General features: G+C 71.7%; 51 protein-coding genes and 2 tRNA genes (2 of these 53 cut by a window edge). 18 read left to right on the top strand and 35 right to left on the bottom strand.

Annotation, left to right across the window (positions count from 1 at the left end; all coding sequences use genetic code 11):
- A protein-coding gene (locus tag ACFU5F_RS02245) for a GlxA family transcriptional regulator (RefSeq protein ID WP_383880673.1) crosses the window boundary here: on the top strand, positions 1-113 show its end. Its footprint begins 850 nt before the window's first position; 113 of the gene's 963 nt are visible here — the last part of the coding sequence; its start codon lies off the left edge, out of view; the stop codon is at positions 111-113.
- A gap of 41 nt (positions 114-154) precedes the next feature.
- Here ACFU5F_RS02245 and def read toward each other — a convergent pair whose 3' ends face one another.
- The 6 genes from def to ACFU5F_RS02275 all read right to left on the bottom strand — a co-directional run bounded on the left by def (position 155) and on the right by ACFU5F_RS02275 (position 4324).
- Positions 155-805, bottom strand: a complete 651-nt coding sequence (gene def, locus ACFU5F_RS02250) for a peptide deformylase (protein ID WP_383880676.1) — start codon at positions 803-805, stop codon at positions 155-157.
- Between the two features lie 137 nt (positions 806-942).
- Entirely contained in the window at positions 943-1950 is a 1008-nt protein-coding gene (locus tag ACFU5F_RS02255; protein ID WP_013000809.1) for a hypothetical protein, read from the bottom strand.
- A 264-nt stretch (positions 1951-2214) separates the two neighbouring features.
- Positions 2215-2604: a roadblock/LC7 domain-containing protein gene (locus ACFU5F_RS02260; RefSeq protein ID WP_383880679.1), complete on the bottom strand. Its 390-nt coding sequence runs from the start codon at positions 2602-2604 to the stop codon at positions 2215-2217.
- Between the two features lie 102 nt (positions 2605-2706).
- Positions 2707-2868 (bottom strand): hypothetical protein, encoded by a 162-nt coding sequence (locus tag ACFU5F_RS02265; protein WP_383880682.1) that lies wholly within the window; start codon positions 2866-2868, stop codon positions 2707-2709.
- 281 nt (positions 2869-3149) lie between these two features.
- Entirely contained in the window at positions 3150-3986 is an 837-nt protein-coding gene (locus ACFU5F_RS02270) for a DUF4388 domain-containing protein (protein ID WP_383880685.1), read from the bottom strand.
- Positions 3983-4324, bottom strand: a complete 342-nt coding sequence (locus ACFU5F_RS02275; protein WP_383881033.1) for a hypothetical protein — start codon at positions 4322-4324, stop codon at positions 3983-3985. Before ACFU5F_RS02275 ends, ACFU5F_RS02270 begins: the two co-directional genes overlap by 4 nt.
- A 195-nt stretch (positions 4325-4519) precedes the next feature.
- Here ACFU5F_RS02275 and ACFU5F_RS02280 point away from each other — a divergent pair, with 195 nt between their 5' ends.
- Positions 4520-4885, top strand: coding sequence for a hypothetical protein (locus ACFU5F_RS02280; protein WP_383880687.1), 366 nt, complete (start codon positions 4520-4522; stop codon positions 4883-4885).
- Positions 4886-4976: 91 nt separating this feature from the next.
- Here the strand turns inward: ACFU5F_RS02280 and rsrA are convergent, their stop codons facing one another.
- The 4 genes from rsrA to ACFU5F_RS02300 form a co-directional block, all read right to left on the bottom strand.
- On the bottom strand, positions 4977-5291 hold the full coding sequence (gene rsrA, locus ACFU5F_RS02285) for a mycothiol system anti-sigma-R factor (protein WP_013000815.1): 315 nt from the start codon (positions 5289-5291) through the stop codon (positions 4977-4979).
- Positions 5288-5959, bottom strand: coding sequence for an RNA polymerase sigma factor SigR (gene sigR, locus ACFU5F_RS02290; RefSeq protein WP_013000816.1), 672 nt, complete (start codon positions 5957-5959; stop codon positions 5288-5290). Before sigR ends, rsrA begins: the two co-directional genes overlap by 4 nt.
- Before the next feature lie 268 nt (positions 5960-6227).
- On the bottom strand, positions 6228-6875 hold the full coding sequence (locus tag ACFU5F_RS02295; protein WP_383880691.1) for an alpha/beta family hydrolase: 648 nt from the start codon (positions 6873-6875) through the stop codon (positions 6228-6230).
- 1 nt (position 6876) lies between these two features.
- Positions 6877-7692: an SOS response-associated peptidase gene (locus tag ACFU5F_RS02300; protein WP_383880693.1), complete on the bottom strand. Its 816-nt coding sequence runs from the start codon at positions 7690-7692 to the stop codon at positions 6877-6879.
- A 101-nt stretch (positions 7693-7793) separates the two neighbouring features.
- On the opposite strand from ACFU5F_RS02300, the gene ACFU5F_RS02305 reads away from it, so the two are divergent.
- The 4 genes from ACFU5F_RS02305 to ACFU5F_RS02320 all read left to right on the top strand — a co-directional run bounded on the left by ACFU5F_RS02305 (position 7794) and on the right by ACFU5F_RS02320 (position 11449).
- Entirely contained in the window at positions 7794-8516 is a 723-nt protein-coding gene (locus ACFU5F_RS02305) for a M50 family metallopeptidase (protein ID WP_383880696.1), read from the top strand.
- 119 nt (positions 8517-8635) lie between these two features.
- A complete protein-coding gene (gene aroA / locus ACFU5F_RS02310; protein WP_383880698.1) occupies positions 8636-9967 on the top strand; it encodes a 3-phosphoshikimate 1-carboxyvinyltransferase in 1332 nt (443 codons plus the stop codon).
- A 16-nt stretch (positions 9968-9983) separates the two neighbouring features.
- Entirely contained in the window at positions 9984-10997 is a 1014-nt protein-coding gene (gene rsgA / locus ACFU5F_RS02315; RefSeq protein WP_383880701.1) for a ribosome small subunit-dependent GTPase A, read from the top strand.
- 128 nt (positions 10998-11125) lie between these two features.
- Positions 11126-11449: a multidrug efflux SMR transporter gene (locus ACFU5F_RS02320; protein ID WP_013000822.1), complete on the top strand. Its 324-nt coding sequence runs from the start codon at positions 11126-11128 to the stop codon at positions 11447-11449.
- A gap of 33 nt (positions 11450-11482) precedes the next feature.
- Here the strand turns inward: ACFU5F_RS02320 and ACFU5F_RS02325 are convergent, their stop codons facing one another.
- The gene (locus tag ACFU5F_RS02325) at positions 11483-12109 is read right to left on the bottom strand and encodes a TetR/AcrR family transcriptional regulator (protein WP_383880704.1); all 627 of its coding nucleotides are present in this window, start codon (positions 12107-12109) and stop codon (positions 11483-11485) included.
- A gap of 691 nt (positions 12110-12800) precedes the next feature.
- On the opposite strand from ACFU5F_RS02325, the gene hisN reads away from it, so the two are divergent.
- The 3 genes from hisN to ACFU5F_RS02340 all read left to right on the top strand — a co-directional run bounded on the left by hisN (position 12801) and on the right by ACFU5F_RS02340 (position 14887).
- Positions 12801-13601, top strand: a complete 801-nt coding sequence (gene hisN, locus ACFU5F_RS02330; protein ID WP_383880707.1) for a histidinol-phosphatase — start codon at positions 12801-12803, stop codon at positions 13599-13601.
- A gap of 237 nt (positions 13602-13838) precedes the next feature.
- Positions 13839-14231, top strand: coding sequence for a cyclic nucleotide-binding/CBS domain-containing protein (locus ACFU5F_RS02335; protein ID WP_383880710.1), 393 nt, complete (start codon positions 13839-13841; stop codon positions 14229-14231).
- A gap of 239 nt (positions 14232-14470) precedes the next feature.
- Positions 14471-14887: a Fur family transcriptional regulator gene (locus ACFU5F_RS02340; RefSeq protein WP_383880713.1), complete on the top strand. Its 417-nt coding sequence runs from the start codon at positions 14471-14473 to the stop codon at positions 14885-14887.
- Between the two features lie 113 nt (positions 14888-15000).
- Here ACFU5F_RS02340 and ACFU5F_RS02345 read toward each other — a convergent pair.
- The 4 genes from ACFU5F_RS02345 to ACFU5F_RS02360 all read right to left on the bottom strand — a co-directional run bounded on the left by ACFU5F_RS02345 (position 15001) and on the right by ACFU5F_RS02360 (position 20479).
- Positions 15001-15074 (bottom strand) — tRNA-Met (locus tag ACFU5F_RS02345).
- 148 nt (positions 15075-15222) lie between these two features.
- Complete coding sequence (locus tag ACFU5F_RS02350) at positions 15223-17223, bottom strand: sel1 repeat family protein (protein ID WP_383880715.1); 2001 nt, start codon at positions 17221-17223, stop codon at positions 15223-15225.
- Between the two features lie 171 nt (positions 17224-17394).
- A tRNA-Met gene (locus tag ACFU5F_RS02355) sits at positions 17395-17468 on the bottom strand.
- Positions 17469-17521: 53 nt separating this feature from the next.
- Entirely contained in the window at positions 17522-20479 is a 2958-nt protein-coding gene (locus ACFU5F_RS02360) for a UPF0182 family protein (protein WP_383881037.1), read from the bottom strand.
- Between the two features lie 163 nt (positions 20480-20642).
- Here ACFU5F_RS02360 and ACFU5F_RS02365 point away from each other — a divergent pair, with 163 nt between their 5' ends.
- Complete coding sequence (locus ACFU5F_RS02365; RefSeq protein ID WP_383880717.1) at positions 20643-21185, top strand: PPA1309 family protein; 543 nt, start codon at positions 20643-20645, stop codon at positions 21183-21185.
- 82 nt (positions 21186-21267) lie between these two features.
- Here the strand turns inward: ACFU5F_RS02365 and ACFU5F_RS02370 are convergent, their stop codons facing one another.
- The 4 genes from ACFU5F_RS02370 to ACFU5F_RS02385 form a co-directional block, all read right to left on the bottom strand.
- Positions 21268-22365: a PDZ domain-containing protein gene (locus ACFU5F_RS02370; RefSeq protein ID WP_383880719.1), complete on the bottom strand. Its 1098-nt coding sequence runs from the start codon at positions 22363-22365 to the stop codon at positions 21268-21270.
- A gap of 69 nt (positions 22366-22434) precedes the next feature.
- A complete protein-coding gene (locus ACFU5F_RS02375) occupies positions 22435-22599 on the bottom strand; it encodes a hypothetical protein (RefSeq protein ID WP_383880721.1) in 165 nt (54 codons plus the stop codon).
- Positions 22600-22732: 133 nt separating this feature from the next.
- Positions 22733-23191 carry a molybdenum cofactor biosynthesis protein MoaE gene (locus tag ACFU5F_RS02380; RefSeq protein ID WP_275456207.1) on the bottom strand — a complete coding sequence of 153 codons (459 nt, stop codon included), beginning with the start codon at positions 23189-23191 and terminating at the stop codon, positions 22733-22735.
- Between the two features lie 194 nt (positions 23192-23385).
- Positions 23386-24549, bottom strand: coding sequence for an SDR family oxidoreductase (locus ACFU5F_RS02385; protein ID WP_383880723.1), 1164 nt, complete (start codon positions 24547-24549; stop codon positions 23386-23388).
- Positions 24550-24739: 190 nt separating this feature from the next.
- On the opposite strand from ACFU5F_RS02385, the gene ACFU5F_RS02390 reads away from it, so the two are divergent.
- On the top strand, positions 24740-26155 hold the full coding sequence (locus tag ACFU5F_RS02390; RefSeq protein ID WP_383880725.1) for a zinc-dependent metalloprotease: 1416 nt from the start codon (positions 24740-24742) through the stop codon (positions 26153-26155).
- Positions 26152-26667, top strand: coding sequence for an NUDIX hydrolase (locus tag ACFU5F_RS02395; RefSeq protein ID WP_383880728.1), 516 nt, complete (start codon positions 26152-26154; stop codon positions 26665-26667). The genes ACFU5F_RS02390 and ACFU5F_RS02395 overlap by 4 nt, the downstream gene beginning before the upstream one ends.
- Before the next feature lie 173 nt (positions 26668-26840).
- Here ACFU5F_RS02395 and ACFU5F_RS02400 read toward each other — a convergent pair whose 3' ends face one another.
- The 4 genes from ACFU5F_RS02400 to ACFU5F_RS02415 all read right to left on the bottom strand — a co-directional run bounded on the left by ACFU5F_RS02400 (position 26841) and on the right by ACFU5F_RS02415 (position 30804).
- Positions 26841-27593, bottom strand: coding sequence for an AIM24 family protein (locus ACFU5F_RS02400; RefSeq protein ID WP_383880731.1), 753 nt, complete (start codon positions 27591-27593; stop codon positions 26841-26843).
- Positions 27594-27620: 27 nt separating this feature from the next.
- Positions 27621-28298, bottom strand: coding sequence for an AIM24 family protein (locus tag ACFU5F_RS02405; protein WP_383880733.1), 678 nt, complete (start codon positions 28296-28298; stop codon positions 27621-27623).
- Between the two features lie 8 nt (positions 28299-28306).
- Positions 28307-29959: a TerD family protein gene (locus ACFU5F_RS02410; RefSeq protein WP_383880736.1), complete on the bottom strand. Its 1653-nt coding sequence runs from the start codon at positions 29957-29959 to the stop codon at positions 28307-28309.
- Between the two features lie 248 nt (positions 29960-30207).
- The gene (locus ACFU5F_RS02415) at positions 30208-30804 is read right to left on the bottom strand and encodes a M48 family metallopeptidase (RefSeq protein WP_383880739.1); all 597 of its coding nucleotides are present in this window, start codon (positions 30802-30804) and stop codon (positions 30208-30210) included.
- 219 nt (positions 30805-31023) lie between these two features.
- Here ACFU5F_RS02415 and ACFU5F_RS02420 point away from each other — a divergent pair, with 219 nt between their 5' ends.
- A complete protein-coding gene (locus ACFU5F_RS02420; protein ID WP_383880742.1) occupies positions 31024-32289 on the top strand; it encodes a TOMM precursor leader peptide-binding protein in 1266 nt (421 codons plus the stop codon).
- Positions 32282-33637, top strand: a complete 1356-nt coding sequence (locus ACFU5F_RS02425) for an ABC1 kinase family protein (RefSeq protein ID WP_383880745.1) — start codon at positions 32282-32284, stop codon at positions 33635-33637. Before ACFU5F_RS02420 ends, ACFU5F_RS02425 begins: the two co-directional genes overlap by 8 nt.
- A 151-nt stretch (positions 33638-33788) precedes the next feature.
- Here the strand turns inward: ACFU5F_RS02425 and ACFU5F_RS02430 are convergent, their stop codons facing one another.
- The 5 genes from ACFU5F_RS02430 to ACFU5F_RS02450 all read right to left on the bottom strand — a co-directional run bounded on the left by ACFU5F_RS02430 (position 33789) and on the right by ACFU5F_RS02450 (position 37720).
- Positions 33789-33998 (bottom strand): hypothetical protein, encoded by a 210-nt coding sequence (locus ACFU5F_RS02430; protein ID WP_383880748.1) that lies wholly within the window; start codon positions 33996-33998, stop codon positions 33789-33791.
- Positions 33999-34147: 149 nt separating this feature from the next.
- Positions 34148-34471, bottom strand: coding sequence for a hypothetical protein (locus tag ACFU5F_RS02435; protein ID WP_383880751.1), 324 nt, complete (start codon positions 34469-34471; stop codon positions 34148-34150).
- Positions 34468-34836, bottom strand: coding sequence for a WhiB family transcriptional regulator (locus ACFU5F_RS02440; protein WP_383880754.1), 369 nt, complete (start codon positions 34834-34836; stop codon positions 34468-34470). Before ACFU5F_RS02440 ends, ACFU5F_RS02435 begins: the two co-directional genes overlap by 4 nt.
- Before the next feature lie 173 nt (positions 34837-35009).
- On the bottom strand, positions 35010-35333 hold the full coding sequence (locus ACFU5F_RS02445) for a hypothetical protein (RefSeq protein ID WP_383880756.1): 324 nt from the start codon (positions 35331-35333) through the stop codon (positions 35010-35012).
- A 164-nt stretch (positions 35334-35497) separates the two neighbouring features.
- Positions 35498-37720 carry an ATP-dependent DNA helicase UvrD2 gene (locus ACFU5F_RS02450; RefSeq protein WP_383880759.1) on the bottom strand — a complete coding sequence of 741 codons (2223 nt, stop codon included), beginning with the start codon at positions 37718-37720 and terminating at the stop codon, positions 35498-35500.
- 265 nt (positions 37721-37985) lie between these two features.
- Between ACFU5F_RS02450 and ACFU5F_RS02455 the strand changes: the two genes are divergently transcribed.
- Positions 37986-38228, top strand: a complete 243-nt coding sequence (locus tag ACFU5F_RS02455) for a mycoredoxin (RefSeq protein WP_383880762.1) — start codon at positions 37986-37988, stop codon at positions 38226-38228.
- A gap of 71 nt (positions 38229-38299) precedes the next feature.
- Here the strand turns inward: ACFU5F_RS02455 and nudC are convergent, their stop codons facing one another.
- From nudC to ACFU5F_RS02480, 5 genes are all read right to left on the bottom strand, one after another.
- The gene (gene nudC / locus ACFU5F_RS02460) at positions 38300-39247 is read right to left on the bottom strand and encodes an NAD(+) diphosphatase (RefSeq protein WP_383880765.1); all 948 of its coding nucleotides are present in this window, start codon (positions 39245-39247) and stop codon (positions 38300-38302) included.
- An 83-nt stretch (positions 39248-39330) separates the two neighbouring features.
- Entirely contained in the window at positions 39331-40752 is a 1422-nt protein-coding gene (locus tag ACFU5F_RS02465) for a dipeptidase (protein WP_383880768.1), read from the bottom strand.
- 10 nt (positions 40753-40762) lie between these two features.
- The gene (locus ACFU5F_RS02470; protein WP_383880770.1) at positions 40763-44398 is read right to left on the bottom strand and encodes a UvrD-helicase domain-containing protein; all 3636 of its coding nucleotides are present in this window, start codon (positions 44396-44398) and stop codon (positions 40763-40765) included.
- Positions 44399-44456: 58 nt separating this feature from the next.
- Positions 44457-47849: an ATP-dependent helicase gene (locus ACFU5F_RS02475; protein WP_383880773.1), complete on the bottom strand. Its 3393-nt coding sequence runs from the start codon at positions 47847-47849 to the stop codon at positions 44457-44459.
- A 311-nt stretch (positions 47850-48160) separates the two neighbouring features.
- Positions 48161-48526 carry an MGMT family protein gene (locus tag ACFU5F_RS02480; RefSeq protein WP_383880776.1) on the bottom strand — a complete coding sequence of 122 codons (366 nt, stop codon included), beginning with the start codon at positions 48524-48526 and terminating at the stop codon, positions 48161-48163.
- A gap of 185 nt (positions 48527-48711) precedes the next feature.
- On the opposite strand from ACFU5F_RS02480, the gene ACFU5F_RS02485 reads away from it, so the two are divergent.
- The 3 genes from ACFU5F_RS02485 to ACFU5F_RS02495 all read left to right on the top strand — a co-directional run bounded on the left by ACFU5F_RS02485 (position 48712) and on the right by ACFU5F_RS02495 (position 54916).
- Entirely contained in the window at positions 48712-51531 is a 2820-nt protein-coding gene (locus tag ACFU5F_RS02485; protein ID WP_383880778.1) for a YbhN family protein, read from the top strand.
- 183 nt (positions 51532-51714) lie between these two features.
- A complete protein-coding gene (locus ACFU5F_RS02490) occupies positions 51715-53271 on the top strand; it encodes an alpha/beta hydrolase (protein ID WP_383880781.1) in 1557 nt (518 codons plus the stop codon).
- 118 nt (positions 53272-53389) lie between these two features.
- The gene (locus ACFU5F_RS02495; RefSeq protein WP_383881040.1) at positions 53390-54916 is read left to right on the top strand and encodes an alpha/beta hydrolase; all 1527 of its coding nucleotides are present in this window, start codon (positions 53390-53392) and stop codon (positions 54914-54916) included.
- Positions 54917-55008: 92 nt separating this feature from the next.
- Here the strand turns inward: ACFU5F_RS02495 and moeZ are convergent, their stop codons facing one another.
- Both moeZ and ACFU5F_RS02505 read right to left on the bottom strand, forming a co-directional pair.
- Complete coding sequence (gene moeZ, locus ACFU5F_RS02500) at positions 55009-56187, bottom strand: adenylyltransferase/sulfurtransferase MoeZ (RefSeq protein ID WP_046916944.1); 1179 nt, start codon at positions 56185-56187, stop codon at positions 55009-55011.
- A gap of 63 nt (positions 56188-56250) precedes the next feature.
- Positions 56251-56408, bottom strand: the end of a protein-coding gene (locus ACFU5F_RS02505) for a spherulation-specific family 4 protein (RefSeq protein ID WP_383880784.1). Its footprint extends 592 nt past the window's final position; only the last 158 of its 750 coding nucleotides appear in the window; the start codon falls outside the window, past its right edge — the gene reads right to left on this strand; it ends in the stop codon at positions 56251-56253.

Below are 56408 nucleotides of genomic sequence, written 5' to 3' on the forward strand. Positions count from 1 at the left end.
CCTGGCGCACCGGCTTCGGCACCGCCGCCGCCCTGCGTCATCAGTTCGTGCGGTCGCTGGGTACGACTCCGCAGACCTACCGCCGGACCTTCCGGGGGCCGGAGGCGGCCTGAGTGCGGGGCCCGGCGGGCCCGGGGCGGGTGCGGCGGACGGCTCAGTCGTTGGCGACCACGGGGTAGCGGGGCTCGTTCTCGGCCATCTGCCGCAGCGCGTCCTTGCGGTCACGCTTGGAGAGGCGGTCGATGTAGAGGTAGCCGTACAGGTGGTCGGTCTCGTGCTGCAGGCAGCGCGCGAAGTAGCCGGTGCCGCGCACCTTGATCGGGTTGCCCTTCTCGTCCTGCCCGGTGACCTCGGCGTAGTCGGGGCGAGCGAGCGGCATGTACGCCGTCGGCACCGACAGGCAGCCCTCGTTGCTGTCGTCCAACCGGCGCGCCTCGGCGGGCAGTTCGACCAGCTTGGGGTTGCAGATCACACCGGTGTGCCGCTTGCCCTCGTCGTCCGGGCAGTCGTACACGAACACCTTCAGGTCGACACCGACCTGGTTGGCGGCCAGGCCCACGCCCTCCGCCGTGCGCTGGCTGGCGAACATGTCGTCCACCAGCTTCGCCAGCTCGTCACCGAACTCCGTGACGTCCTTGCACTCCTTGTGCAGCACCGGGTTCCCGACCACGGTGATGGGCAGCGAGGTGCCGCGCTCGCGGTACGCCTGCTCGCGCTCCTCGCAGTCCTCCGTGTCGACGACGAACCCCTCGTCATCGACGGGGAGCACGCCCACGCGCTGCTGATCGGTGTCCTGCTGGGCCATGACAGACGTACGCCTTCCTCAAAACAACAAGCAGTGAAGTTGCTGATACAGGGTACGGGGATCGCGCCCCGCAAGGGGCGCGGGGAACTGCGCGGGAAGCTGCACCGGACCTGCGGCCGACAATCGAACCGCGAGCCCTAACAGACCTCTTCCAGATCCCGCCAGTCCCGGGAGTCCGGACTGTCGGCCACCCACCCGTCCAGCAACCCCCGGACGAGCGAGGCCGGCGCAGCCACCCCGCACTCCCGCTCCGGCGCCCACAACTGCCCGTCCGTGACATGCCCCAGCGGACCGGGGTGCCCCGGCTCACTGTGGTCGTGCGGGTCCAGATGCTCACCGTCACCCTCGTCGGACGGCATCCGCGACTCCGAACACAGCCGGCACAGCAGGCGCACCGACGACGACCAGTCCTCCGCCGCGAATCCGGCGTCCGCCGCGAGCCGCTCCAGCGCGTCCCGGTCCGCCTCGGTCGCGGCCTCCAGCAGCACCACCCAGGTCGGCACGGGAGACGGCGCCCACAGCTCGATCTCGTCGAACACCGGATACGCGTGCCCCGCGGCCGTGGTCCGCTCCCCGTGCGGCACCCCGTCGTGCAGGACGACCTCACCCCAGCGGCGCCCGGACGAGGGCAGCGGGATGGAGAGCACCTCGATCCGGGCGGGGTCGAGCCGCCGCCCCCACACGACCTCGGCCTCACCCTCGGGCGAGAGCCGTACGGCAGCGCTGCCGAGGTCCATGCCCACCGGCTCGCCGTTGTCGCCGGGGCCGCTGCCGGGCTTCGGCCGGGAGGCGCCTCCGGGCACCCGCAGCCCGTACGCCTGCCAGGCGCGGCGGGCCAGTGGCCAGTCCTGCAGGGCGGTCGCGGCGATTCCCACGTTCCACCAGTCAGGCGCCCCGGTCTCCCGGTCGAGCAGGGCGACGGCCCGCAGTCCGGCCGCCCGCGCCTGTTCCCAGTCGTGGCGGAACTTGTGCAGCAGGGCAAGGTTGAACCAGGACTCGGACAGCCAGGGCTCCAGGTCCGCGGCACGTGTCAACAGTGCGCCCGCGTCCTCGTACCGACCGTCACCGATCAGCGTGAACGCACGATCGGTGGCCTGCCGCCAAGAGGCGGAGGGCCGATGCCGTCCCTTGCCGAAGATCCTCACGATTCCCGCCTGCCAGTTACGTTCCCGCCTGTCAGTTCCGTCGGAGTGGGCCGGCCGTCGCCCCCGGTGCACCCTCTCCCTCGCATCCAACCACGACCGCGTGTAGGGCCGCTCATTACCCATGGGTTACCCCACCGCGGGCAGGGTCAGACAGTCTCTCGACAGTACCCTCACGAGCGACTCCGTCACCTCGGGACGGAACCCGCGCGGGAGGACGACGGCCGGCACCGCACCGGCGGTCGACGAAAGCCTCGCCATCGCTCCTCAGTGCGCCACGTCCGCCGCGAGCACCTTGTTGAGCTGTTCCACGGTCGCCGGGGACTCCCGCCGGAAGGCGGCCATGTCGAGGCCGTCGTCGCCCATGACGGTCAGGAGCGTGCGCTCGCCGACGGCGACCACGATGACGTGCCCGGAACCGCACCGGACGACGACCTCACGGAGCGCGCCGACGCCGGACTGGTCGGCCATGCGGCGGCTGACGCCGAGGGTGGCGGCGGCGAGCGCGGCGACGGACTCGGGGTGGACCTTGTCGACGTCGGCGACGACGAGGAGGCCGTCCACCGTGGACAGGACGCTCTCGGCGACGCCCATCACCCGGTCACGCAGCGAGGCCAGGATGCCGGTCAGCGATTCGGTCGATGCGTGTGCGGTCATGGGCACGTGCTCCTTGGTCCAGATGTCTGCGTGGGTGTGCCGTCCGGGCGGCAGGGGTGTGCCGGACGCCGTCGGTGCCGTACGGGGATCGCACGGCACCCCTCAGTCCGGGAGGTGCCCGTCGGACTCGGGAAGAGCCCGCAGTCCGCGGCGGACGCGCCGCAGCATGTCGAGGGAGGGTTGGTCGGCGAGCAGTTCCTCGGCCGACAGCAGGGGCAGGGGCGGGAACGGCGGCGGCACGGCCGGGCCGTCCCCGGTGTGCACGGGGACCGGCGTGGCACCCCGTACGGGTAACGGGGGCGGCCCGGTGACAGCGCCCCGTACGGGTAACGGGGGCGGTCCGGCGGCCCCCCTTACGGGTGACGGCGGCGGTCCCGCGACGACCCCGCCGGCTTCGCCCGGGGTGGAGGGCGGGGCGGACGGCCGCGCTTCGGTGGGCGGGGACGGGCGGTCGACCGCGGCCGCTCCCCGGGCCGGACGCCGTCGGAGGCGGGCGGCCTTGCTGCGTATACGGCGCTTGCGGGCCGGGTCTCTGTCGGCGCTCACTACCCGTCCTTCGCTCCGAGGTCTCCGGTCGGAGAGCCTCCACCGGGCCTGCGTCTGGGCAGGGGGCCGGCTCTCGGGGGCGGCTCCTCGGAGGCCGGCTGCCCCTGCGGGATCCGGGGCGCCGTGCTGGGGCGGCCGCCGGGTTCGGTTCTGGTCTGCCAGCGGACCGCCTGGAGCGATTCCAGCCGGATGAGGTCCAGCATGACCGCGTAGAGGCCGCGCCCCCGCGCGAAGGCGATGTCGCGCGGGGTGCGGCGGCCGTTCACGCTGTCGACGAGGTCCCGGTGGCGCCGGGTCAGCCGTCCGTCGTGCTCCGCGGCACCGCGGCCGGTGACCGCTTCGGGCCGGGCGCGGGCCAGGTCGCCCGCGGGGCCCCACGCTCCGGTCAGCAGTGCCACACGGCGGGTGGTCTCCTCCGCCAGGGGGCGCGGCTCGACGCCGGGCCGGACGAGGAGGGTGGGCTGCCGGGGAGTCAGTTCCCAGCCGCCGGGCGGGCTGAGCGCCATCGCGAAGGCCCCGTCGAACAGGGCCGCCGTGCAGACGACCTCCAGCTCGGCGGCGCCGATCAGACCGGCGGCCACCAGGTGCGCGCCGAGCCGGTCGGCGTCGGGTTCGGCCGCGCAGGCCGCCAGCCAGGCGTCGTCGTCGATCCGCCCCGAGGAGAGCAGCGCGGACGTCGCGGTCGGCGCGCCCGGTGTCTCGATCGCGCCGATCAGGCCGTCCCGCAGGTGAATCGTGCCACCGGGGGAGCCCGAGACCTGGACGGTGCCGGTATGGCCCTCCTGGTGCAGTGCTTGAAGGAGCGCGGGCAGGTTGCGTGCCGAGGGTGATTTCACGCCAGCACCTCTCGGGCCCGGTCGCCGAGGCTGCGCAGCGCCAGGGCCACGTTCGCCCGGTCGCGGTCGAGACCGGCCGCCAGCAGCAGCGGGTCGCCGGCCGACCGGTCCACGGAGAGCAGCACCTGGTGGCGGCGCCTGCTGGTCATGACCACGCTTTCCAACTCCCCCTCGGCCCCCGCGGCACCGAGCCGTTCGGAGATGAGGGTGGCGAGATCGGAGCACTCCACCCCCGTCCCCGCCGCCGCGGCCTCGCCCGCCGTGGCGTACGTGAGACCCGTGACCGCGTCGACGAGGGCGACGCCGACGACGCCGGGAGAGTCGAGAAGCCGGTCCAAGGAGGTCTGGAGCGCCGGCTTCGTTTCCTCAAGTCCCCCCATTCGCCCTCCACGTTCACGCGCCGCGCAGTACTTTGAACGCCAACTTCCGTAACAAGGCCAAAAGTTGATGTTTGTGACCGGCAGGTCACTCGCGTCGATCGTAGTTGGCCGGACAGTGACCGGTCAGCAGCACTGAGGAATTGGGGCAGCAATATGAACATCGAGACGGCGCTCAAGGAAGCCATGGCCCTCGACGGCGCGGTCGGCGTCGCGCTGGTCGACTACGAGAGCGGCATGTCGCTCGGCACCCTCGGCGGCGGGCAGCACCTCGACCTGGAGTTGGCGGCGGCCGGCAACACCGAGGTGGTGAGGGCCAAGATGCGCACGCTGGCCTCGCTGGACATGAACGACGTGATCGAGGACATCCTGATCACGCTCGGCCGGCAGTACCACCTGATCCGCCCGCTGACCAGCAGCAGGGGCTCGCTCTTCCTCTACCTGGCGCTGGACCGCTCCCGCAGCAACCTGGCGCTCGCCAGGCACGGCCTGAAGCGCATCGAGAACGGCCTGGAGGTCTGAGCCGCTTCCACCCCGCCTCCGACGCGACGACGGAGCCCGCCGCGGGAGGGGCCACACGGCCCTTCCGCGACGGGCTCCGCCCCGGTGGTTCTCAGCTCTCCTGAGGAGCGGCCGGCGAGGCCGCCGTCACGTCGTGCTCGGGCACGGTCTGCCCCGAACGGATCAGATCGATCCGGCCCATCACCTTGGCCCGCAGGTCGGTGGGCACGTCATCCTGTCCGCAACACCGCTTGACCAGCTTCTTCACGGCCTGTTCGAGCCCGTACTTCTCCAGGCAGGGCGAGCACTCCTCGAAATGGTGCTCGAACTTGGTGCAGTCGGCGTCGGGCATCTCCCGGTCGAGGAACTCGTAGAGATGGTCGAGGATCTCGCTGCAATCCGTCTCGTGCGGCTCTCCGCAGCTCATGAGCCCGAGCCTTTCGCTTCGTTCGACTCTCCGGCGCCGGCCGGGACGAGCCCGCGGTCGCGGGCGTAGTCCTCGAGCATGCCGCGCAGTTGACGGCGGCCCCGGTGCAGCCGGGACATCACCGTGCCGATGGGTGTCCCCATGATGTCGGCGATCTCCTTGTACGCAAAGCCCTCGACATCCGCGAGATAGACGGCGATGCGGAACTCCTCGGGAATCGCCTGCAGCGCCGACTTCACGTCCGAGTCGGGCAGGTGGTCGAGCGCCTGCGACTCGGCCGAACGCAGTCCGGTCGACATGTGCGACTCGGCGCGCGCCAGCTGCCAGTCCTCGATCTCCTCGGCCGCGGAGCGCTGGGGTTCGCGCTGCTTCTTGCGGTAGGAGTTGATGAAGGTGTTCGTGAGGATGCGGTACAGCCAGGCCTTCAGGTTGGTGCCCTCGCGGAACTGGTGGAAGGACGCATACGCCTTCGCGTACGTCTCCTGCACCAGATCCTCGGCGTCGGCCGGGTTGCGCGTCATGCGCAGCGCGGCCGAGTACATCTGATCGAGGAATTCCAGGGCGTCCCGCTCGAACCGGGCGCTGCGCTCCGCGGCGGTCTCGGTGCCCTCGGGCTGCTCCGCCTGGCCCCGTTCGGTCCCTGCGTCGGTCCCAGTGACCGGACCCACCTCCTCCAGCGTCTGTGCGGTACCGAAACCGGTACCACCAGAATCGGAGGATAGACGACGATCCATGCCCGCCGCCGCCCGAACTGGGCCGCTCTTGGCCGCGTGCAGCACCGTCCAGTCCAGGTCAGCGCGGCTGCTGCGGCTCGGGCAGTAGGTCGAACCCATGCGGCGGACTTCCTCTCCTTGGGCGGTCAGCACGGTCTTTCGCACTGTCTGATCCGCACAACCAAGGCCCGCCGCTCCGCATTCCCGACCACTGCCCGACCCGTCATCCGAGTGACGCGATCCACTCCACGACACCGTCGGTGAGTACGGTCAGCGCCTCCTCCTGGCCGAGGGGCGCCCGCTTCGGCACGGCGAACCCGTGATCGCCGTACGGCACCTCGACGAGCCCGTACGCGCCTTCCGGGAACTCCTCCGGCTTCCCGAACGGATCGTTTCCGCCCTGGACGACCAGCGTGGGCACCCCGGCCCCGAGCAGCTCGCCGGCCCTCGACCGCTCCGGCCGCCCCGGCGGATGCAGCGGAAAGCTCAGCGCCAGGACGGCCACCGCGCCCAGCTCCGTCGCCGTACGGCAGGCGACCCGGGCCCCGGCGCTCCGCCCGCCCGCGATCACCGGGAGTCCCGGCTTCGCCAGCGCGGGCCACAGTCCGCGCCAGCCCACGTCCAGCGTCTTCGGCGCGGGCGCGAGCTTCTTCCCCGCGACCCGCCACGGTTGCTCCACCAGGGCGACGCTCACGCCGTGCGCGGGAAGGACGGCGGCGAGGGCCCGGAGATCACGGGCCTCGACTCCACCGCCGGCGCCATGGCCGACGGCGAGGACGAAGTGCGGCGCCTCGGCCTCGTACCAACTGACACGGCCCGTACCGGCCTCGGTGTCGATCTCTTCCCGCGCTGCTGCCTCGATCTCGGTCACGTCAGAAGAGTGTGCCCTCCTCGGGCCCCTCCAGCTCCTTCAGCAGCTCCGGGCCGTTGTTGCGGACATTGCTGACCGCGGTGGAGACGGGGTAGGCGCGCATCAGCCCGGCGGGCGGCGGTTCGAGCAGGGCGCGCAGATCGTCCGGATCCGTACGGGCCGGATCGAGCCAGCCGTCCCAGCGGTCGGGCGTGAGCATCAGCGGCATCCGGGGGTGAATATCGGCCAACGCGCGCGGGCCGTCCTCCGGGGCCACGGCCAGCGGGGACGTCTCGGCCTCCGTCGTGATCACCGAGCAGGTCGCCCACCAGGCCCGCGGGTGATCGTCCGGCAGCGTCCTGTCCCGCCAGAACTCGTACAGCCCGGCCATCGCGAAGACCGACCCGTCGGCCGGGAGCACGAAGTACGGCTGCTTGCGCGGCCGCTTCTTCCTGCCCTCGACCTCCAGCTCGCGCTCCCCCGCGCCGGTGACCCACTCGAAGTAGCCGTCCGCGGGCAGGATGCAGCGCCGGGTGGCGAAGGCCCGGCGGTACGACGGCTTCTCGTGCACGGTCTCCGCGCGGGCGTTGATCATCCGGGCCGCGCCCTCGGGGTTCTTGGACCAGGAGGGGACCAGCCCCCACTTCAACTTCCGCAGCTGGCGAACCGGCCTCTTGTCGTCGGCGTCCTTCACAGGGCGGTCGAGAACCGCGTAGACCTCCTTGGTGGGAGCCACGTTGTAATCGGGCTCCAGGGACTCCTCCGGCTCCCACTTCTCGATCTCGAAGACTCCTGCGAGATCCTCGGGCCTACGACTCGACGCATACCGTCCGCACATAGGTGCCACACTGCCAGGCCGACCCGTCACCCGACCACCGCCCCCGCACACGGCGTCACACGCCCCCTGTCGATCACGACCCCGAGGAGCCACAGCAGAACATGGAAAGCACCGCAGCCACCTCGCTGGCGAGTCTGTGGGACGAGATCTTCGGCACCCAGCCCGAACCCGACCTCTGGGTCGTCATAGCCACCGCGGTCGCCGCGCTCGCGGCGATCGTCCCGCACGGCGTCTGGCGCCTGTCACGCAACGCCATCACCATCGCGCACGAGGGCGGCCACGGTCTGGTCGCGCTGCTCACCGGCCGCACCCTGACCGGTATCCGGCTGCACTCCGACACCAGCGGCCTCACGGTGAGCCGGGGCAAACCCACCGGCATCGGCATGATCCTCACCGCCGCCGCCGGCTACACCGCGCCCCCGCTCCTCGGCCTCGGCGGCGCCGCCCTCCTCGGCTCCGGCCGCATCACCCTGCTGCTGTGGCTCGCCACGATCCTGCTGATCGCCATGCTGGTCATGATCCGCAACGCCTACGGCGCCCTCACGGTCCTCGTCACCGGCGGCACCTTCGTGGTCGTGTCCTGGCTCGCGGGCCCCCAGGTCCAGGCCGCGTTCGCCTACGCGGTCGTCTGGTTCCTGCTGCTGGGAGGCGTGCGCCCGGCGTTCGAACTCCAGGCCAAGCGCCGCCGCGGCGGGGCCGGCGACTCCGACGCGGACCAGCTCTCCCGCCTGACCCACGTCCCGGCGACGGTGTGGCTGGTGATGTTCCACGTGGTGTCGCTGTGCGCCCTGACGGGGGGCGGCCGCTGGCTGCTGCACCTGTGACACCGGCGGCTCGGGGAGCGCGGAGAACGCGCGACCGACCGCGACCGGGCCGCATCCGACGGGCGACGCATGTCAACCGGCTGAACCGAGCGGAGGGAACCCCCACTAAAGTGGGCCGCATGGCCCTGAACGCACAGCCCGACCTCTGGCCCGCCCCTCTCGCGAGCGGAGCCGTCGACGCGACGGTCCACGTCCCGGGGTCCAAGTCCGTCACCAACCGTGCCCTCGTCCTCGCCGCCCTCGCGAGCGAGCCCGGATGGCTGCGCCGCCCCCTGCGCTCCCGCGACACCCTGCTGATGGCGGGCGCGCTGCGCGCGATGGGCGTCGGCATCGAGGAGACCGTCTCCTCCAGCTCCTCCGGCGCGGGCGGTTCCGGCGAGGCATGGCGCGTCCTGCCCGCCGGCCTGCACGGCCCGGCCACGGTGGACGTGGGCAACGCGGGCACGGTCATGCGCTTCCTCCCCCCGGTCGCCGCCCTCGCCGACGGCCCCATCCGCTTCGACGGCGACCCGCGGTCGTACGAGCGCCCGCTGCACGGCGTGATCGACGCCCTGCGCGTCCTCGGCGCCCGGATCGACGACGACGGCCGGGGCGCCCTTCCGCTGACGGTCCACGGCAGCGGCGCGCTGGACGGCGGTCCGGTGGCGATCGACGCGTCCTCGTCGTCGCAGTTCGTCTCGGCGCTCCTGCTGTCGGCCCCCCGGTTCAACCAGGGCGTGGAGGTCCGCCACACCGGCTCGACCCTGCCCTCCCTGCCCCACATCCGGATGACCGTCGACATGCTGCGCTCGGTGGGCGCGCAGGTGGACACCCCGGAGTCGGGCGGCGAGCCGAACGTCTGGCGGGTCACGCCGGGCGCGCTGCTCGGCCGCGACCTGACGATCGAGCCGGACCTGTCCAACGCCCAGCCGTTCCTGGCGGCGGCCCTGGTGACCGGCGGCAAGGTCGTCGTCCCCGACTGGCCCGCGCGCACCACCCAGCCCGGCGACCAACTCCGCGAGATCTTCACGGAGATGGGCGGCACCTGCGAACTGACCGAGTACGGCCTGGTGTTCACCGGCTCCGGCGCGATCCACGGCATCGACGTGGACCTGGGCGAGGTCGGGGAGCTGACCCCGGGCATCGCCGCGGTCGCCGCCCTCGCCGACTCCCCCTCGACGCTGCGCGGCGTCGCCCACCTCCGCCTGCACGAGACGGACCGGCTGGCGGCGCTCACCAAGGAGATCAACGAACTCGGCGGTGACGTCACCGAGACCGCCGACGGCCTCCACATCCGCCCCCGCCCCCTGCACGGCGGTGTCTTCCACACGTACGACGACCACCGGATGGCGACAGCGGGTGCGATCATCGGCCTGGCGGTGGAGGGTGTGCGCATCGAGAACGTGGCGACGACCGCGAAGACCCTGCCGGACTTCCCCGACCTGTGGACCGGGATGCTCGGGAAGAACTGACGGGCGGGCCGGGATCATGCGCCGTTACGGCAAGCACACCGACGAGGACGACATCCGCAGCCGCCCGAACCGCAAGGGCAACCGTCCCCGTACGCACATCCGTCCGAAGCACGAGGACGCGGCCGACGGCATGGTCCTCACCGTCGACCGGGGCCGGCTGACCTGCCTGGTCGAGGACCGTGTGGTGATGGCGATGAAGGCCCGTGAACTGGGCCGAAAGGCCGCAGTCGTCGGCGACACCGTCGCCCTCGTCGGCGACCTCTCCGGCAACAAGGACACCCTGGCGCGGATCGTCCGCATCGCCGACCGCAGGTCGGTACTGCGGCGCACGGCCGACGACGACGACCCCTACGAGCGCGTCGTCGTCGCCAACGCCGACCAACTCGCCATCGTCACGGCCCTCGCCGACCCGGAACCCCGGCCCCGGCTGATCGACCGCTGCCTGGTGGCCGCCTACGACGCCGGCCTCGCCCCTCTCCTGGTGCTGACGAAGTCGGACCTGGCCTCGCCCGACAAACTCCTGGAGCTCTACGGCGACATCGACCTCCCGTACGTCGTGACGAGCCGCGAGGAGCTGGAGTCGGGGGGCGCCGCCGACCGTGTCCGCGTCCATCTCGACGGCAGGGTCACCGCGTTCGTCGGCCACTCCGGCGTGGGCAAGACGACCCTGGTGAACGCCCTGGTCCCCGAGGACCTCCGCCGTACGACGGGGCATGTGAACGCGGTGACGGGCCGCGGCCGGCACACCACCACCTCGGCGCTGGCCCTGCCCCTGGCGGACTCGGACGGCGGCTGGGTCGTGGACACCCCGGGCGTCCGGTCGTTCGGGCTGGCCCACATCGACCCGTCCCGGGTCATCAACGCCTTCCCGGACCTGGTGCCGGGTACGGAGGGCTGCCCGCGCGCGTGCAGTCACGACGAACAGGACTGTGCCCTGGACCAGTGGGTGGCGGACGGACACGCGGACCCGGACCGCCTCTACTCCCTGCGCAGGCTCCTCGCGACGCGCGAACGGCGGGAAGGCGACTGACCTCCGCGTTGTTTGCGCCCCCCTCCACCCGGTAAGTGCATAATCGCACCAAGTCGGACCCGGAGCGGACGAGATCGGCCGGGGCGGACCGAGCGGTCACGGAACGCGGGGACACGGGAGGACGAGACATGGCGTGGCTGCTGGTGGTCGTGGCGGGACTTCTGGAGACCGGGTTCGCCGTCTGTCTGAAGCTCTCGCACGGCTTCACCAGACTCTGGCCCACGGTGGCCTTCTGCGTCTTCGCCCTCGGCAGCTTCGGTCTGCTGACCCTCTCCCTGAAGAAGCTCGACGTCGGCCCCGCCTACGCCGTCTGGACGGGCATCGGCGCGGCCGGCACCGCGATCTACGGGATGATCTTCCTCGGCGACCTCGTCTCCACCCTGAAGATCGTCTCGATCACTCTGGTGATCGTGGGGGTCGTGGGCCTGCAACTGTCCGGATCCGCCCAGTAGCCCGCGGCGCTGCGGGCAACGGCGCCGGGCCGGCTACAGGTGGTTGAGGGACCGGCTGAGCTGGCGGGGCAGCGCGGTCCGCACGAGATCCGTGACCCCGCCCTCCGTCGGGGGTGCCGCCACACAGGACAGGGCGAGCCGCACGGCGAGTTCGCAGGACCGGGCCAGCTCCCCCGGGTCCGGCCGGGGTGCTCCGGGCCCGGAGAGCGCGGCGACGGCCCGTTCGCGCACCAGTGACACGAAGTCGGCGGGCGCGGGCAGGGGGCCGTCCGCGCGGCGCTGGGCGGGCACGAGGGACGACGAGGGCACCGCCGAGAGCGGGGGCGAGGGCAGCCGCTCGCTCCAGCAGCCGGTGAGCATGGCTCGGACGAGCACGTTGTTGCGGGAGGCCCGCACGGTCCACTCGGCGGTCGCGGCCAGCCGGTCCCGGGTGTCCGCCGGAGTGGCCAGCGCCCGGTCGACGCCCGCCAGATAGCCGTCCGCCTCCCGCCGGACCAGGGCCCTGGCGAGCCCGTCCTTGCTGCCGAACTCGTTGTACAGCGTCTGACGTGACACTCCGGCCACCGCCGCCACGTCCACCATGCGCACGGCGGACCACGGCCGGCGCATCAGCGCCGTGTAAGCGGCGTCCAACAAGGATTCCCGCGCTGCAGGCATCATCGCCTCCCTAAAAAGCGAGCGGGCGGCTCTGGCCCTCAGATTTGACGCGCATCAAGTCACTGTCAAGAGTTCGCGGCGGCCCCCGGGGGCGCACACCGGCCGACGCGCGCGGCGCGGACCGGCCCCACCTCGACGGCATCCGCCCGCACCCCGTCAGTGACTTCCCGTCGTGTGCCCAAGGCCGCAGGGGAACATTCACGCCGAGCCCATGCCCACTCACGCGATCCGCCCGTCCCCGACACCGAACATCGGCCGCCCCCTCCCCCACCGCCGAGCATCGGACACTTCCTCCCCCACTACCGGGCTTCGGCCTGCCCCACCACCTACGCGGGCCGACCTGCCTGAGACGCCGGTGCCGTCGGTGGGAGCGACGGCACCCACCGAGAGTCCCTGCTCGCGCACACGGTCCGCCCGCCCGTCCCCGGCGCCGGACATCGGCCACTCTCTCCCCCGCCGCCGGGCTTCGGCCTCCACACCGCCTATACGGGCCGACGCTGCTGGGCGCCGGGGCGCCACCGGCGGGCGCGACGGCACCCGGCGGGCGCCCGGTGTACGCCGGAGAGCGAGCGAGGCCCGCCCGGCGGGGCAGGGGACCGGGCGCCGGGCGTTCCCTCTGCCCCGGATCCTGGGCCCCGATCGTCCCCCGGCCCCCTGTAGCCCCGCACCGACCTCGACAGATACCGTTCGCCACATGGCCGACTACCTCGACGACCTCCGCTTCGCCCACGTCCTCGCGGACGCCGCCGACGCGACCACGATGGCCCGCTTCAAGGCCCTCGACCTGAAGGTCGAGACGAAGCCGGACATGACCCCGGTGAGCGAGGCCGACAAGGCCGCCGAGGAACTCATCCGCGGCCAGCTCCAGCGCGCCCGCCCCCGGGACGCCATCCTCGGCGAGGAGTTCGGCCTCGCCGGCACCGGCCCCCGCCGCTGGGTCGTCGACCCGATCGACGGCACCAAGAACTACGTTCGGGGCGTCCCCGTCTGGGCCACCCTGATCTCCCTGATGGAGGCGGGCGAGGGCGGCTACCAGCCCGTCGTCGGCGTCGTCTCCGCCCCCGCCCTGGGCCGCCGCTGGTGGGCGGCGAAGGGCCACGGCGCCTTCACGGGCCGCAGTCTCAGCTCGGCCTCCCGCCTGCACGTATCCCGCGTCGCGCAGCTCTCGGACGCCTCCTTCGCGTACTCCTCCCTCAGCGGCTGGGAGGAGCGCGGCAGCCTGAACGGCTTCCTGGACCTGACCCGCGAGGTGTGGCGCACGCGCGCGTACGGCGACTTCTGGCCGTACATGATGGTCGCCGAGGGCTCGGTGGACATCTGCGCCGAACCGGAGCTGTCGCTGTGGGACATGTCCGCCAACGCGATCATCGTCACCGAATCGGGCGGCAGCTTCACCGGGCTCGACGGCCGCCCCGGCCCGCACAGCGGCAACGCGGCGGCGTCGAACGGTCTGCTCCACGACGAGTTGCTGGGATACCTGAACGAGCGCTACTGACCGCTTCCCCCTCCCCTCGCCCCGTCCGCCCCGGTCGGCCACGTCCGACGCGTACGGAATACCGGAGTGATCCCGAGGCGCCCCGAACTGACCATGCACGCCCCCTTGTTGACCTCCGCTTTACCTGCCACATTGAGAGCTCCCCCACTTGTGAACTTGTGCAGTGCTGAATGGGCGCCTCCGGCGCCGGGTCTGCACCATCCCTCACCGGGGTGCCCTAGGAGGTGGCTGAACTCCATGCTCGTCCGCGACGCCATGAGCACAGTGGTCCTCACCATCGGCCCCGATCACACTCTCCGGCAGGCCGCCGCCCTGATGTCGGCCCGCCGGATCGGCGCGGCCGTGGTCCTCGACCCGGACGCCGGCGGACTCGGGATACTGACCGAACGCGACGTCCTCAACTCCGTCGGCCTGGGCCAGAGCCCGGACGCCGAGCGAGCCCATGCCCACACCACCACCGACGTCGTGTTCGCCACGCCGTCCTGGACCCTGGAGGAAGCGGCCCGCGCCATGACCCACGGCGGCTTCCGCCATCTGATCGTCCTCGACAAGGGCGCCCCCATAGGCATCGTCTCGGTCCGCGACATCATCCGCTGCTGGACCCCGGCCCGGCAGCACGCGACGGCCTGACCCCGGACGCGCGGACGGGCCGGGCCCTCTCGAAGGAGGTCCCGGCCCGCACCCGACGACAAGCGGTCCAACCCCGGTCGGCCGCACCATGCCTGGACGGCGGCCTCCAGGCGCCTGCCGAAGCTCTCGCCCACCACTCACATCAGAGCAGATCCTATATTGGATCAAATCCAAGTCAAGCTAAGCTCTAAAGTCACACCTGTTCGGGAACTGTTCCCCCAGGCTGTTAGGCTGGCCGTATGAGTGACCTTCTGGAGCGGCTGCGCGGACGCGGATGGCGCATGACCGCACAGCGGCGCGTCGTGGCCGAGGTGCTCGACGGCGAACACGTTCATCTGACGGCCGACGAGGTGCACACACGCGCGGTCGCCAAGCTGCCGGAGATCTCCCGGGCGACCGTCTACAACACCCTGGGTGAACTGGTCGTCCTCGGCGAGGTGCTGGAGGTCGCCACGGACAAGCGGGCCAAGCGGTACGACCCCAACGCGCACCGCCCGCACCACCACCTGGTCTGCGCCCGGTGCGGCACGATCCGGGACGTCCACCCCTCCGGGAACCCCCTCGCCGACCTCCCCGCCTCCGAACGCTTCGGATTCAACGTCTCGGACGTGGAGGTCACCTACCGGGGCATCTGCCCGACCTGCGCGACGGCCTAGCCCCGCCGACGTACGACGAAGCCCCCGGCGCTCGAACGCTCGGGGGCACCCATACATCGCTCACATGCACCCAGGGCCCGGAACCTGATCGGTTCCGGGCCCTGGGCCTTCAGTAGCGGGGACAGGATTTGAACCTGCGACCTCTGGGTTATGAGCCCAGCGAGCTACCGAGCTGCTCCACCCCGCGTCGGTGAACAGAACACTACGTGAGCCTCATCGACCAGCGCAAATCCATTGAGGAGAGCCGACAGGACCAGCCCCACTTCGCCGCCCTCTGCCGGTCGGCACTCCGCGTGGTGGGACCTGGCCACGGGCCCCGGCCCCACCATGAGCCACTACGCCGACAACTCGTCCCGCAGTGCGTCCCGCAGTCGCGCCGCCCGCTCCGTGACCCCCGCCGGCCCGAGCGCCACGGCACGGTCGGCCCACCGCTTGCCCTCCACCAGCTCACCCCGACGCGCGTAGACGAGGGCAAGCCGCAGAGCCGCCCGCCCGTGCCCCGCGTCGGCGGCCCGGGCCCACCACAACGCGGCCTCCGGCTCACTGCCCTCGCGGGCGAGCAGGAGCCCCAGATTGAACGCCCCGTTCCGCGAGCCGGACTCCGCCGCGGCCCGGTACCACCGGGCCGCCTCGACCACGTCGCCCCGCCCCGCGGCGAGCATGCCGACCCGCACCTGCGCCCGCCGGTGCCCCTGGGACGCGGCCCTCTCGTACCACTCCTCGCACTCGTTCTTCTCCCGCACCGGCTCCCCCAGCTCGTGCGCGGGCGCCGGCGGTCGGCGCGCGTCCAGCACGGCAGCCAGCCGGTACGCGGCCTCCGCGCTGCCCCCGCCCGCGGCACACCGCAGATGCCGCTCGGCGGCCCGCTCGTCGCCGTCGCGCAGCCGCGCGATGGCGACCTGGAGCGCCGCCTCGGTGTGCCCCGCGGCGGCCGCACGCTCGTACCAGACGAGCGCCGTCACGTCGTCGCCCCGCCCGGCGAACAGGATGCCCAGGTTGAAGGCGGCGTCCACGCTGCCGGCCTCCGCCGCCTTGGAGAACCACGGCTCGGCCCCGGCCGCGTCCCCGACCTGCAGCAACAGGATGGCCAGCGCGTTCGCCGCCTCCCGGTGCCCGGCGTAGGCGGCCCGCCGGTACCACTGCTCGGCCTGCGCGGTGCGTCCCTGCTCGGCGCAGAGCAGCCCGAGGTTGTACGCCCCGTTGACGTCACCGGCGTCCATCGCGGCGCGGTACCACCGCTCGGCGGTCTGCGTCTCGCCGCGCTCGGCGTGCAGCGCGCCCAGCGCGTTCGCCGCGTTGCCGTCGCCGTCCTGGGCGGCCCGCAGCCACCACACGGCCGCGCTCTCCGTGTCGCCCGCGTCCCGCAGCAGGAACCCGAGCGCGCACGCGGCGCGCGGCTCGCCGTCCTTGGCGGAGGTCAGGTACCAGCGGCCGGCCTCCTTGTGCTCACCGCGCCGCTCCAGGATCGCCCCGAGGTGCAGGGCGGCCCGCCGGTGTCCGCGCGCGGCGGCCTGGCGGTACCACTGCTCGGCCTCCTCCGCGGCCGCGCCGACACCGTTGCCGGCACCGGACTCCCCCGCCCGCGCGGGCGGGCGGCCCTCCCGTACGACGGGGCGGCCCTCACGGGCGGCCTCACGGCCCGCACTTCCGATCTCGAACGCCGCGCGCGCGATTCTGCGCCCCTCGCGCACGGCGACGCGCTCCTCCTGCTCGGCGAGCCGGTCCAGCGCCCGCGCGAGCCGGTAGGCGGCCTCGCGGTGCCCGCGCTCCGCGGCGACCCGCATCCACCGCTCGGCGGCGGCGTCGCTGCGGTGCTCCAGCAGGTCGGCGAGGGCGTACGCGCCCAGGGCGTGCCCCTGCTCGGCGGACTGGCGCAGCCAGTACTCGGCGGCCGGTTCGTCGCCGCGCTCACGGTGGTGCCGGCCGAGCGCGTGCGCGGCGGCGGCGGAACCGGCGACGGCCGCGACCCGCCACCAGCTGGCGGCCTCGTCGGCGTAACCGCGCTGGTGCAGCAGGACGCCCAGGTTGTTGGCGGCCGCACGGTCCCCGGCGGCGGTCGCGCCGCGCAGATAGGGCTCGGCCCCGTCGAGGTCTCCTCGGCGCAGCAGCATGGCTCCGACGACGCTCATCGCCTCGGCGTCGCCGGATTCGGCGGCGAGACGCTGACGCGCCTCCTCCACGGCGTCCCCCGTCTCGTCCTCGTCCGCCGTGCGCACGGACTCGACCGACGAGGCGGACTCGGCGGGCACCGCAAAGTCGGCAGGCAGCGCAAAGTCGGCAGGCTGCGCAAACCGCCCTGTCTCCAACAGAGTTGCCTTGTCCCCCATAACGTCCATCGTCGCACCACCTGCAACCTGGGTACACCTGGTATACCGCAGCCATTGAGGTCACTACAGCGTTTTGTCGACATGCCCACAGAGCGACAAGTCAAACACAGATTGCCCGGCTCTCCCCGACAACACGTCGAAGGCCCGGATCCTGATGAGGATCCGGGCCTTCAACTTCAGTAGCGGGGACAGGATTTGAACCTGCGACCTCTGGGTTATGAGCCCAGCGAGCTACCGAGCTGCTCCACCCCGCGCCGTTGCGTTGCAACCGTACCACGGTGCGGGGTGGAGCCCTGCATCAGCCGTTTCAGCTGCTTCCGGAGCCTCCGTCGTCGCCCTTGTCGGCATTCTTGTCGGCGCTCTTGTCGCCGCCGTCACTGCCGCTGCCGCCGCTCCCGCCGGCCTTGGCCTGGGCGTCCTCGGCGCGCTTCAACGCGTCCTCCAAGTCCTGTTGGGCCCGGCCGTACGCCTCCCAGTCGCCGTCCTTGAGTGCCTGCTGGCCCTCGTCGAACGCCTTCTGGGCCTCCTCCAGGGCCTGTTGGACCGTCGGATCACCGGTCTTCGGCGGCTCGTCGGTGCCCTCGTCGCCGTCGTCCACCGGTGGCTCCGTGGGCGTGCCCTCGGTCTCGAACACCTTGTTGAGCGCGGCGTCGAGGGTGTCCTCGAAGGCCGTGTTGCCGCCGTAGGTGACCAGCACCTTGCGCAGCAGCGGGTACTTGAGTCCGCCGCCCTTCACATAGACGGGTTCCACGTAGAGCAGTCCGCCGTCGAGCGGGACCGTCAGGAGGTTGCCGTACTCGACCTGTGAGTCACCTCTCTTGAGGAGGCTGATCGTCTCGGCGATGTCCTGTTCGGAGTTGAACTGGCTCTGGACCTGTTTCGGTCCGTCGATCGGTTCGCTGGTCGGCAGTTTCAGGATTCTGATCTTGCCGTAGTCCTTGGTGCCCGCCTCGGCGTTGACCGCCACGAAGGCGCTGAGGTTGTCCCGGCCGTTCGGCGTGAGCGTGGTGGTCAGCGAGAACGCCTGTTCCGTCTGGCCCGGCAGCTTCATGCTCAGGTAGTACGGCGGCACCGCGTTGCCCGAGGTGTTGGTCGGGTCGTCCGGGACCTGCCAGACCTCACTGCCGCTGAGGAACGTGTCGGCGTCCTTCACGTGGTAGCGGGTGAGCAGCTCGCGCTGGACCTTGAACAGGTCCTGCGGGTACCGCAGATGGGCCTCCAGCGACGTCGAGATCGCCGTCTTCGGCTCCACCGTGTTCGGGAACGCCTTCATCCAGGTCTTCAGGACCGGGTCCTGGGTGTCCCACTGGTAGAGCTTGACCTGCCCCGTGTACGCGTCGACGGTCGCCTTCACCGAATTGCGGATGTAGTTGACCTGGTTCTGCTGGGCCACCACCGCGCGCTGGCTGTTGTCGGCGGTCAGCGAGTCGGCCGTCGTGTCGCCCAGGGTGGTGCGGGAGGCGTACGGGTAGCCGTTCGTGGTGGTGTACGCGTCGACGATCCACTGGATCTTCCCGTCGACGACGGCCGGGTAGGCGTCACCGTCGATGGTCAGCCAGGGAGCGACCGCCTCGACGCGCTCCTTGGGCGTGCGGTTGTACAGGATCCGCGAACCCTCGCCGATGGCACCGGAGTAGAGGATCTGCGGCTCGTTGAACGCCACCGCGTACGCGGCCCGGTTGACCGGGCTGGAGAGGTTGACCCCGCCCTTGCCCTTGTAGCTGGTGGTCTTCTCACCGCTGTCGTCGGAGTAGTCGATCTCCTTCTGGGGACCGCCGACGATCGAGTACTGGGTGGTCTTCTCGCCGTAGTAGACCCGCTGCTGGTACTTGCCCAGGTCGCCCTTGGACGGCAGGTCGGACTCGGTGAACACCGGGCGGCCGCCGGAGGTGGCCTCGGTGCCCTTGGCGGCGACCACGCCGTAACCGTGGGTGTAGCGGAAGTGGTCGTTGATCCAGTTGTTCTTCGGGATGCCCGCGAGGTTCAGCTCACGCAGACCGATGACGGTGTCCTGCTCCGCCCCGTCCTCGCTGCCGTACCGGTCGACGTCCAGGTTCGTGGGGAACGCGTAGTAGTTCCTCATCTGCTGGAGCTGCTGGAACGTCGGCGAGACGATGTTCGGGTCGAGCATGCGGATGCTGGCCGTGGTGTCGGCGTCCTTGCGGAGCTTGGCCTTGTCCGTGGTGTCGCTCACACCCGAGTACTCTTCGACGTCGGTCCCGTCGATGCCGTAGGCCTGGCGGGTCGCCGCCAGGTTCTTCTCGACGTACGGCGCCTCCTTGGCCTGCTCGTTCGGCTGGACCTGGAACTTCTGGACGATCGCCGGGTAGAGCCCGCCGATGAGGATCGCGGAGAGCACCATCAGGCCGAAGCCGATGACCGGCAGCTGCCAGGTGCGCCGCCAGATGGTGGCGAAGAACAGCAGCGCGCAGATGACGGCGATGCAGAACAGGATCGTCTTGGCCGGCAGGTAGGCGTTCGCGTCGACGTACCTGAGGCCCGTCCAGTTGCCGGTCGCCTTGAAGTCGCTGGACTTCACCGCGAGCCCGTACCGGTCGAGCCAGTACGCGACCGCCTTCAGGGCGACGAAGATCCCGAGCAGCACCGACAGGTGCCCGGTGGCCGCGGCGGTGGCACGCGCGCCCGGGGAGGTGACCCTGAGGCCGCCGTACAGGTAGTGCGTGAGCGCGGCGGCGATCACCGAGAGCACGGCCGCGGCGAAGCCGAAGCCGAGCAGGAAGCGGTACCAGGGCAGGTCGAAGGCGTAGAAGGAGACGTCCAGGTCGAACTGGGGGTCCTTCTGGCCGAACGACACCCCGTTGACCCACATCAGCCAGGTGCGCCACTGCCCGGAGGCGGAGGCGCCGGCGATGAGGCCCACCAGGGAGGTGATCCCGAGGAGCAGCCACGTCTTGTAGGGCGCGATGCCCATCCGGTACCGGTCGAGGTTCTGCTGCTCCATCGACATGGCGCTCAGCGGCGGCCGCAGCCGGTGAGCCAGCCAGATGTTGAAGCCGACCGAGGCCGACATCAGCAGACCGAAGACGAAGAAGAGACCGATCTTCGTCCAGAGCGTGGTGGTGAAGACGGACGAATACCTCACCGACCGGTACCAGAGCCAGTCCGTCCAGAATCCCGCGAACATGACGAAGACCATGCCGAGGACGGCAAGGACGCCCAACGTCATGAGCAGCGTCCGGACACGTCGGGACGGTCGGCCCACTCTGATCCGCGGCCCCGTCGGGCCTCCGCCGCGGTCCGGCATCTGGAAAGCCAAGGTGCGCACCTCGAAGTTCGCTGTCGATACGTCAGGCCCGCGTCTACGGACCCTCCAGCGGGCCCCGTGATCGCAGGGGCCTCACCTATGCAACTTACTCACGCTTTACTCGGTTCCCGCTTCGGGGGACGAACGAGGCAGGATTGTGACCATGTCCAACACTCCCATGGCAGCGAACCCCCTCACCCGGGCCGTGCTCGAGATCGACGAGTACGCCTCGGGCCTCGGCTGGGACCAGCCCGCTCGCCTCTTCGCCCTGGTGGATACCGCGCGTCTGCGGTCCCAGGAACCCGCCCTCGCGGCCCAGCTCGGTCTGCAGGACGAGTCCGAGACCGTGGGTCTCACTCCGATCGAGCAGGACGAGATTCCGGCGGGCAAGGCGCTGGACGAGTTCCTCGGCACCATCGCCTGGCCCGACGCGGTGGTCGGCTGCGCGCTGACCGTGGAACGGCTGATGCTGCCGCCGTCCGCCGAGTCGTCCGTCCCCGAGAACCTCGACGAGGCCCGTCTCGCCCAGTGGGTCGCCTCCCACCCGGAGCGCCAGGAGGTCCGTATGACGGTCGCCGTCCTGCGGGACGGCTCCCGCGACTCGGCGCTGCGTCTGCGCGAGAAGGACACCCCGACCGAGGTCCTCACCGGCCCGGAGCTGGTGCCGGGCCTTGCGGAGGCCCTGTCCGCGACCTTCGTGGACTGATCTCCGCCGTACGGCGTGGGGGCGCCCCCGGTCTCCGGGAGCGCCCCCACGTACGTCCGTTTCCGACCGCCCTCGTGTCCCGTCAGCCCTTGGTGGTGCACTTCGGCAGGTCGGCGGTGTCACCGGCGCGGATGTCCTTCAGGGCGCCCAGCGCGTCCCCGATGGTGCCGACCTTGACGAGGGTGAGTCCGTCGGGGACGTCCCTGACGGCCGTGGCGCAGTTGTCCTCGGGCGTCAGGAAGTACTGGGCGCCCTTGGCCCGCGCGCCGACCGTCTTCATCTCGATGCCGCCGATGGGGCCGACCTTGCCCTGGTCGTCGATCGTGCCGGTGCCGGCCACGAACGTGCCGCCCGTGAGGCTGCCCGGAGTCAGCTTGTCGTAGATGCCGAGGGCGAACATCAGTCCGGCGCTCGGGCCGCCGACGTCGGCGAGCTTGATGTCGATGGTGAACGGGAAGGTGTGGTCGGTGCCGGCCGAGATGCCGACGATCGCCCGCTCCTCGCCCGTGTCGTCGGACTTTCCCGTGGTGATCGTGACCTTCTGGGTCTCGGTGGCCGTCCTGTTCGCCTTCTCGGCGGCGGCCTGGGCTTTGGCGGGCACGATCACGAAGTCCACGGCCTCGCCCGGCTTGTGTCGGGTGACCAGCTTCGCCACGTCCTCGGGCACCTTGACCGCCGTACCGTCGACGGACTTGATCACGTCACCGGCGTGCAGCTTGCCCTCGGCCGGGGAGTCCTTCAGGACGGTGGAGACGATCACCCAGGACCGCACCGGGATGTCCAGCTCCTTCAGGGCCGCCACCTTGGCGCTCTCCTGGGACTGGCTGAACTCCTCGGCGTTCTCCTGCGTCGACTGCTCCTTGGTCTTGCCGTCCGGGTAGAGCGTGTCGTGCGGCACGACCTTGTTGTCGTGCGCCAGCCAGCCGTACACGGCCTCGACCAGGTTCATCCGGTAGTCGGCGCTGGTGACGCGGACCGTGGTCATGTTCAGATGGCCGCTCGTCGCGTACGTCCTGCGCCCGGAGATCCGCAGCACCGGCTCGCCGTCGTGCTTCCCGAGAGTGTTCACCGTCGGCCCCGGCGACATCTCCGCATAGGGCACGGGAATGATCACACCCGCGCACAGGAGCGCGATCAGCATCAGGGTGGAGGCGAGCATCGTCGCGGTGCGGCGTGGCATGGAACGACAGTACGGGACAGGCATGTAGGCGCACTGTCGGGGCCGTCCGTCCGGGGTGGGGCGGGGGGTCTAGGTACCGGAGTGGGACCGCTCCATGGCCTCGCGGAAGCGGGAGTAGCCCGCGAGCTCGGTACCGTCCTCGATGCTCCTGCGGTTCCGGCTGGCCCAGCCGCCCCACAGTCCGGCACCGATCGCGGCCACGAGCGGAATCAGCAACCAGGCGAGCGCCGCCATGCCGGCCTCCCAACCCCTGTCAAACGACCAACTGACTGATCAGCAGATTATCCGTCCGCTCCGTCAACGCTCACGCCGGGGGGCGGGTTACGCAACCGGAACGCGCACGGGCGCGTTCCGGTCACGGCCCCGGCTACGCGCCGACCCACTCGTCGGTGCCGTCGGAGAACTTCTGGTGCTTCCAGATGGGCACTTCACGCTTCAGATCGTCGATCAGTTTCCGGCACGCCTCGAAGGCCTCGCCCCGGTGCGGACACGACACGGCGACGACCACCGCCAGGTCTCCGACCTCCAGGTTCCCCACCCGGTGCACGGCCGCGAGGGCACGCACCGGATAGTCGGCGACCACCTTCTCCGCGATCCGCCGCATCTCGGCCTCGGCCGTCGGGTGGCACGAATAGCCCAGCTCGTCGACGTCCGCTCCACCGTCGTGGTTGCGCACGGTCCCCACGAACAGCGCGGTCCCCCCGGCCGCGTCGTCCCCGACCGCCCGGAACACCTCGTCGACGGAGAGCGCCGTCTCTCGAATCCCGATCAGCTTGACGGGCTCCTCGGCCCCCTGCTCACCGGGATGATCATCATTGACTGCCATACCCCCATCGTGCCCCACCCGCCCCCGGACCGACGAGGCCGAAAACGCATGTACGCGCGCGGGGCGGCTCGGCGGGACCTACAGGCGCGGACACGGCAGAGCCACCGGACCGTCATGCCGCCGGGGGGCCCGGGGGGCGCGTCGGCCCCCTGCCCGGCGAGACCGAGCGCGCCCCGGCGCGGGGGGCGCGTCCCTCAGCGCCGCCCGCGCGCCTTCCGGGCCCGCCGCACCAGCGCCGCCGTGCCGAGCAGCGCGACCGTCGCCCCCGCGGCACCCGCCGCGGTCGCGTCCTTGCGCCCCAGCCGTCGCCCGGCCACCGTGTGCCGCCCGGCGACCTCCTCCAGCAGTTCCGCCAGTACTTCCTCGTTCGTCCACAGCGGCCGCCACCCGGCGTCGTGCAGCCGGCTCCCGCTCACGACCCAGGGATACATCGTGTAGGCCAGGTCACCGGCCGGCGACGGCGTCAGCCCGATCCGGTGAAGCCGGGCGGCGGCACCGAGAGCGACGGCGGACGGCAGCTCCATGCGCCGGATCCCGCTGAGCTCCTCGACCTCCTCCTGCTCCAGCCATCCCTCGCAGCCGACGGCCAGCTCCCCGTCGACCTTCTCCAGCACGGCGTACTCCAGCGCCCCGCACAGATCCTCGACGTGGCAGAACTGCCAGGCGGGCCGCGACCCGGCCACCACCAGCAGCCGAGGCGACTCGAAGTACCTGGTCAGGGCCGTGTCCGTGCCTCCGACAAGCGTCGCCGGGCGGACGACGGTGACATTGAGGCCCGGATGGGCGCGCGGCGCCCGGCGTGCGAGGCGCTCGATCTCCAGGAGGTCGCCGACCCCGGTGGCCTCGGCGGTCGCCCGCAGCTCGGCGTCCTCCGAGAGCGGCAGCTCGTTGTCGGGGAGCGCGCCATAGACCATCGCCGAGGTGCACAGCACCACCCGGTGCACCCCGGCCGCGGCGGCAGCCGTCAGCACGGTCTGCGTCCCGCGCACGTTGTACGCGCTGCGGGCCGCCGCGTCGCTGCCCAGGTCGAGGTCGACCGCCAGGTGCACCACGACGTCCGCCCCGCGCAGCTTCTCGGCGATCGCCGGGTCCCGGACGTCCAGGATGTGCCACTGCGCGGCCGCGCAGTCGCCGCGCCGCTCGTCGATGGCGATGACCTGGCGGATCCCGTCGGACTCGGCGAGCCGCTCGGTGAGCAGCGCGCCGACGCCGGAGGCGGCACCGGTGACCGCGACGACGGGCCCGCGCACGGCGGTGGACGCGTCGGCGCGGAGCGCCTCCGTCGAGGGGTGGCGGTCGGGTGACGGGCGGGCTGAGGGGTTTCGCGCTGCGCGAACCTGTGGATCTGGGGAACTCACCGGGCGTCTCCAGCGGTTGTCTTCAGTACGAACGCGGGCGACGCGTGCGTACCAGGTGGCATCCATCCTGCCGCAGGCCATCGGTCGGCGGAGCACCGAGGCCTTAACCCGCCGTGGTGTCTAGGCTGGGTGGTGTTCGGGCAGCCGCGCCGTCGGAGAAAACCGATGGCCCTATCAGCCGAGGAATCCCGTGAGTGACACCCCATTCGGATTCGGCCTTCCGCCGGAGGAGCCGGACGACGGCGACGAGGGCAAGAAGAAGGACCAGCAGAGCGGTGGTGGTCAGGGACCGGCCAACCCGTTCGGCTTCGGGTTTCCCGGTGCCGGCGGTCCCGGCGCCGACAATCCGTTCGCCGCGATGTTCGGTTCCATGAACCCCACCGACCTGGGCGCCGCCTTCCAGCAGCTGGGCCAGATGCTCTCGTACGAGGGCGGCCCGGTGAACTGGGACATGGCCAAGCAGATCGCCCGCCAGACGGTCGCCCAGGGAACCGCCGACGGCACCAAGGACGCGAGTGTCGGTCCGGCGGAGCGCACCGCCGTCGAGGAGGCCGTCCGCCTGGCCGACCTGTGGCTCGACGACGCGACGTCCCTGCCGTCCGGCGCGGGCTCCGCCGTGGCGTGGAGCCGCGCGGAGTGGGTGGAGGCCACCCTGCCGGCCTGGAAGGAACTCGTCGATCCGGTGGCCGAGCGCGTCGGCGGCGCCATGGGCGACATCCTGCCGGAGGAGATGCAGGCCATGGCCGGCCCGCTGATCGGCATGATGAAGTCGATGGGCGGCGCCATGTTCGGCCAGCAGATCGGGCAGGCCGTGGGCGTGCTCGCGGGCGAGGTCGTCGGTTCCACCGACGTGGGGCTGCCGCTCGGCCCGGCCGGCAAGGCCGCACTGCTGCCGATCAACGTGGAGGCGTTCGGCAAGGACCTGGGCGTCGGCAAGGACGAGGTGCGCCTCTACCTGGCCCTGCGCGAGGCCGCCCACCAGCGTCTCTTCGCCCACGTTCCCTGGCTGCGCTCGCACCTGTTCGGCGCGGTCGAGGGCTACGCGCGCGGGATCAAGGTCGACACGGCCAAGCTGGAGGACGTGGTCGGCCAGTTCGACCCGCAGAACCCCGAGGAGCTGCAGCAGGCGCTCCAGCAGGGCATGTTCCAGCCGGAGGACACCCCCGCGCAGAAGGCGGCCCTGGCCCGCCTGGAGACCGCTCTGGCGCTGGTGGAGGGCTGGGTGGACGCGGTGGTGCACGCCGCCGCGAAACCGCGCCTGTCGTCCGCGGACGCGCTGCGCGAGACCCTGCGCCGCCGTCGCGCCACAGGCGGCCCCGCCGAGCAGACCTTCGCCACGCTGATCGGTCTGGAGCTGCGCCCCCGTCGTCTGCGCGACGCCTCCCGCCTGTGGGCTTCCCTCACGGACGCACGCGGTGTCGACGGCCGCGACGCCCTGTGGGCCCACCCCGACATGCTGCCCACCGCCTCCGACCTGGACGACCCGGACGGCTTCGTCCACCGTGAGCAGCTGGACTTCTCCGAGCTCGACAAGATGCTCGGCGAGGCCGCGGGCGGCTCCACCGAGAAGCCGGACCTCAAGAAGAAGGACGACGACACCGAGTGAGCCTGCACGACGACGCGGTCCTCGTACTCAAGAGCTACGAGGACCAGGCCGAGCTGCGCCAGGCATATCTCGATCACCTCGCCGCCCACCCGGACGGCATGTGGAAGGCGTGCGGCAGCGGGCACATCACGGCGAGCGCCCTGGTGATCGATCCCGAGCGCGGCCGGGTGCTGCTCACGCTCCACAGGAAGCTGCGCATGTGGCTCCAGATGGGCGGCCACTGCGAGCCCGGGGACGGCACGCTCGCGGGCTCCGCCCTGCGCGAGGCCACGGAGGAGTCCGGTATCGCGGGCCTGACGCTGCTGCCCAGCGGTCCGGTCCGTCTCGACCGTCACCACACCCCGTGCGCCTGGCACCTCGACGTGCAGTACGCGGCGCTCGCCCCCGCCGGCGCCGTCGAAGCGATCAGCGACGAGTCCCTCGACCTGCGCTGGTTCCCCTACGACGAGGTTCCGACCGTCGCCGACGACTCGGTCGTACGTCTGCTGGACGCCACCCGAGCACGGCTCTGACCTCGCTCTTTCGGAGGCTCTGACCTCGCTCTTTCGTGTGGCGTCGGAGGGGCGGCGGGTGTGCTGCCGACGGGTGGTGGGCAGGCCCCCACCGGGGGGACGGACACGGTAAGGGGCGTCCGCCAGGCGGACGCCCCTTACCCGTACTCACGTGCGGCGCGTACGGCCGCTGATCAGTTGCGGCTACCCCCGAGGGAGTTGCCGCTCAGCCCGCCGCCTCCCATGCCGAACTGTCCGAGCACCCCGGACGTGCGCAGATGCTGCGGCGGCAGCAGCTCGCTCGGCTGCACCAGGACATGCCCGTGGCCCCCGAAGTGCATCTCCCAGCCCTCACCGGTGGAGCCCCTGCGGCGCCACACCGCGGACGTGGAGGTCGGCGCCTGGAGCTGGGTGCGCAGCGAGGTGGACCAGGCGATGACCGCGTCCGAGTCGACGCAGATGTTCTTCTCCGGGGTCACTTCCAGGGCCAGCGGCTCCCCCGAGGTCATCAGGACGACCTTGCCGCCACCGGACAGCTCCAGGTTGTACGCCCCGGCCGAGGCCACCTCGACGGCGCTGTCCACGGCGACGATGCCGACGTTCAGGGAGCCGTCGAAGGCGAGCACGGCGGAGGAGTCGACGGTGATGCCGCCGCCGACCTCCATGATGTGCAGGTACTGCGCGAAGTTGGCGAGGTACACGACCCCGTTGCCCTTGCAGCGCATGAGTTCGAGGCGCTCACCGGTCATCCGCTCGGCGTTGCGCCAGCTGCGGTTGCGGTACTGGCTGTCGAAGTCGACCTGCCCCTCGAAGGCGACCATGGCGCCCTGACGGGCCAGGACGGGACTGCTGCCGATGGTGACATCGGTCTTGAGCAGCTGTGGGTTCTGCAGTGTGTAGCGCTCGGTGTGGTTCACCGGGATGTGCGCGAAGAGCGTGCTGTGCATGGTGTGCTGTTCTCCTCTCGGCCCCGGTCAGCCACGGATCTTGAAACGGTCGCCGGTGTCCTCGCTGGGCTGGACGACCACGAAGCCCCGTCCCTTGAAACCGATCTGGAACGCCTCTCCGCTGCCCCGGCCGATCAGCGCACTGGCCTTCATGGTGCGGCGGGCCTTCATGTCGAGGCCGTCGGTCCAGGCGATCAGCGCGTCCGGGTCGACGTACGTCTCCCGCTCGGCGCAGTCGAGGGAGATCGGCACGCCCCGGCTGACCAGGGCGACCCACCCGGTGCCGCGGATCACGAGGTTGGTCAGGCCCGAACCGGAGAGCTTGGCGAGGCCCTTGACCGGCTCGATGGTGAGCTGGAGCGAGGCGTCGCAGGCCAGCAAGGTGGGGCCGTTGACGGACAGCGCCTCGTTGTTCAGATGGAGGACGAGGACGTCACCGCCGTAGTCGGCGAGGTAGAGGTCCCCGTCGCCCCGGCAGAGCATGAGCTTGCCGCCCTCGCCGCTGACCATCTCCTCCGCGCTGCGGCGCAGCGTGGCGGGCGGGCCGTCGAACTGTACGTACCCGTCGTACGCGATCATCGAGCCGGCCTTGGCCAAGAGGTCCTGGCCGCTGACCATGGTGACCTTGAGCGTCTTGGAACTGTGCACGCCCATGCGGACGCCGGTGGCGGCGGAGCGGTGCGCGTTGAGTGTCTGGAGGTCCATGCTCTGCCTCACACCTCGAAGGGCTGGACGACGACGAAGTTGCCGGGCGCGCCGCGGAACTGGAGGTTGACGGCCTCCTGGGTCTGCCGTGCGTACCCGGAGCGGCGCAGCCTGAGCGAGGTGGTGGTGACGGCCTGCGCACCCGCGGACCAGGCGATGACGGCGTTGCCGTCGACGTAGGTGGCCGGACCGACGGGCAGGACGACGGGCACGCCGCGCGTCTTGACGACGACCGCGCCCGTGCCGGAGAAGAGCATGCTGAACAGACCGCCGCCCGGCAGGCCCGCACCCTCGATCCGGCGGACCTCCGTGTCCAGGGACTCGTCGAAGGCGAGGACGCCCGGCGCGCTGGTGTAGAGCTGTTCGTTCTCCAGGCGGATGACGAAGAGGCGGCTGCCCTCGTCGGCGAGGAACACCTCGCCGTCCCCGGAACACCGCATCAGGGCCATGCCCTGACCGGTGAGCTGGCCCGTCAACTTGCCGAGCAGTCCGGAACCCTTGTGGGCGAAGTCGATGTCGCCCTGGTAGGCGACCATGCTGCCCTGCTTGGCGAGGATGTTGGCGCCCTTGGTGAGCGTCGTCCGCACCAGCTGCGGGTTCTGCTCGGTCCAGCGGTCCCCGACGGGGGCCTCGGAGTACTTCGTCAGGACGACCCTCAGTCCCGCCTCCGGCGGCACCGGCGCCAGTTGCGCGCCACCGCCGAAGGGCTGGGCCTGCCCCGGGAAGGCCCCGGGGGGCGTGAACGGTCCGCCCTGCGGGGCGGCGCCGGGGGGTGTGAAGGGGCCGCCCTGGGGCGCGGCGCCCGGAGGAGTGAAGGGCCCGCCCTGGGGCGGCGCGCCGGGCGGGGTGAACGGGCCACCCTGCGGCGCCGGCGGTGCCGGGGGCGGAACAGTGCCGCCGGGCGGCGTGTGAAGGGGCGCGGCGATGGTCGGCGCGACGTGCACGGAGGGGGAGGGCGCCGGAGGCGCGTGCCCCTGCGCGGGCGCTGGGGGCGCGTAACCCTGTGCGGGTGCCGGGGGTGCGTATCCCTGCGTGGGCGCGGGGGCCGGAGCGGCGGGGGCACCGAACGCGGGCGGGGCGAAGCCGGGGGCGGCACCGGTCTGCGGTGGCTGCGGTGCGGCTGCGGGCTCCTCCTCCGCGACCTCGCCGCCGAAGTTCTTCAGCAGCGCGTCGAGGCCGCCGTCGAAGCCCTGTCCGACGGCCGCGAACCGCCACACGTCCTTCAGGTAGAAGTCGCCCAGCATCACGGCGCGCTCGGTGGAGAACTCCGAGCCGTCGAACGGATACCGGGCCACCTCCTCGCCACCCGCGACGATACGGACGTACCCGGGGGCGATCTGCGACATCTGGCCGTTGCCGTCGATGGTCGCCGTGAACGACAGCTTCTGGATCTGGGGCGGGATCCTGTCCAGAGTGACGCGGAAGGACTCCGTGTCACCGGACTGGGCACCCAGGAGCTGGATCGACTCCTCGGGGGACTTCGGCTGGTTGAAGAAGACGAAGTAGCGGTCGTCCGACAGCCGTTCGTCGGCGTCCAGACCGAAGCAGCTGATGTCGAAGGTCAGCCCGGGGCCGGAGATCTGTACGCCTACGTACAGGTCCGTGCCCGCGGTGAGGTCACTGATCTTGGCCTTGTGGCCGCGTTGGAATTCCCTGGCCATGCGTAACGACCGTCCCCCATCCCGTCCCGAAAGTGCGTACGCCTGCGAGTGCGTCGCGTCAGGCTAACCGCAAAGTCGTGAAGCGTACGAGGCTGGTACAGAGACGGTACAAAAGCGCGACTTCGGTCACCGGTTGCACAAACGCACACACATGCGGGATACGTCTTCCGGGATGCCCACGCCGGCCCGCGGCGCGCCTGCGGAGCACGGGCCGTGAACCGCGTTCGCCGGACCCCCGGGAAGCGGTGTCACTCGTCCGGGGCGACCGGCCGGTGCGGCAGCCGGTCGGCGGCGACCACCCCTTCGAGGTAGCCGCGCGCCCGCTCGGTGCGCGGATACGCCTCCAGCAGCTGCCAGAAACGGGGCCCGTGCCCCGGTACGAGCAGGTGCGCGAGTTCGTGGAGCAGGACGTAGTCGACGACGTACTCGGGCATGCCCTGCAGCCGGTGCGACAGGCGGATGCTGCCCTCGGCGGGGGTGCAGGAGCCCCAGCGGGTGTTCTGGTTGGTGACCCACCGGACGGAGGCGGGCCGGGCGCGACCACCGAAGTACTGGTCCGAGAGCCGTGCGGCGTGCTCCGTCAGTTCGGAGTCGCCGAGACGCCGTTTGCTTTCCTGCGCCGCCAGCTTGTCGAGCATGACGGTCACCCAGCGTTGCTCCTCGGCTTCGGACATCCGGGCGGGGATGAGCACGACGGTGCGATCGCCCTCGCGGTACGCGGAGACGGTTCTGCGTCGTCTCGCGCTCCTGCGGACCTCGATCGCGCTCGCTCGTGAGCCGCTCGGCGGCTGGCTCGTCGTGCTGCGCTGTGGCTTTCCGGCGCGGTGCAGTGGGTCGGCGGGCACGTCCCGACGTTACCCGCTGCACACGGGGGAAGTCCCGCCTCCGGAAGGGTTCGATGTCGATGCGCCCTCCGAGCGACGGATTTGTACGACGGATGCCGTCGCCTGTGGACAACTTTCGACAGGCATCGTCGCGGTCCGTGCATGCTGGCACTCGTCGGCGGACCGTGCGCTCGCACCGCCGACACACAGCGACCGATTCAGGGCTGACGGGGGCCGATCATGCATCCGATGGTGAAGCCCGCGCTCCGGCGCGGCTGGCGGGATCTCAATACCGTGCAGTTCGGTCTGGCACCGGCACACGCCATGGTGCTGGGTCCGATGGACACGGCGACGGGCAGTTTCCTGTCCCTGCTCGACGGGACACGCGGGCTGCCGCTCCTGCGCGAGGAGGGGCGCCGGATGGGCCTGCCGGACGGCCACGTCGACGGCCTGGTGGACCGGCTCACCCGGTCCGGCCTGCTGGACGACGCGACGGGCGGCGGTCCGGCCGCGGACGAGCTGCGCGGCAGGCGCGAGGTCATGGAGCGGTTGCGTCCCGACGCCGCCGCGCTCTCCCTGATCGCGCCCGAGCCGGGTGACGCCCTCGATCGGCTGGCGGCGCGCCGGTCACTGAGAGTGCAGGTACGCGGCGCGGGCAGGGTGGGCGCGACGCTCGCCTCCCTGCTCTCGGCCGCCGGCGTCGGTGAGGTGGACGTACGCGATGTCGGCCGGGTCGAGCCGTGGGACGTGACACCCGGTGGTCTGCCGGCGGAGTCGATCGGTGAACGCAGGGACATGGCCGCGCGCCGAGCCGCCCGCCACGCGGCACCGGATCGCCCGCCCCGTCGCCGCCGCGGGGCCCGGCAGCACGCGAAACCGTCCGAGGACACCCCGGTGGACCGCCTGCGCGAGGAGCCCGGCTTCTCGCTGGTGGTGCTCGCCCCGCGTGCCGGTGTCGACGTCCACGCCCCGAGGCCCTCCGTCGCGGAACCGCTCATCGCCTCGGGCACACCACACCTCTATGCCGGCGTGGTCGAGGGGACCGGCGTGGTCGGCCCCCTGGTCCTGCCCGGCGAGACCGGATGTGCGGGCTGCCTCGACCAGAGCCGTGCCGACCGCGACGAGACCTGGCCACGGCTGGTCGCCCAGTGGCGTTCCGGCCGCCCTCATCAGCTCGAAGCCTGTGATGTCACACTGGCCACGGCCGTCGCCGGGCTGGCCGCGGGGCATGCGCTCGCGTTCCTCGACGGGCAGCTGCCGTCCAGTGCGGGAGCCCGCTGGGAGGTCTCGGCCCCGGGCTTCGACTGGCACGCACGCCCGGTGTGGCCCCACGCGGGGTGCTCCTGCTCAGCCGCCGAAAAGGGCGAGGGCGAGAAAGGTAACGGGGAACACACCCCGAAGGAGGGGGAGGCGCGCGCGACAATGGCGGAGCAACAGCGGTCAACGAGGTTGTCCCGCAAGGCACACGCGGCACGGCCTGCTGGGACTTGGAGGGCGCATGTCTGATCTTCCCCGCAAGGCGGTCACCCGGACCGCCAAGCTCGCCGCGCTTCCGCTCGGCATCGCGGGCCGGGCCACCTGGGGACTCGGCAAGCGGATCGTCGGCGAGTCGGCCGAGCTGGTGGGCCGCGAACTCCAGCAGCGCACGGCGGAGCAACTGTTCAAGGTCCTGGGCGAGCTGAAGGGCGGTGCGATGAAGTTCGGGCAGGCCCTGTCCGTCTTCGAGTCGGCGCTCCCCGAGGAGGTCGCGGGCCCCTACCGCGCAGCTCTGACGAAGCTCCAGGACGCCGCTCCCCCGATGCCGACCCGCACGGTGCACGCAGTGCTGGAGGAGCGCATCGGGGAGGACTGGCAGGAGCTGTTCCTGGAGTTCGAGGAGAAGCCGGCCGCCGCGGCCTCGATCGGCCAGGTGCACCGCGCGGTCTGGCACGACGGCCGCACGGTCGCGGTGAAGGTGCAGTATCCGGGCGCGGGCGAGGCCCTGCTCTCCGACCTCGGCCAGCTCAGCCGGTTCGCGCGGCTGCTGGGCCCGCTGATCCCCGGCATGGACATCAAACCGCTCATCGCGGAGCTACGGGACCGGGTCTCCGAGGAGCTCGACTACGGCCTGGAGGCCCAGGCCCAGCAGGCGCACGCGGAGGAGTTCGCGGACGACCCGGACGTCGTGGTCCCCGCCGTGGTCCACCAGTGCGACCAGGTGCTCGTGACCGAGTGGATGGAGGGCACGCCTCTCTCCGAGGTGATCACCGACGGCACTCAGGAGCAGCGTGACCGGGCGGGCCAGCTGCTGACCCGCTTCCTGTTCTCCGGTCCGGCCCGCACCGGCCTCCTGCACGCCGACCCGCATCCGGGCAACTTCCGCCTCCTGCCTGACGAAAAGCTCGGCTGGCGCCTGGGCGTCCTGGACTTCGGCACGGTGGACCGGCTGCCGGGCGGGCTGCCTGCCACGATCGGTGCGGCCCTTCGGCTGACGATCGAGGGCGAGGCGGAGGGCGTCTACGAGATGCTCCGCACGGAGGGGTTCGTGAAGGAATCGATAGACCTGGACCCGGACGCGGTTCTCGACTACCTGCACCCCATCATCGAACCGGTCCGCGCCGACGAGTTCTCCTTCGCCCGCGGCTGGATGCGCAGCCAGGCCGCCCGCATCGCCGACCCCCGCTCCCCCGCGCATCAACTGGGCAAGCAGCTGAACCTGCCCCCGTCCTACCTCCTCATCCACCGGGTCACGCTGAGCACCATCGGTGTCCTGTGCCAACTCGGTGCGACGGTACGCATGCGCGACGAACTGGAGGAGTGGCTGCCCGGTTTCCTGCCCGAAGAGGAGGAGGGCGAGTCAGCCGCGGAGGCGTGACCGGTTCGCTCGGCGACGGCTCGTCTGCTGTCTGAGCGATCCCGGCCCGGGCATGGGCTCGGCCAAGGGCACGGACACGGCTGAGGGCATGGACACGGTCAAGGCCCAGTCCGCGAATGCCGGTCCGCGGGCGCGGGGACCGGCCCGTGGTTCACCACCAGGCCGAGTCCAGTCGCCCCTCGATCGCCCGCAGGTTCTCCCGGGTGCAGGTCTCGCAGAAGTAGTGCCGTCGGCCGTGTTCCACGGAACAGATCCACAGGGGCTGAGGGGCTCCGGCGGTGGTGCCGCAGCGGGCGCACACGAGGGTGTGGGGTTCTGCGGCGGAGCCGCTGTCGTCGCTGTCTCCGGAAAGACTCGTCACTCGGCGACGATAGCCCCGCGGTCGACGGATCCGTGGTCACCACGCACCGCGGGGGCCGGCCCGTTCGGACCGGCCCCCGCGGGGAGCCACTGTTGTCGGTGGTGGTGATGTGCCTGGCCAGGCTGGTTATGCCGGTTGCCGCATGGCGGCTACTGCATGACCGCCATGGCGAGCGCACGGCGGGCACGCATCGACGCGCGCTCGGCCCGGCGCTGCATCCGGCGGGCCACCGCCAGGCGCATGGCCCGGCGTTCCTGCTCGGCCTGGTGCAGGCGCTCGTGCATATGCGCACGAGCCAGGGCTTCTGGCATGAGATGCATTTCTCGGGTCCTGTTCTGACGCGAGTCGTTCGCGCCGGTGGTGGTGAAGTGTGGAGTCGCGGAGCCGGCGGGCTCGCTCGTGGACGGCTTCATCGGGGCCTGCTTCTTGGGGTCGTGCGTGAGGGGGCGGTCGATCGTTCCGGTGATGTTCATGCTGTGACCGGGTTCTTGCGCGGGCGGCCACGGGGCCGCTTGCGGGCCACGACAACACCCTGGACGAACAGCTCGCCACCCCAGACACCCCAGGGCTCACGCCGCTCCTTGGCGCCGGCGAGGCAGGCCTCCATCAGCGGGCAGGTGCGGCAGAGGGATTTGGCGTACTCCACGTCGGCCGGCGACTCGGCGAAGAAGACCTCCGGGTCGTAGGAGCGGCAGGGGACGGGTACGCCGAGGTTCTCGATGGCGTCGTCGAGCGCGGTGAGCGCGGTGAGCGGGGTCAAGGCGGAGTCCTCCGTGAGGCCGGGCGGGGAGATCGTTTCGGAAGGCGGTACGGACGGGGCGTGCGCTTCGAGTTGCACGGTTCGTCTTCCTCGTCTGGTCGTTCCGGCCTGTTGGCCGGTGGCGGCTGGTACCGGGTTCTTTTCTTGTCCCGAGGCCCCTTCGCGCTGTAGTCCCTGGTCGGGGACAAACAGAAGGGCCGCGGATCCCGGATGGGGTTCCGCGGCCCTGAAGGCGCCGGCCTGATCGTCGATCAGGCTGGATCACTCCAGGGTTCAGGCCCACGGAAGGCCCACATCAGGTGGTGCTGCGTCGTCTGCTTCCGGAATCCGGCACCGGCCGCCGCGAAGGCATAGGCCTGGGCCTGTCCCTCTACTGCTGCTTCCAGTGCCCTGGTCGGTCGCTCATTGCGCTCACGGACGGGAAGGCCCGCCAGAGACACGGAGGGAGCCGGACGGCCGCCACTGATGGCGGACAGACCGGTGCCCAGGTTCGAGACGCCGAGCATGCACAGGGAGACGGCCGAGCGATCGGTCATTTTGACCGTGCTGATGAAGCTGGTGTTGATGCTGATCACTGGACTCGCCTCCTCTCGGCGTCTATGGGGACCGGCGCGAGCCAATCCGACGGATATGAAGTACACCACGAAACCGGGGCCTTCGAGAAGGCCGCTGCTCTCGTGCCTAAGAACCTATGGGGATTCCCGGGGCATGCGCAAACTATTTTTTCGACGAGTTCGCATCAGTCGTTCCCGTCCTCGCACCCAGGCTCCCGACCTGCGCAGATGTCGAGAACATCGGCTCCGTAGCGCTGCAGCTTGCGGCTGCGTACACCGGGGATGCGACCGAGCTCAACCGGAGTGCTCGGCCCCGCTTCCGCGATCGCCATCAGGGTCCGGTCGGTGAAGACACAGAAGTCCGGTTGGCCGCTGCGCTGCGCCTGGACCGCGCGCCACTCACGCAGTCGCTCGTAGAGGCCTTCGTCCATGTCGGAGGGGCAGTCCTCGCAGCGCATCAGTTTCATGTCGCCGGCGTCCCGCAGCGTGCGCCCGCAGACACGGCAGCGGGCCGGTGTCCGGCTGGTGCGGCGCGCGACCGCCTCGGTACCGCCGGTCATGCCGTCACCCGTACGGCCGCCGCCCGAGCCCCGTTCGACGCCCCCGGCGCCCGCCGCGCCGGTCCGGCCGGCCTTGGCGGTGGAGCCGGGGCGCAGTCCGTCCAGGAAGCGGCTGGGGCGGCGGCTGGGGCGGCCGCCGGGCGACCGGGACAGGGCCCAGGAGACCGAGAGCTGTTCGCGCGCGCGGGTGACCCCCACATAGAGGAGCCGTCTCTCCTCCTCGATCTGTTCGTCCGTTCTCGCATAGGTGATCGGCATCATGCCTTCGGCGACACCGACCAGGAAGACGACGTCCCACTCCAGCCCCTTCGCGGAGTGCAGGGAGGCGAGCGTGACGCCCTGGACGGTCGGGGCGTGCTGGGCGTTCGCGCGCTCGTCGAGTTCCGCCACGAGGTCGCCGAGCGTGGCGTCGGGCTTGGCCGCGGCGAAGTCGTGGGCCAGGTTCACCAGCGCCGCCAGCGACTCCCAGCGTTCCCTGACCGCGCCGGACCCCGCGGGCGGTTCGCCCGTCCACCCCTCGCCGGACAGGACGGCCCGTACCTGCGAGGGGAGGTCCACGGTGTCCTCGAGCAGGGTGTCGTTGTCGCCGAAGCGGGCGGCAGCTCTCAGCGCGGTACCCGCCTTGCGTACCTCGGGGCGGTCGAAGAAACGTTCCGCGCCGCGCAGCTGGTAGGGCACTCCGGCGTCCGCGAGGGCCTGCTCGTAGGTCTCGGACTGGGAGTTCGTCCGGAACAGGATGGCGATCTCTCCGGCGGGCACACCGGCGGCGACGAGATCCCGGATGCGGCGGGCGGCGCCCTCGGCCTCGGCGGGCTCGTCCGTGTATTCGGTGTAGCGGGGCTCGGGGCCCGGGGGGCGCTGCGAGATCAGTTCGAGGCGGTGGTCGGCGGCGCGGCCGCGGGCCTGGGACAGCAGACCGTTGGCCAGGTGGACGACCTGCGGGGTGGAGCGGTAGTCGCGGACCAGCTTGACGACCGTGGCCCCGGGATGGCGGTGACGGAAGTCGAGCAGATGGTCGGGAGTTGCACCAGTGAACGAATAGATCGTCTGGCTGGCGTCGCCCACGACGCACAGGTCGTCCCGGTCGCCGAGCCACAGCTCCAGGAGACGCTGCTGGAGGGGGCTGACGTCCTGGTACTCGTCGACCACGAAGTGCTGGTACTGGGAGCGGACCTGCTCGGCGATGTCCTGGCGCTCCTGGAGGATACCGACCGTGAGCAGGAGGACGTCCTCGAAGTCGATGACGGCCCGCTCACGCTTCAGCTCCTCGTACGTCGCGTAGATCTGGGCGATCTCGGCCGGGTCCCGGGGGGCGTCGCGGCCGTGCTTGGCGGTTGCGGCGGCGTAGTCGGAGGGCACCGTCCGGGTCACCTTGGACCACTCGATCTCCGCCGCCGCGTCGCGGAGTTCATTGCGATCGAGACGGATGCGACAGGCAGCGGCCGCGTCCGCGACGAGTTGGATCTTGCGGTCGACGATGCGTGGCATGCCGCCGCCGACGGCCTTCGGCCAGAAGTACTGGAGTTGGCGCAGCGCGGCCGAGTGGAACGTCCGGGCCTGGACTCCGGCGGCGCCCAGCTGGCGGAGGCGGCCGCGCATCTCGCCGGCCGCGCGGTTGGTGAAGGTGACGGCCAGCACGCTGGCGGGCTGGAGCATCCCGGCGCGCACACCGTAGGCGATCCGGTGGGTGATCGCCCGGGTCTTGCCCGTGCCGGCGCCCGCCAGCACGCACACCGGGCCGTGCAGGGCCGTCGCCACCTCGCGTTGCTCGGGGTCGAGCCCTTCGAGCACCGCGTCGGCCGAGTCGGGGACCCGCGGGAAGAGGGTGGAGTGCGTTGCTGCTGTCACACGGCCATGCTGCCAGGTCCCCGGAGACGGCCGAGGGAGTTGTCCACAGGCGGGCCCTCGCAGTCGTACTAATGCGGCGGGCGTCCTTGCGGCCGACGCGACGGGCGCCCGCGCTCCGAGGTGCGGCGGACACCGCGGTAGCCGCCGCGGCGGACGTACCGGCGAAGGTGGTGGACGCCACCCGCGCAAGGGAATGGTGGGCGTGTCGCGTACGTTCCACTCACTGCGAGCAGCACCCCTCAGACCGTGAAGGAGCGCCAGGGACATGCCGGGCACTGTGACGATGTACAGCACCACGTGGTGCGGCTACTGCCGCCGGCTGAAGAGCCAGATGGACCGTGAGGGCATCACGTACGAGGAGATCAACATCGAGCACGACCCGGACTCGGCCGCCTTCGTGGAGAAGGCGAACGGCGGGAACCAGACGGTCCCCACCGTCCTCTTCCCGGACGGCTCGACGCTCACCAACCCCTCGCTGGCGCAGGTGAAGCAGAAGATCGGCGCGTAACGGCAGCTCCCGGCCACGGCGGACGAGTCCCGGCCGCCGCGACGGGGAGTGCCGACCGCCGCGTACGCGTGCTAGCCGATGTGGCTTCGTGTCGGCAGGGGCTTGCCGTACCAGAGTTCGATCAGTCGGGCCGCGATCGAGATGCCGTAGGGAGGCAGGACCTCCCCGGACTCGAACGCGGCCCGCAGCTCTTCCCTGGAGAACCAGCGGGCCTCGTGGATCTCGTCGCCGTCGACGTCCACGGTGGTCGAGGTGGCGCGGGCCATGAAGCCGAGCATGAGGCTGGAGGGGAAGGGCCAGGGCTGGCTGGCGACGTACTCGACCTGGCCGACGGTGATGCCCACCTCCTCGTGGACCTCGCGCCGCACCGACTGCTCGATGGACTCGCCGGGCTCCACGAAGCCCGCGAGGGTGGAGAAGCGTCCCTCGGGCCAGTGGACCTGGCGGCCGAGCAGGATGCGGTCGTCGTCGTCCGTGACCGCCATGATCACTGCGGGGTCGGTGCGCGGGTAGTGCTCGGCGCCGCATGCCTGGCAGCGGCGGATGTGGCCGGCCGCCGCGATGACCGTGCGCTCCCCGCAGCGGGAGCAGAAGCGGTGCGTGCGCTGCCAGTTCTCCAGACCGACCGCGTGGACCATGAGGCCCGTGTCGCGCGGCGACAGCAGCATGCCCGCCTCGCGCAGGCCCGCCGGGCGCGCGGACTGGTCCATGCGGCCGGGGAGCGCGTCCTTCTGGAGTGCGAAATAGCTCACACCGTCGGCGTCGGTGCCCAGGAAGTAGCGGTGCGCCTCGGTGAGCGGGGCCTCGAACGAGGGGATCATGACGAGTTCGGTGGTGCCGTCCGGGGTCTCGTCGATGAGGACCTGGCCGCCGGAGACCACGAAGCAGCGGGTCGTGGGGTGGCTCCACGCCGCCGCGAGCCAGGCCTCGTCGAGCCGGTGGTGGGCGGCCCGGTCGATGCCGCTGGGGGCGGTGAGTGCGATGGGACGGTCGGCGGTGTGGTCGGTCCAGGTGGTCACGGGTGCTTCCAACTCCCCCGGTGGAACGGACGATGGGGCGGGCGGTGCGGCGGACGAGCGGGCCCGGGCGCGCGGAACCTTCTTCAGTGTCCCTCGCGGGGGCTTCGGGCCAGTTCGCCCCAGAGGTACGCGCTGGTCTCGACGCCTTTGAGGAGCAGATCCAGTTCGACCTTCTCGTTGGGGGCGTGCCAGCCGTCGGAGGGGACGGAGATGCCCAGGAAGAGCACGGGTGCGCCGAGGACCTCCTGGAGGTCGGCGGCGGGGCCGGAGCCGCCCTCGCGCGTGTAGCGGACCGGCTGCTCGAAGGCGCGGCCCATGGCCCGGACAAGCGAGCGCAGGGCCGGGTGGTCCAGCGGTGTCAGGCAGGGGCGGGTGGAGCCGCTGAAGGTGATCTCGTGGCGGATCCCGGCGGGAACGCGCTCGGCGGCCCAGGTGGTGACGGCCTTTTGGATGTGGTCCGGGTCCTGTCCGGCGACCAGGCGGAAGGACAGCTTCACCATGGCCGAGGAGGGGATGACCGTCTTGCTGCCCGCGCCCTGGTAGCCGCCTCCGATGCCGTTGACCTCCGCGGTCGGACGGGCCCAGACGCGTTCCAGGGTGGTGTGTCCGCGTTCACCGTGCGCCGCCGTGGACCTGGCCGTGCGCAGCCAGCGCTCCTCGTCGAAGGGCAGTTCGGCGAAGAGTTCGCGCTCGCGGTCGGTGAGTTCGGTGATGCCGTCGTAGAAGCCGGGGATCGCCACGCGCGCGTGCTCGTCGTGCAGGGCGGCGACGAGGCGGGCGATCTCGGTGGCCGGGTTCGGTACGGCACCGCCGAAGGAACCGGAGTGGATGTCCTGGTCGGGGCCGTACAGCCGGATCTCGCACTCGGCGAGGCCGCGCATGCCGGTGCACACGGTGGGGGTGTCCTCGGCCCACATGCCGGTGTCGGAGACGACGACCGCGTCGGCGGCGAGCCGCTCGGCGCGCTCTTCGACGAGCGCGCGGAAGTGCGGGGAGCCGGACTCCTCCTCGCCCTCGATCAACATCTTCAGATGGACGGCGGGAGCGGTCCGGCCGGTGGCGACGAGGTGGGCGCGGACGCCGAGTGTGTGGAAGAACACCTGGCCCTTGTCGTCTGCGGCTCCGCGCGCGTGGAGGCGGTTTCCACGGATCACCGGCTCGAACGGCTCGGTGTCCCAGCCGTCGGCGAGGGCGGCGGGCTGCACGTCGTGGTGTCCGTAGACCAGGACGGTCGGGGCGTCGGCGTCCTCGGCGGGCCATTCCGCGAAGACGGCGGGAGCGCCGGGCGTCTCCCAGACCTCGGCCGTGGGGAAGCCGGTCTCCCGAAGCTTGGCGGCCAGCCAGTCGGCGCTGCGCCGGACGTCCGTCGCGTGCTCGGGCTGCGCCGACACCGACGGGATGCGCAGCCACTCGACGAGGTCGTCGAGGAAGGCGGCACGGTGGTCCTGGATGTATGTACGGACGACGCTGACGTCGCTGACGTCACTGTCAACGGACTGGCTCATGCCGACGAGCCTATCGGCCCGTACCGGCGTGCTCGTCCGGCGGTACGTCGGTGACCGCCCCGGTTCGGTGCACGGCCGGTTCCGGCTGCTCCGTGCCGGGATCCGGTCTCGCGTCGGCGCCGGGGTCCTCCAGGAGCAGCCGTTCCAGCGCGTCCCGGTCGGGCAGGCCCTCGGGCCGTACGACCTCGCCCGTGCGGACGTACAGGAAGGTCGCCGCGACGGATTCCAGGGGGACGCCCTGCTGTTCGGCCCAGGCGAGCCGGTAGATGGCGAGCTGGAGCGGGTCGGCGGTGCGGGTGCGGCTGGTCTTCCAGTCGACGATCTCGTACGTCGTCGCCCCGTCGCCACCGCCACCGCCGTCCGCGCCGCCGAGGCGGTACACGGCGTCGATGCGGCCGCGCACGACGCGTCCGGCGATTTCCAGCTGGAAGGGCTCCTCGACGCGATACGGCGTGCGGTGGGCGTAGGGGGTGCGTTCGAAGGCCTCCTTGAGGGCCTCCAGGTCCAGTTCGTCGGCGATCTCGGCCTCGCTGCCGGGCAGTTCCCCGGGCTCCAGCATGGGCAGCCGCAGCTCCTCGAAGCGTGCCTCGACCCAGGCGTGGAAACGGGTCCCGCGACGCGCCGCGGGCTGCGGGGGTCGTGGCATGGGGCGCGCGAGCTCCTGTGCGAAGCCGTCCGGATCGGCGGCCAGGCGCATCATCTGCGCCGCCGTCAGCGACGCGGGCAGGGGTACGTCGGTGACCTTGGCGCGGGCCCGCAGGAGTTCTCCGGTGAGGGCGTCCAGGTCGCGGTCCCACGAGGCGACGGTACGGGCTTCCTCGGGGCTGAGGCCGGACACCGCGGGGTGCCTGCGGGCGTGCGGCACCGCCGGCGGGCGCGCGTCCCGAGCGGGGCGCTCCACGCGCGCGTGCACGGCCCGTGCGGGACGGTCCGACGACCAGGAGTCCCAGTCGCCGGTGTCCTCCTCGTCGTGTCCCCCGACGACGTCCGCCGGTGGGCCGTCCTCCTCGTGGGGCACGTCGTCCGGGTGGGCGTCCTCGTAGAGGGGCTCCTCGTCGTCGGGCGGCGGTGGCCAGTCCGGATGGCCGCCGGAGTGGGGGTCCGGGTCGGGGGTGGTGCCGGGAGTCGGGTCCTCGTGGGAGGCGGGCCTCTCCAGGTGGGCCAGCACGGTCGCGGCGGCGGCGCGGCGGCGCCGCAGGGCCGCGTCGTCGAGCGGGAGGGGCCAGGCGTGGTCGGCCGCCGACGCGTTCAGGGCCGGGTTCTCGGCGCCCTCCCCTGGTTCGTCGGCCCAGGCCTCGATCTCGCCGTGCCCGGCAGCGCAGTGGTCGTGCAGGGCGGTGAGGAAGTCGGACGGCCCGCGCGGGCGCTTCTGGGACGGGCCCCACCAGTGCCCCGAGCCGAGGAGCAGGGAGCGGGGCCGGGTGAAGGTGACGTAGCCGAGGCGGAGTTCCTCGGTGTGCTGATGGTCCTTCATGGCCTCCTGGAAGGCCTTCAGGCCGCGCGAGTCCCAGGCCCCGACGTCGGGAAGGGTGTCGGCGTCGCCGCGCAGCCGGTGCGGCAGGACCTTGCCCTGGGCCGTCCACTTCTCACGGCCCTGTGTGCTGGGGAAGGTGCCGGTGACCAGGCCGGGGACAGCGACGACGTCCCACTCCAGGCCCTTGGACCGGTGGGCGGTGAGCACCTTGACGGTGTTCTCGCCACCCGGCAGCGCGTTGTCGAGGCCCTTCTCGTACTGAGCTGCCGTGCGCAGGAAGCCGAGGAAGGCGAGGAGGGTGGCCTCGCCGGCGCTGTTGGCGGCGAAGGAGGCGGCGATGTCCAGGAAGTTCGACAGGGTTTCGCGGCGGCGGGCGGCGAGCGCGTGCGGGGACGCGGAGAGTTCCACCTCCAGGCCGGTGACGGCGAGCACCCGGTGCAGGACGTCCATGAGCGGGTCGGCGAGCGAGCGGCGCAGGTCGCGCAGTTCGGCGGCGAGCCGGGCGAACCGTACGCGCGCGTCCGGCGAGAACGGCAGTCCGTCGTCCTCCCCCTCGGCTTCGAGCGGCAGTTCCAGGAAGGTGTCCAGGGCGTCCGCCAGCGAGATCACCTCGGACGGGTCGACCCCCTCGACGGCCGCGGCGAGCCGGCGGTCGGGGTCCTCGTCGCCGTCCACGCGCGCGTGCGTGACGAGCCGCCTGGCCCGGCGGCCGAGGAGGGCGAGGTCGCGCGGGCCGATCCGCCAGCGGGGGCCGGTCAGGAGGCGGACGAGGGAGGCATTGGCGCCGGGGTCCTGGAGGACCTCGCAGACGGCGACGAGGTCGGCGACCTCGGGGAGGTGGAGCAGCCCGGAGAGGCCGACCACCTCGACCGGGATGTCACGGGCGACGAGCGCGCCCTGGATCTCGGCGAAGTCGCCGGCGGTGCGGCACAGGACCGCTATCTCGCCGGGTTCCTTGCCGGTGCGCACGAGGTGGGCGATCGAGTCGGCGAGCCAGTCGAGTTCCTCGGCGTGCGTGTTCAGCAGGGCGCAGCGGACCACGCCGTCGCGTTCGGCGCCGGGGGCGGGCCTCAGGGCCTCCACGCCCGCGTGCATGGCCCGCAGGGGCTCCGCGAGGCCGTTGGCGAGGTCGAGGAGACGGCCGCCGCTGCGGCGGTTCTCGCTGAGCGCCTGGCGGGTCGCGCGTCGGCCGTCGGGGTGGGCGAAGTGCTCGGGGAAGTCGTCGAGGTTGGCGACGGAGGCGCCGCGCCAGCCGTAGATGGCCTGGCAGGGGTCGCCGACGGCGGTCACGGGGTGGCCGGTACCGCCGCCGAACAGGCCGGCCAGCAGGACGCGTTGGGCCACCGAGGTGTCCTGGTACTCGTCGAGCAGGACCACCCGGAACTCGTCCCGCAGGACGCGGCCCACTTCGGGGAGCTCGGCGAGGGCGGCGGACAGGGCGATCTGGTCGCCGAAGTCGAGGAGGTCCCGCTCGCGCTTGGCCGCCCGGTAGCGGACCACCAGGTCGGTGAGTTCGCGTCGGGCGGCGGCCGCCTCGGGGACCTTGCGGAGGTCCGCGTTGGTGAGCTCGACGCCCTCCAGTTCGCCCAGCAGCGCGGTGTCGTGGGCGGTCAGGTCCTCGGGCCGTACGAGGTGTTCGGCGAGTTCGGCATCGAGGGTCAACAGGTCGCCGACCAGGTCGGGGAAGGAGCGAGTCAGCGCCGGGTAGGGGCCCGGGGACTCCCGGAGCACGCGTGCGGCGAGCTGGTAGCGGGTGGCGTCGGCGAGGAGCCGGGAGGTGGGCTCCAGACCGATGCGCAGGCCGTGGTCGGTCAGCAGGCGGCCCGCGAAGGCGTGGTACGTGGAGATGACCGGCTCGCCCGGCGGGTGGTCGGGGTCGATCACGTCCGGGTCGGTGATGCCCGCCCTGACCAGGGCCTTGCGTACGCGCTCGGCGAGTTCGCCCGCCGCCTTGTTGGTGAAGGTCAGGCCGAGCACCTGTTCGGGCGCGACCTGTCCGGTGCCGACCAGCCACACCACGCGCGCGGCCATCACGGTGGTCTTGCCCGACCCGGCTCCGGCCACGATCACCTGCGGGGCGGGCGGCGCGATGATGCAGGCCGTCTGCTCCGGGGTGAAGGGGATGCCGAGGAGCTCCTTGAGCTGCTCGGGGTCGCTGATACGGGCGGGCATTCCAGAGAGGCTAGCGCCGACCACTGACAACGGATGCCGGGCCGCCGCGCGGGCGGCCTCACTCGACCACGTGACGGCCCTCCGCGCGAGCACTGCACGACGCCCGGAACGCGCAGTGTGTGCAGTGTTGTCCGGCGGTGGGTGAGAAACGTTCGTCCAGGACCTTGCCCGCGGCCGTGGCCAGGAGATCGCCCACCCACTCGCCTCGCAGGGGTTCCTGACCCTGCACCTTGGGGACGGTCTCGCCGCCGTTCTTCTTGGCGGCGCCCTGCCGCAGCTGGACGAGTTCGGCACCTCCCGGTTCGGGCCGTACGCCGCCGAAGGGCTCGTCGACGGCTCCCTCGCGGACCGCGAGCTGGTACACGGCGAGCTGGGGGTGGCGGGTGACCTCGGCCGAACTCACGGCCTGCTTGCCCGTCTTGAAGTCGACGACGTAGGCGCGCCCCTCGGTGTCGGTCTCGACCCGGTCCATGGAGCCGCGGATGCGCACCTGGTAGTCGCCCGCTTCCAGAGTGACGTCGAAGTCGTGCTCGCTGGCCACCGGGGTGCGGCCCGCGCGGTCCATGACGTGCCACTTCAGGAAGCGTTCGAGCGCCACGCGCGCGTGCTGCTTCTCCTGCTCCGACTTCCAGGGCGCGTCGAAGGCGAGCGCGTTCCACACGGAGTCGAGGCGCTCCATGAGGACGTCGAGGTCGGCGGGGGTCCGGCCGGAGGCGACCTCGTCGGCGAGGACGTGGACGACGTTGCCGAAGCCCTGGGCGGCGGTCGCGGGCGCGTCCGCCTTCACCTCGCGGCCCAGGAACCACTGCAGGGCACAGGTGTTGGCGAGCTGGTCGAGCGCGCTGCCCGACAGCACGACGGGCTGGTCACGGTTCCTGAGCGGCACCTTGCTCTCGGTGGGCTCGAACATCCCCCACCAGCGGTACGGGTGCGCCGACGGCACCAGCGGGCGGCCGTCCTCGTCGCTGAGCGCGGCCAGCCGGGCCAGGCGCAGGGCCGCGGCCTCGCGCAGGGGGTCCGACACGCGCGGGTCGACCGTGGTGGCGCGCAGTTCGGCGACGAGGGAGGCGACCGACAGCGGGCGACGGGGGCGCCCGGTGACGTCCTTGGGCTCGACGCCGAGCTCGGCGAGGAAGCGGGAGGGCTGGTCGCCGTCGTCGGCCGGGGCCTTCACCGCGGTGACGACGAGGCGTTCCCGCGCGCGCGTGGCGGCCACGTAGAACAGTCGGCGTTCCTCGGCGAGGAGCGCGCCCGGGGTGAGCGGTTCGGCGAGACCGTCGCGGCCGATGCGGTCGGCCTCCAGGAGCGAGCCGCGACGCCGCAGGTCCGGCCACAGGCCCTCCTGGACGCCCGCGACGACGACCAGGCGCCATTGGAGGCCCTTGGAGCGGTGCGCGGTCATCAGGCGGACGGCGTCGGGGCGCACGGCCCGTCCGGTGAGCGTGTCGGCGGCGATGTCCTCGGCCTCGATCTCGGCCAGGAAGTTGAGGGCGCCGAGTCCGCCGGTGCGCTCCTCCGCGCGCGCTGCCGTGGCGAACAGCGCGCACACGGCGTCGAGGTCCCGGTCCGCGTTGCGCCCGGCCGCACCGCCGCGCCGCGCGGCCCGCTCCAGGCGCCGGGGCCACGGGGTGCCGTCCCACAGCTCCCACAGCGCCTCCTCGGCGGTGCCGCCGCCCGCGAGGCGCTCCCGGGCCTTCCGCAGCAGGGCGCCCAGGCGTTGCGCCCCCCGCGCGTACACCGGATCGTGCGCCACCAGTCGCTCCGGTTCCGCCAGTGCGCGCGTCAGCAGTTCGTCCGAGGGGGGTGGTACGGGGTTGCCGCCGGCCCGCTCCTCCTCGCGCAGCGCGCGGCCGAGGCGCCGCAGATCGGCGGTGTCCATGCCCGCGAGGGGGGAGGCGAGAAGGGTGAGCGCGGTCTCGGTGTCCAGCCAGGCGGCCCCCCGGCCCGGCTCGCCGGACGGGTCGTCGGGCGCACTGGAGGGGTCGTCGGACGGGTCGCCGGTGTCGTCGGTCGGTCCGCCGGTCTCCTCGACCCGGGCCGCCGCGTCCGCCGTCCCCAGCTCCGCCCGGGCAACCGCCCGCAGGGCCGTCAGAAGGGGCTGGACGGCGGGTTCGTGGCGCAGGGGCAGGTCGTCGCCGTCGATCTCCAGGGGGACGCCCGCGGCGGTGAGGGCGCGTCGCATCGAGGGGATCGTGCGGGCGCCGGCGCGCACCAGGACGGCCATCTCGTTCCAGGGGACGCCGTCCTCCAGGTGGGCGCGCCGCAGGACGTCCGCGATGTTGTCCAGTTCGGTGCCCGCGGTCGGGTACGTGTAGACCTCCACGCGCCCCCCGTCCCGTACGGGCCGCAGGTCGCGATGGGCCCGTACCTTCTCGGCCGGGAGGCGGGTGAGCGGCATCCGCTGGGTGAGGAGCCGGGTGGCGGTCAGCAGCTCCGCGCCCGAGCGGCGGGAGTGCCTGAGCACCGCGACCGTGGCCGGGCGGCCGTCCACGCGCGGGAAGGCCGACGGGAACTCCAGGATGCCGTTCACGTCGGCGCCCCGGAAGGTGTAGATCGACTGGTCGGGGTCGCCGAACGCCACCAGGGTGCGGCCGCCGCCCGCGAGGGCCCTCAGGAGCCGAACCTGGGCGGGGTCGGTGTCCTGGTACTCGTCGACGTAGACCGCGTCGTACTGCGCGGCGAGCCGCTCGGCGACACCGGGTCGGCCGGCGAGGAGCACGGCGCGGTGCACCAGCTCCGCGTAGTCGAGTACTCCTTGCAGGTCGAGGACGTCGAGGTACTCGGCGAGGAAGGCGGAGGCCGCGAGCCAGTCCGGCCGGCCGATGCGCGCGGCGAAGTCCCGCAGGTCCTCGGGGGCCAGGCCCAGTTCGCGGCTCCGGGCGAGGACCGCGCGGACCTCGTCGGCGAACCCGCGCGTGGTGAGGCAGGCACGCAGCTCGTCCGGCCAGCGCACGTGTGCCAGGCCCAGGCGCTCCAGGTCGGGCTGGCCCGCGAGCAGGGCGCGGACCGCCACGTCCTGCTCGGGGCCGGACAGCAGCCGCAGGGGCTCGACGAACAGGTCGCTGTCCTGGTGGGCGCGGATCAGGGCGTAGCAGAAGGAGTGGAAGGTGGTGGCCTGCGGGGCGCGCGAGGCGCCCATGCGCAGGGCCATCCGGTCGCGCAGCTCCACCGCGGCCTTGCGGCTGAAGGTCAGGACCAGGACGCGCGCGGGGTCGGCTCCCCGGGCGACGCGGGCCGCCACGGACTCGACGAGGGTGGTCGTCTTGCCGGTGCCCGGACCCGCGAGGACGAGCAGCGAGCCGCTCCGGTGGTCAACCACCGCGCGCTGCTCGGCGTCCAGAGGAGGGGGGTTCCTTGGGGCCGGTGGGGTACGCACCAGTCGATAAGCGCCACGACTCCCCTGTCGCACCTGGGAGTGCGACGGGCGCCTGGTGGAGAAAGAGGAGCTCACGTGGTTCGCCGGTCCTGGTGGGTGTGCGAGATGTCACTGCCGGCGCGGCGCGCCGAAGCCGAGGGGTGGTGGTCGGGGGACGGGTGCGCGGCCCGCCGCTCGGTGAGGGCGGTGGCCTCGGGGTGAGAGGGACACGCGGAGCCGACGCTACGCCGACGGGTGGTACGGAAGCAGGGCTTCCTCTTGTTCCCTCCCGACTCGCGCGGCACGTGCGTCCCTCGCCCCACGAACGTACGGCATGCCGCCGGCGGCCCCCGCATCCCTCGTACGGAGCAAGGGGCGCATCGGAGTCGGCCGGACACCGGAGACCGTCACGGCCGCTCCTCCACGCGCCCGCCGCCGTCCCAGCGCGCGCGTCTCATGTCGACGCGCGGCACATGGCCCTCGGCCGTACGGCTCGCCTCGCGCAGGGGCGTGCCCTCCACGCGGTAGCGGTCCAGGGCTCTCAGTTCGTGTCCGGGCAGCAGGACGCCGTCGGAGCGGACGACCCGCCACCAGGCGACCGCGCCTCCGTAGAGGGCCATCGCACGGCCCACCTGGCGCGGACCCCCCTCTCCCAGCCATTCGGCGACGTCCCCGTATGTCATGACACGCCCCGGCGGGATCAGGTCGGCGACCTCGAGGACCCGTTCCGCGTACTCCGGCAGGGCGTCCGCCGGATGGCTCTCCTCGCTCATCCGCCCCATCCTGCCCCACCCCACCGACAATGGGAGAAGGTGGCCGACGCGTGCGTCCCTCGCTCCGGGGGCGGTCTTCGGGCAGACTGTGCGCCCCCGCATTGCACCCTGATGCCCCTGTGTGCCCACCCGGCATGCCACCATCGTGCGGGCGGTGACTGGTGATACGAGACCAAGAAGAGACGATGAAACAGCAGAGCGTGCACCCCGATGACGCGGCGGGCACCTCTGACGCCTCTTCGCGCCCCGACACCGCCGAGGAGGGCGGTGAGGGTACCGAGAACGTCTCGGAGCAGGCCCCGGACACCGCCCCGGCCGTGGCCGAAACCGTATCCCCCAGGACGCGCGAGCACGGGGGTAAACAGGCCGGGCCGGACGGTGCGGACGGGGCCCCCGCGGAGGGGGACGAGGCCCACGCCGAGGAGGTCGAGGGCGACGAACCGCTGCTCCCCGCGCGCGTGCACCGTCCTTCCGACCTCATGCGGCTGTCGGTCGGCATCCTCGGCATCGTCCTCCTGCTGGCGATCGCCGCGTTCGCCCACGGCACCACCTCCGGGCTCGAACAGGACATCAACAAGGGCACGGGGCAGGCGCCCGATCTGCTGATCAAGCTCGCGGGCCTCGGGTCCAGCATCGCCATCCTGCTGGTGCCGGTCGCCTTCGCGATCGAACGTCTGATCAAACGGGACGGGCTGCGCATCGCCGACGGCGTGCTCGCGGCGGTCCTGGCGCACGGAGTGACGCTGGCGACCGACCTGTGGGTCGCGAGGGCGGCCCCGGACTCGATCCAGGAAGCTCTCACTCAGCCCTCACCCGGCGACATCCACGCGCTCACCGACCCCGTGCACGGCTATCTCGCCCCGGTCATCGCGTACATGACCGCCGTCGGCATGTCCCGCAGACCCCGCTGGCGGGCCGTGCTGTGGATCGTGCTGCTGCTGGACGCCTTCTCGATGCTGGTCACCGGCTACACCACACCGTTCTCGATCATCCTGACGGTGCTCATCGGCTGGACCGTCGCCTACGGAACGCTCTACGCGGTCGGCTCCCCGAACGTACGACCGACCGGCCGGACCCTGATGGCCGGTCTCAGACGGGTCGGCTTCAAACCGGTGAGCGCGGCCCGTGAGGAGATCCCGGAGACGGCCGAGGGCGGGGACCGCGGCCGCCGGTACTTCGTGACGCTGGAGGACGGCCCACCCCTGGACGTCACCGTCGTCGACCGGGAGCAGCAGGCGCAGGGGTTCTTCTACCGCGTCTGGCGACGGCTGACGCTGCGCGGCATCACCACCCGCCGCAGCCTGCAGTCACTGCGCCAGGCACTGGAGCAGGAGGCCCTCCTCGCGTACGCGGCCATCGCGGCCGGCGCCAACGCGCCGAAGCTGATCGCGACCTCCGAACTCGGACCGGACGCCGTGATGCTCGTCTACGAGCACACCGGCGGCCGCACCCTGGACTCCCTGGCGGACGACGAGGTCACCGACGCGCTGATGTCGGACACCTGGCACCAGGTGAAGGCACTGCAGTCGCGGCGCATCGCACACCGCAGGCTCGTGGGCGACGCGATTCTGGTGGATCGTTCCGGCACGGTGATCCTGACCGACCTGCGCGTCGGCGAGATCGCGGCCGGCGACCTCGTGCTGCGCATGGACGTCTCCCAGTTGCTGACGACCCTGGGCCTGCGCGTGGGCGCCGAACGCGCGGTCGCCTCGGCGGTGAGCGTGCTCGGCCCCGACGCCGTGGCCGACTGTCTGCCGTTGCTGCAGCCCATCGCCCTCTCGCGCTCCACGCGCGCGACCCTGCGCCGACTGGCCCGGGAGCGGGCCGAACGCGAGCGCGAGGCGGTCCTGGAGGCCTCCCACCTGGACAAGCAGGCCCGCGCGGAGGAGCACAGCAAGGCGGCCGCCGAACCCGCCAAGGCCGACAAGAAGGCCGTACGAGCCGAGCAGCGAGCGGAGAAGCGGGCGATCGACGAGGCCCTGGAGGAGGCCCGCGAAGAAGACCTGCTCACCCAGATCCGTCACCAGGTGCTGCTGATCAGGCCCCAGGCACCGGTCGAACCGGCCCGGCTGGAGCGGGTCAAGCCCCGCACTCTGATCAGCCTCATCGCCGGCGCGATCGGCGCGTACTTCCTGCTGACCCAGCTGACCCACATCGAGTTCGGGCCGCTCATCCAGAACGCGGAATGGGGCTGGGTCGCCGCCGCCGTGTTCTTCTCCGCGCTCAGCTACGTCGCGGCGGCCATGAGTCTGCTGGGCTTCGTGCCGGAGCGGGTGCCGTTCCTGCGGACGATCGGGGCCCAGGTCGCCGGCTCGTTCGTCAAGATCGTGGCGCCGGCCGCGGTGGGGGGTGTGGCACTCAACACACGCTTCCTGCAGCGCGCCGGGGTACGGCCCGGTCTCGCGGTGGCGAGTGTCGGCGCCTCCCAGCTCTTCGGCCTGGGCTGTCACATCCTGATGCTGCTCGCCTTCGGCTATCTGACCGGCACGGAGAAGACACCGTCCCTGTCGCCGTCCCGCACCGTGATCGCGGGCCTGTTGACGGTCGCGGTGCTGGTTCTCGTGGTCACGTCGATCCCGTTCCTGCGCAAGTTCGTCGTCACACGCGTGCGCTCGCTCTTCGCCGGTGTCGTACCGCGCATGCTCGACGTGCTGCAGCGGCCGCAGAAGCTGGTGACCGGCATCGGCGGGATGCTGCTTCTCACGGGCTGCTTCGTGATGTGCCTGGACGCCTCGATCCGCGCCTTCGGCAACGAGGACGTCTCGATCAGCATCGCCAGTGTCGCCGTCGTCTTCCTGGCGGGCAACGCGCTGGGGTCCGCGGCGCCGACCCCGGGCGGTGTGGGCGCGGTGGAGGCCACCCTGACGGTGGGTCTGATCGCCGTCGGCCTCCCCAAGGAGGTCGCCGCACCGGCCGTGCTGCTGTTCCGCCTGCTCACGCTGTGGCTGCCGGTGCTTCCGGGATGGCTGGCCTTCAACCAGTTGTCACGGAAGGGCGCGCTCTAGGAGGACACGGCCCAGGAGGGTGCACACGCGCGTGCGGGCCCGGTCCCGCGCTCACCCGGCCCACGCGCGCGTGGCGGCGGGCCGTCACGCTTCCTGCCCGCACGCGCGTGACGCCCCTCCCCTTCTCACCCGCACGGCCCGTGCCCCGGGGCACATCGACACGGGCACCTCCACGATGGGTGCATGCCCTCCTCGCCCCTGTCCCGTTCCGTCACCGTGGCCACGGTCGCCGTCCTGTTGTCGCTGGCGGCGTGCGGCGACGGCCTCGAGGAGGGCCTCAAGGAGGACGGCACAGGCCTGACCGCGCAGAAGCTGAGCTGGGAGACCTGCGAGGCCCCGTCCGAGTCGGAGGGCGGCGGCACCGCGCCCTCCCCGCTGCCCGACGGGGAGGTGTGGCAGTGCGCGACCATGAAGGCGCCGCTCGACTGGGACGAACCCGACGGCGACACCATCGGTATCGCGCTGATCCGGGCACGGACCAGCGGCGCCAGGAGTCGGCGCATCGGCTCGCTCGTGTTCAACTTCGGCGGCCCCGGCGGCTCGGGCGTCAAGGCACTGCCCGGCTCCGCGCAGGAGTACGCGAAACTGCGCACCCGTTACGACCTGGTCAGCTTCGATCCGCGTGGGGTCGGCCGCAGCGCGGGCATCCGGTGCGAGGACGACGAACAACTCGACGAGTACTTCCAGCAGGACGGGACCCCGGACGACGCGGCCGAACGGACGAAGTTGCTCGACTCGACCAAGTCCTTCAACGCCGCCTGCGAGAAGAACTCCGCCGAGACCCTCCCGCACGTCCGCACCACGGACGCGGCCCGTGACATGGACCTCATGCGCCAGGTCCTCGGCGACGACGAGCTCCACTACTTCGGCATCTCCTACGGCACCGAACTCGGCGGCGTCTACGCCCACCTGTTCCCCCGGAAGGTCGGACGCGCGGTGTTCGACGCGGTCGTCGACCCGACGCAGACGGCGGAACAGGGCACGCTCGGACAGGCCAGGGGCTTTCAGCTGGCACTCGGCAACTACGCCCGGGACTGTGTGTCGAAGGCCGGGGGCTGCCCGGTCGGCGACAGCGAGCAGGACGTCGAGAACCGGATCATCAGGCTGCTCGACGACCTCGACGCCCGGCCGATCGACGGGATCTTCCCCCGCGACCTCACCCAGACCGCCGCCACGAGCGGCATCGCGCAGGCCCTGTACTCCCAGGACCTCTGGCCGTACCTGACCAAGGGCCTCGAACTGGCATACGGCGGGGACGGCAGCCTGCTGATGTCGTTGTCCGACTCGATGAACGGACGCAGCGAGAACGGCGAGTACAGCAACCTCACCGCGGCGAACGTCTCCATCAACTGCGCGGACTCGGCGCCGCGCTACACCACCGACGACGTGGAGGCGCGACTGGGCGACTTCCGGGCGGCCTCCCCCGTCTTCGGCGACTGGTCGGCCTGGTCCCTGCTCACCTGCACCGACTGGGCCGTCGCCGGTGCGGCCGAGCATCCCGACGTGCGGGCCCCGGCAGCGGCGCCGATCCTCGTGATCGGCAACACGGGCGACCCCGCCACGCCGTACGAGGGCGCCCGGCAGATGGTCGAGGCCCTGGGCGCGGGAGTCGGGATCGAGCTGACGTACCGGGGGCAGGGCCATGGTGCGTACAACAGCGGGAACGCCTGCGTCCAAAGGGCCGTGGACGGCTACCTGCTCAAGGGAAAGACGCCGAAAGCCGGCACGGTCTGCCGGTGAAGCCGCAGGTCAGAACGTTATCCACAGGCGATCTCGGCACACATGGCAGTCCGCATACCATGGCATGACCGCCATTCGGGACATCCGGCGGACGATCTCGCTGGAGGGGGAAGCAAGCATGGCGCGCTTTACACGGGGGGCCGCCCTGGCTGCTGCCGTACTGCTGGTCACCGGTTGCAGCGGCGGCGCGGACGACAGGGCCGGTGACGAGGCGGACGACGGCAAGGCCTCGTCGTCCTCACCGGCACCGCCGGCGCCGCCCCAGAAACTCGACTGGGGTCGCTGCAAGGCGACTTCGGAGGGTCCTGCCCCGGGCGGAGACTGGCAGTGCGCGACGCTGAAGGTACCGCTGGACTACGCGAACCCGGACGACGGGACGATCGGCCTCGCCCTGATCCGCAGCAAGGCGACCGGCTCCGCCGACGAACGCCTCGGATCCCTTCTGTTCAACTTCGGCGGCCCCGGCGGCTCCGGCGTGTCCATGCTGCCGTCGTACGCGGGGCTGACGAGCGACCTGCACAAGCGGTACGACCTGGTGAGCTGGGACCCGCGCGGGGTGGCCGGGAGCGAGGGGGTGCGCTGCCGCAGCGACAAGGAGATCCAGACGGGCGAGTCGGTGGACGCCACCCCCGACGACGCCACCGAGGAGACGGCCTTCTTCCAGGACGCGGCCGACTTCGGCGCGGGGTGCGAGAAGGCCGCGGGCAAGCTGCTGTCCCACGTCTCGACCGCCGAGACCGCCCGCGACATGGACCTCATGCGCCAGGTCCTCGGCGACGACGAGCTCCACTACTTCGGCATCTCCTACGGCACCGAACTGGGCGGGGTCTACGCCCACCTGTTCCCCCGGAACGTGGGACGTCTGGTTTTGGACGCGGTGGTCGACCCGACCGCCGACACGGTGGGCCACGCCAGGAACCAGGCCCTGGGCTTCCAGCGGGCTCTCGACAACTATCTGAAGTCCACCGGTCAGGATCCCGAGGCGGGCACGAGGAAGATCGAGAAGCTGCTGGAGCGGATCGACGCGAAGCCGCTGGCGACGACGTCCGGCCGCGAGCTCACCCAGACGCTGGCGACCACCGGTATCGTCCTGCCGCTCTACAGCGAGCGGAGCTGGCCCACACTCACCAGCGCCCTCGACGCCGCCGAGGACGGCGACGGCACCGAACTGCTCGCGTTGGCCGACGGGTACAACGAGCGCGATCCGTCCGGCCGCTACGGCACGACGACCCACTCCCAACGGGTCATATCGTGCCTGGACCAGAAGCAGCGGCCGAGCGTGCGGGAGACGAGGAGGCTGCTGCCCGAGTTCCGGGAGATCTCGCCCGTCTTCGGCGAGTTCCTGGGATGGGACACCGCGGGCTGGTGCCACGACTGGCCGGTGCCGGGCCTGACGGACTCGCCGGAGGTGAGCGCACCGGGGGCCGCGCCCGTCCTCGTGGTGGGCAACACCGGGGACCCGGCGACGCCGTACGAGGGCGCGCGGAAGATGGCCGCGGAACTGGGCGAGGACGTCGGTGTGATGCTCACCTGGAAGGGCGAGGGCCATGGCGCGTACGGCAGCGGCAGCGACTGCGTCGACTCGACGGTGAACGCGTATCTGCTGGACGGGACGGTGCCGAAGGACGGCAAGGTCTGCGCGTAGTCCGGGACGACCGCCTTCTCGACCTGGTGCGAGGGGGGACGGAGAGGGGCCCGGCACCCGTGGTGCCGAGCCCCTGCCGGGAAGGTGCGTGTCTAGTAGACCGGCTTGCTCGGCTCGATCTGGTTGACCCAGCCGATCACGCCGCCGCCGACGTGGACCGCGTCGGAGAAGCCCGCCGACTTCAGGACGGCCAGGACCTCCGCACTGCGGACACCCGTCTTGCAGTGCAGGACGATCTTCTTGTCCTGCGGCAGAGCCTCCAGGGCGGTGCCCATGAGGAACTCGTTCTTCGGGATCAGCTTGGCGCCCGGGATGGACACGATCTCGTACTCGTTGATCTCGCGGACGTCGATGATCTCGATGTTCTCGCCGTCGTCGATCCACTCCTTGAGCTGCTTGGGAGTGATCGTCGAGCCGGCCGCCGCCTCCTGGGCCTCCTCGGAGACGACGCCGCAGAAGGCCTCGTAGTCGATGAGTTCGGTGACGGTGGGGTTCTCGCCGCAGACCGCGCAGTCGGGGTCCTTGCGGACCTTGACCTGGCGGTACTGCATCTCCAGGGCGTCGTAGATCATCAGGCGGCCGACCAGCGGCTCGCCCGTGCCGGTGAGGACCTTGATGGCCTCGGTGACCTGGATGGAGCCGATGGAGGCGCAGAGCACACCGAGGACACCGCCCTCGGCGCAGGAGGGGACCATGCCCGGCGGCGGCGGCTCGGGGTAGAGGCAGCGGTAGCAGGGGCCGTGCTCGGACCAGAACACGGAGGCCTGGCCGTCGAAGCGGTAGATCGAGCCCCAGACGTACGGCTTGTTGAGCAGCACGGCCGCGTCGTTGACCAGGTAGCGGGTCGCGAAGTTGTCCGTACCGTCGACGATCAGGTCGTACTGGCTGAAGATGTCCATCACGTTCTCGGCCTCGAGCCGCTCTTCGTGGAGGATCACGTTCACGTACGGGTTGATCCCGAGCACGGAGTCGCGGGCGGACGCGGCCTTGGAGCGGCCGATGTCAGCCTGGCTGTGAATGATCTGGCGCTGCAGGTTCGACTCGTCGACCTCGTCGAACTCCACGATGCCGAGCGTGCCGACGCCCGCCGCGGCCAGGTACATCAGCGCCGGGGAGCCGAGGCCGCCGGCGCCCACACACAGCACCTTGGCGTTCTTCAGCCGCTTCTGCCCATCCATCCCCACGTCGGGGATGATCAGGTGGCGGGAGTACCTGCGGACCTCGTCTACGGTGAGCTCGGAAGCGGGCTCGACCAGGGGTGGCAGCGACACGGGGACTCCGTTGGTCGGTCAATCACTACAGTTGTTCTCCCCGTAACACTGCCACGCCCTTTTTCATTCCGAGACACCCGTTCCAACCAGCGAGACGATGTCGTCCCAGTAGCCGGGCATGGTCTCCCAGGGGTCGGTCCGGCCGCCGCGGTCCCTGCGGTCGGTGAAGTAGATCGTGGCGGCGCCCTGCCAGCGGGCGACGCGCAGTGCCTCGTCGAGGT

It is taken from the genome of Streptomyces sp. NPDC057438, from assembly GCF_042802995.1.
Taxonomy (GTDB): domain Bacteria; phylum Actinomycetota; class Actinomycetes; order Streptomycetales; family Streptomycetaceae; genus Streptomyces.

Excerpts from the sequence above, each read along its gene's own strand:
- ACFU5F_RS02480 (WP_383880776.1), bottom strand. The coding sequence starts at position 48,526 with ATGAGCGAGGAGAGCCATCCGGCGGACGCCCTGCCGGAGTACGCGGAA.
- ACFU5F_RS02405 (WP_383880733.1), bottom strand. The coding sequence starts at position 28,298 with ATGGACCTCCAGACACTCAACGCGCACCGCTCCGCCGCCACCGGCGTC.
- def (WP_383880676.1), bottom strand. The coding sequence starts at position 805 with ATGGCCCAGCAGGACACCGATCAGCAGCGCGTGGGCGTGCTCCCCGTC.
- ACFU5F_RS02325 (WP_383880704.1), bottom strand. The coding sequence starts at position 12,109 with ATGATGCCTGCAGCGCGGGAATCCTTGTTGGACGCCGCTTACACGGCG.
- ACFU5F_RS02370 (WP_383880719.1), bottom strand. The coding sequence starts at position 22,365 with ATGCCACGCCGCACCGCGACGATGCTCGCCTCCACCCTGATGCTGATC.
- ACFU5F_RS02340 (WP_383880713.1), top strand. The coding sequence starts at position 14,471 with ATGAGTGACCTTCTGGAGCGGCTGCGCGGACGCGGATGGCGCATGACC.
- ACFU5F_RS02435 (WP_383880751.1), bottom strand. The coding sequence starts at position 34,471 with ATGAACATCACCGGAACGATCGACCGCCCCCTCACGCACGACCCCAAG.
- ACFU5F_RS02350 (WP_383880715.1), bottom strand. The coding sequence starts at position 17,223 with ATGGACGTTATGGGGGACAAGGCAACTCTGTTGGAGACAGGGCGGTTT.
- rsgA (WP_383880701.1), top strand. The coding sequence starts at position 9,984 with ATGCGCCGTTACGGCAAGCACACCGACGAGGACGACATCCGCAGCCGC.
- ACFU5F_RS02360 (WP_383881037.1), bottom strand. The coding sequence starts at position 20,479 with ATGCCGGACCGCGGCGGAGGCCCGACGGGGCCGCGGATCAGAGTGGGC.
- ACFU5F_RS02305 (WP_383880696.1), top strand. The coding sequence starts at position 7,794 with ATGGAAAGCACCGCAGCCACCTCGCTGGCGAGTCTGTGGGACGAGATC.
- ACFU5F_RS02380 (WP_275456207.1), bottom strand. The coding sequence starts at position 23,191 with ATGGCAGTCAATGATGATCATCCCGGTGAGCAGGGGGCCGAGGAGCCC.
- ACFU5F_RS02495 (WP_383881040.1), top strand. The coding sequence starts at position 53,390 with ATGGCGCGCTTTACACGGGGGGCCGCCCTGGCTGCTGCCGTACTGCTG.
- ACFU5F_RS02260 (WP_383880679.1), bottom strand. The coding sequence starts at position 2,604 with ATGACCGCACACGCATCGACCGAATCGCTGACCGGCATCCTGGCCTCG.
- ACFU5F_RS02470 (WP_383880770.1), bottom strand. The coding sequence starts at position 44,398 with ATGCCCGCCCGTATCAGCGACCCCGAGCAGCTCAAGGAGCTCCTCGGC.
- ACFU5F_RS02300 (WP_383880693.1), bottom strand. The coding sequence starts at position 7,692 with ATGTGCGGACGGTATGCGTCGAGTCGTAGGCCCGAGGATCTCGCAGGA.
- ACFU5F_RS02490 (WP_383880781.1), top strand. The coding sequence starts at position 51,715 with ATGCCCTCCTCGCCCCTGTCCCGTTCCGTCACCGTGGCCACGGTCGCC.
- ACFU5F_RS02320 (WP_013000822.1), top strand. The coding sequence starts at position 11,126 with ATGGCGTGGCTGCTGGTGGTCGTGGCGGGACTTCTGGAGACCGGGTTC.
- ACFU5F_RS02465 (WP_383880768.1), bottom strand. The coding sequence starts at position 40,752 with ATGAGCCAGTCCGTTGACAGTGACGTCAGCGACGTCAGCGTCGTCCGT.
- ACFU5F_RS02365 (WP_383880717.1), top strand. The coding sequence starts at position 20,643 with ATGTCCAACACTCCCATGGCAGCGAACCCCCTCACCCGGGCCGTGCTC.
- hisN (WP_383880707.1), top strand. The coding sequence starts at position 12,801 with ATGGCCGACTACCTCGACGACCTCCGCTTCGCCCACGTCCTCGCGGAC.
- ACFU5F_RS02280 (WP_383880687.1), top strand. The coding sequence starts at position 4,520 with ATGAACATCGAGACGGCGCTCAAGGAAGCCATGGCCCTCGACGGCGCG.
- ACFU5F_RS02485 (WP_383880778.1), top strand. The coding sequence starts at position 48,712 with ATGAAACAGCAGAGCGTGCACCCCGATGACGCGGCGGGCACCTCTGAC.
- aroA (WP_383880698.1), top strand. The coding sequence starts at position 8,636 with ATGGCCCTGAACGCACAGCCCGACCTCTGGCCCGCCCCTCTCGCGAGC.
- ACFU5F_RS02425 (WP_383880745.1), top strand. The coding sequence starts at position 32,282 with ATGTCTGATCTTCCCCGCAAGGCGGTCACCCGGACCGCCAAGCTCGCC.
- ACFU5F_RS02400 (WP_383880731.1), bottom strand. The coding sequence starts at position 27,593 with ATGCACAGCACGCTCTTCGCGCACATCCCGGTGAACCACACCGAGCGC.
- rsrA (WP_013000815.1), bottom strand. The coding sequence starts at position 5,291 with ATGAGCTGCGGAGAGCCGCACGAGACGGATTGCAGCGAGATCCTCGAC.
- ACFU5F_RS02335 (WP_383880710.1), top strand. The coding sequence starts at position 13,839 with ATGCTCGTCCGCGACGCCATGAGCACAGTGGTCCTCACCATCGGCCCC.
- ACFU5F_RS02410 (WP_383880736.1), bottom strand. The coding sequence starts at position 29,959 with ATGGCCAGGGAATTCCAACGCGGCCACAAGGCCAAGATCAGTGACCTC.
- ACFU5F_RS02420 (WP_383880742.1), top strand. The coding sequence starts at position 31,024 with ATGCATCCGATGGTGAAGCCCGCGCTCCGGCGCGGCTGGCGGGATCTC.
- ACFU5F_RS02455 (WP_383880762.1), top strand. The coding sequence starts at position 37,986 with ATGCCGGGCACTGTGACGATGTACAGCACCACGTGGTGCGGCTACTGC.
- ACFU5F_RS02375 (WP_383880721.1), bottom strand. The coding sequence starts at position 22,599 with ATGGCGGCGCTCGCCTGGTTGCTGATTCCGCTCGTGGCCGCGATCGGT.